We start from the raw sequence: 57,671 nt of genomic DNA, 5'->3' as shown, positions 1-57,671 counted from the left end.
GCGGTAACTTCAACATCGGGAACATCGGGCACCGTACCGTTACGGATGCGTCGCATAAAGCGCGCATCGCGCAGGCGCAGTACCGGCATCAAACGAATGAGATGGTGTGCCTGGCGATTAATATCATCGATCGGTAGCGGGTGGCCGTCGCCATCAAGGAAGCTGCGCAGCGTCATCACGCTGCCATCTGCCGCGCTCTCCCCCTCCAGACGGTAGAAAATACGGTGAAAGCCATCCTGACAGGGAGACCAGCATGCCTCCAGCGGGCGGTATCGACGCACCCGATGGCGGCCTGGCTGAGATTCACGGAAAGTGAGGATAATATGCAGATGATGTTCACGTCCCTGAATATCTCCGGGGGGAAACCAGAAATCCTCGCGGATGAAATGATACAGTTCCGATTCTGGCGACAGCAGCAGAGTTAAGGCATCCAGCAGGCTGGATTTCCCCCACGCGTTCTCCCCAATCAGCACGTTGTTTTGCTCCAGCATCAACGATAATCGATTGATCCCGCGAAAACCCACAATCTCAACGCGTTCGAGAATCATGTATCCTCCAGAAATGAACAACTTATCCTTTCCGCAGTATAACGACAAAATCCGTTGCATGGCGTGATAATTGCAGCATTAAGTCCGTGCACTACACTCTTTATTAAGACAAATCAGAACAAGGATTCACACCACATTGCCCTAAATCAAACTAACTGAATTTTTTTAACTGGTGATTGGGTGACGTTCGTTCTTAAAATACAGTTTCCTGCATTATGTCGTCACCCTTTTATGACGATAAAAAAACAGCCGCATATTCAATGTGGTTAATTTTATTATTTGAGGTGGTTATGTTTAGAAAATTAGCAGCCGAATGTTTCGGTACATTCTGGCTCGTTTTCGGTGGCTGCGGAAGCGCCGTTCTGGCTGCGGCATTCCCTGAACTGGGAATTGGTTTTGCGGGTGTCGCGCTGGCTTTTGGTCTGACCGTACTGACAATGGCATTTGCCGTAGGTCATATTTCCGGCGGACATTTTAACCCGGCAGTGACATTAGGTTTATGGGCTGGCGGTCGTTTTCCGGCAAAAGAGGTCATTGGCTATATTATCGCTCAGGTTGTCGGCGGTATTATTGCCGCGGCGGTGCTGTATCTGATTGCCAGCGGTAAAGCAGGCTTTGATGCCGCTGCCAGCGGTTTTGCCTCTAACGGTTACGGCGAACATTCCCCTGGCGGTTATTCCATGCTTTCCGCCATCGTCATTGAAATCGTGCTGACCGCCGGTTTCCTGCTGGTCATTCATGGCGCGACGGACAAACACGCCCCGGCGGGTTTTGCCCCGATCGCTATTGGTCTGGCGTTAACCCTGATTCACCTGATCAGTATTCCGGTCACCAACACCTCTGTGAACCCGGCGCGCAGCACCGCGGTTGCGATCTTCCAGGGCGGTTGGGCATTACAACAACTGTGGCTGTTCTGGGTGATGCCGATTATCGGCGGTATTCTGGGTGGCGTGCTGTACCGCACGCTGCTTGAAAAACGCGATTAATTGAGTGAAGTCCGTGGTGTCGGGTGGCGACTACGCCTTACCCGACCTGCGGTACAGTACAATAAGCAGGCCGGGTAAGCGTTAACGCCACCCGGCTTTTTTTGCTCCTTTACCTGACCGCCTTTATTGGGTAGTGTCATTGCGCTGTCTCGCATATAAAGGACCCGGTTGTTCATGTTTTCAGGACTTTTAATCATTTTGGTTCCACTGATTGTGGGCTACCTCATTCCGCTTCAGCATCAGGCCGCATTAAAACTGATCAACCGGCTGTTAAGCTGGATTGTCTACGTCATTCTCTTTTTTATGGGGATCAGCCTGGCGTTCCTGGATAATCTCGCCAGTAATTTGCTCGCTATTTTTCATTATTCCGCTGTCAGTATTACCGTTATTTTGCTGTGTAACATCGCGGCATTATTCTGGCTGGAACGTTCGCTACCGTGGCGACACAACCACCAGCAGGAGAAATTACCTTCACGTATCGCGATGGCGCTTGAGTCACTTAAATTATGCGGCGTCGTGGTGCTGGGTTTTCTGCTTGGCCTCAGCGGGCTGGCATTTCTCAAACACGCCACGGAAGCCAGCGAATATACGCTGATCTTCTTATTATTCCTGATCGGCATCCAGTTGCGAAACAATGGCATGACCTTAAAACAGATTGTGCTGAATCGCCGGGGGATGATTGTCGCCGTGGTGGTGGTCGCCAGCTCTATGCTCGGCGGAGTCATCAATGCGCTCATTCTCGGCCTGCCGATCAAAACCGCGCTGGCAATGGCATCAGGTTTCGGCTGGTATTCCCTGTCCGGCATTTTATTGACCGAATCGTTCGGCCCGGTAATTGGCAGCGCCGCTTTCTTTAACGATCTGGCGCGCGAGCTGATAGCGATTATGCTGATCCCCGGTCTGGTTCGTCGCAGTCGCTCCACCGCGTTAGGGTTATGCGGCGCCACGTCGATGGACTTCACGTTGCCGGTGCTTCAGCGTACAGGCGGTCTGGAGATGGTGCCTGCCGCCATCGTTCACGGTTTTATCCTCAGCCTGCTGGTGCCGATCCTGATGGCCTTTTTCTCAGCCTGATACCTCCCTGGCGGTAGAACCCTGCCGCCAAAATTGCGCTAAATCAATCTCCCTGTAAATTATGTAAGAAATCACTTTTATCCCTTTGCGCGCAGGCATAACCTTAAACATGTATATTAAATATAACTTTAAAAAAGGTGTGACCATGTTTTGTGTGCAATGTGAACAAACCATCCGTACTCCGGCGGGGAACGGCTGCTCCTACGCGCAGGGTATGTGCGGTAAAACAGCGGAAACGTCCGATCTCCAGGATCTGCTGATTGCGTCCCTGCAAGGTCTGTCTGCATGGGCTGCTAAAGCCCGTGAATATGGCATCATCGATCATGACGTTGACAACTTTGCCCCGCGTGCATTTTTCTCCACCCTGACCAACGTTAACTTCGATTCTCCGCGTATCGTCGGCTATGCCCGTGAAGCGATCGCCCTGCGCGAATCGCTGAAAGCGCAGTGCCAGAACATCGATGCAAGCGCCACGGTAAACAACCCGATGGCCGACCTGCAACTGGTCAGCGACGATCTGGGCGATTTGCAACGTCAGGCCGCCGAGTTCACCCCGAACAAAGACAAAGCCGCTATTGGCGAGAACATCCTCGGCCTGCGTCTGCTTTGCCTGTATGGCCTGAAAGGTGCGGCAGCGTACATGGAGCACGCCCACGTTCTGGGTCAGTATGACAACGACATCTACGCGCAGTACCACAAAATCATGGCGTGGCTGGGCACCTGGCCTTCCGATATGAACGCTCTGCTGGAATGTTCTATGGAAATTGGCCAGATGAACTTCAAAGTGATGAGCATCCTGGATGCCGGTGAAACCACCAAATACGGCCACCCGACCCCAACTCAGGTTAACGTGAAAGCGGTTGAGGGTAAGTGCATCCTGATCTCCGGTCACGACCTGAAAGATCTGTACAACCTGCTGGAGCAGACCGAAGGGACTGGCGTGAACGTCTATACCCACGGTGAAATGCTGCCCGCGCACGGTTACCCGGAACTGCGTAAATTCAAACACCTGGTCGGTAACTACGGCAGCGGCTGGCAGAACCAGCAGGTTGAATTCGCCCGCTTCCCTGGCCCTATCGTGATGACCTCTAACTGCATCATCGACCCGACCGTTGGCGCGTATGACGACCGTATCTGGACGCGCAGCATCGTCGGTTGGCCGGGCGTAAACCACCTGGAAGGCGAAGATTTCTCTCCGGTTATCGCCCAGGCGCAGCAGATGGCAGGCTTCCCGTACAGCGAAATCCCGCATCTGATCACCGTTGGTTTCGGTCGCCAGACGCTGCTGGGCGCAGCAGACAGCCTGATCGACCTGGTCAGCCGCGAAAAACTGCGTCACATCTTCCTGGTGGGCGGCTGTGACGGCGCGCGTGGCGAACGTAACTACTTCACCGATTTCGCGACCAGCGTACCGGATGACTGCCTGATTCTGACGCTGGCCTGTGGTAAATACCGCTTCAACAAACTGGAATTCGGCGACATCGAAGGTCTGCCGCGTCTGGTTGACGCCGGTCAGTGTAACGACGCTTACTCCGCCATCATTCTGGCCGTCACGCTGGCAGAAAAACTGGGCTGTGGCGTGAACGACCTGCCGCTGTCTCTGGTGCTCTCCTGGTTCGAACAGAAAGCGATCGTCATCCTGCTGACGCTGTTGTCTCTGGGCGTGAAAAACATCGTAACCGGGCCGACTGCGCCAGGTTTCTTCACCCCGGATCTGCTGGCTGTCCTCAACGAGAAATTTGGCCTGCGTCAGGTCACCACCGTTGAAGAAGATATGCAGCAACTGTTGAGCGCGTAAGGAGTTTTAGAATGACGATGCCAACCACTCAGTGTCCGTGGCGGATGCAGGTACATCACATCCATCAGGAAACCCCGGATGTGTGGACTCTCTCATTACTGTGCCACGATCACTATCCGTACCGTGCCGGTCAGTATGCGCTGGTCAGCGTTCGCAACTCTGCGGATACGCTGCGGGCCTACACCATTTCGTCCACGCCGGGCGTGAGCGAGTACATTACGCTGACGATCCGTCGTATTGATGAAGGCGCAGGTTCACAGTGGTTAACCCGCGAAGTGAAACGCGGCGACTATATCTGGCTGTCCGATGCGATGGGCGACTTTATCTGTGAAGACAAAGCCGAAGACAAGTTCCTGATGCTGGCGGCCGGTTGCGGCGTCACGCCAATTATGTCGATGCGTCGCTGGCTGGCAAAATACCGCCCGCAGGCAGATGTGCAGGTGATCTTCAACGTGCGTTCGCCGCAGGATGTGATTTTCGCTGAGGAATGGCGTCAGTACCCGGTCACGCTGGTGGCGGAGAACAATGCGACCCACGGTTTCGTGGCGGGTCGCCTGACCACTGAATTACTGAAAAACGTGCCGGACCTGGCATCGCGCACCGTCATGACCTGCGGCCCGGCGCCGTATATGGACATGGTTGAGCAGGAAGTGAAAGCGCTCGGCGTAACGCGCTTCTTTAAAGAGAAGTTCTTTACGCCGGTTGCCGAAGCGGCAATGGAGGGTCTGAAGTTCACCAAACTGCAACCGGCGCAGGAGTTTTACGCGCCTGTCGGCACCACGCTGCTGGACGCGCTGGAAAGCAATAAAGTTCCGGTGACTGTGGCATGTCGTGCTGGCGTGTGCGGCTGCTGCAAAACCAAAGTGGTTTCCGGTGAATATACGGTCAGCAGCACCATGACGCTGACCGATGCGGAAATCGCCGACGGTTATGTACTGGCCTGCTCCTGCCATCCGCAGGGCGATTTAGTTCTGGCATAAGCTCTCATTGCCGGATGACGCTTCGCTTACCCGGCCTGCCATTTTTCGGCAGGCCGGGTAAGGCATTTACGCCGCCATCCGGCAATTCTTCACCGCCAGGCCGAATTTCCCGCAACAGAAAACCGCCCCGCCCCCAGAAACGCCACCGCCAGCGCGCCAATAAAGAAATAAACTAAACTTTCTATCGCCCATGCGCCGACGGCATCCAGTTGCCAGGTTTTCCCGGTGCCGACCATTAACCACGCCACCACCATCGTCAATGCCAGCACCAGCGCGGCAGGACGCGTAAGAATACCCAGCACAATCAGGCAAGGCGCAATCACCTCGCCCACCAGCACGCCATAGGCGATAAACCCGGGCAATCCTTTTGCAATCAGCATATTGCTAATGCCATCAATACCGTCGAACAGTTTATGCAGGCCGTGAAACAACATCAGCCCCCCTACTGCGAGGCGTAACAGAAACTTGCCAAAATCTTCATGCGTCAGCATACGGTTCACTGCATTTAATAACGTTGTAACCATCTGAATTGACTCCTGGTTCCGGCTGGTTTGCCATTAAATTACGCGTTCTGTCGGTTGAAATATAGCTGCTGAAAATAAGGGGTGATGACAAAGCGTAACGATTATCTTCATCTAAACTTGTAACCGGTATCACATTACAGGAGATGGAAAACCATGAAACAAACCGTTGCCGCTTACATTGCAAAAACACTTGAACAGGCTGGCGTGAAACGTATCTGGGGCGTGACGGGCGACTCCCTGAACGGCCTGAGCGACAGCCTGAACCGGATGGGGACGATTGACTGGATGTCGACGCGCCATGAAGAGGTCGCCGCCTTTGCCGCTGGCGCGGAAGCACAACTCACCGGTGAACTGGCGGTGTGCGCGGGTTCATGCGGGCCTGGCAACCTGCATTTGATTAACGGTCTGTTCGATTGCCACCGTAATCACGTCCCGGTTCTGGCTATCGCCGCCCACATTCCTTCCAGCGAAATCGGCAGCGGCTACTTTCAGGAGACCCACCCACAAGAGCTGTTTCGCGAATGCAGCCACTATTGCGAGCTGGTTTCCACCCCGGAGCAAATCCCGCAGGTACTGGCGATCGCCATGCGCAAAGCGGTGCTTAATCGTGGCGTCTCCGTCGTGGTACTGCCGGGCGACGTTGCGCTGAAACCGGCGCCGGAAAGCGCCAGCACCCACTGGTATCATGCCCCGCTGCCGATCGTAACCCCGGCCGAAGAAGAGCTGAAAAAACTGGCACAGCTATTACGTTACTCCAGCAATATCGCCCTGATGTGCGGCAGCGGCTGCGCGGGCGCGCATAAAGAGCTGGTGGAATTCGCCGCCAAAATTAAAGCGCCAATTGTTCATGCGCTGCGCGGCAAAGAGCATGTAGAGTACGACAACCCTTACGATGTGGGCATGACGGGATTGATCGGCTTCTCATCCGGTTTCCATACGATGATGAATGCTGACACCCTGATCCTGCTCGGCACCCAGTTTCCCTATCGCGCCTTTTACCCGACCGACGCCAAAATCATTCAAATCGATATCAACCCGGCAAGCATTGGCGCGCACAGTAAAGTCGATATGGCGCTGGTCGGCGATATTCACTCCACGCTCGCCGCGTTATTGCCGATGCTGGAAGAAAAAACCGATCGTAAATTCCTTGATAAAGCGCTGGAGCACTATCGCGACGCGCGCAAAGGACTGGATGATTTAGCCAAACCGAGCGAGAAAGCGATTCACCCACAATATCTGGCGCAGCAGATCAGCCGTTTCGCCGCAGATGACACCATCTTTACCTGCGACGTCGGCACGCCGACCGTATGGGCGGCGCGTTATCTGAAAATGAACGGTAAGCGCCGTCTGCTGGGATCGTTTAACCACGGTTCAATGGCCAATGCCATGCCGCAGGCGTTAGGCGCCCAGGCCACCGAACCGGGCCGTCAGGTGATCGCCATGTGCGGCGACGGGGGATTCAGTATGCTGATGGGCGATTTCCTCTCTGTCGTACAGATGAAGCTGCCGGTAAAAATTGTTGTTTTCAACAACAGCGTGCTGGGCTTTGTGGCAATGGAGATGAAAGCGGGCGGCTACCTCACCGACGGCACCGAGCTGCACGACACGAACTTCGCCCGCATTGCTGAAGCCTGCGGCATTACAGGGCTCCGCGTTGAAAAAGCCGCCGACGTCGACGAGGCGCTGCAACGCGCGCTGTCTATCGACGGTCCGGTACTGGTCGATGTGGTCGTGGCGAAAGAAGAACTGGCCATTCCGCCGCAAATCAAACTGGAGCAGGCCAAAGGGTTTAGCCTGTATATGCTGCGCGCGATCATCAGCGGGCGCGGAGATGAAGTGATCGAACTGGCGAAAACCAACTGGCTAAGGTAAAACAATGCACATCGCCTTTTAAACTATAGGGATGTGCAATGATCGATTTACGTAGTGATACCGTTACCCGGCCGAGTCGTGCCATGCTAGAAGAGATGATGGCCGCCCCGGTCGGGGACGACGTGTACGGAGATGACCCAACCGTCAACGCCCTCCAGCAATACGCCGCTGAGCTTTCTGGCAAAGACGCGGCGATTTTTTTACCCACCGGCACTCAGGCTAACCTGGTCGCTCTGCTCAGCCACTGTGAACGCGGCGAAGAGTATATCGCCGGTCAGGGCGCGCATAACTATCTGTACGAGGCAGGCGGCGCGGCGGTGCTGGGCAGCATTCAACCGCAGCCCATTGATGCCGCCGCAGACGGTACGTTGCCGCTGGATAAGGTCGCCGCGAAGATCAAGGCGGATGATATCCATTTTGCCCGCACTCGTTTACTCAGTCTGGAAAACACCCACAACGGTAAAGTGCTGCCGCGCGAATATTTAAAACAGGCGTGGGAATTTACCCGCGAGCACGGTCTGGCGTTGCACGTTGACGGCGCGCGTATTTTTAACGCGGTCGTCGCCTACGGCTGCGAACTGAAAGACATTACTCAATACTGCGACTCATTCACCATTTGCCTGTCAAAAGGTCTGGGGACGCCGGTAGGCTCACTGTTAGTCGGCAACCAGGACTACATTAAGCGCGCCATCCGCTGGCGCAAAATGACCGGCGGCGGTATGCGTCAGGCCGGCATTCTGGCGGCCGCCGGGCTGTACGCGTTGAAAAATAACGTCGCACGTTTACAGGACGATCACGACAACGCGGCCTGGATGGCGGAGCAACTGCGTGAAGCCGGCGCGGATGTTATGCGTCACGACACCAATATGCTGTTTGTCCGCGTTGGTGAAGAGAACGCAGCGGCGCTGGGCGAATACATGAAGGCGCGTGACGTGCTGATCAACGCGTCGCCAATCGTGCGTCTGGTGACGCATCTGGACGTATCGCGTGAACAGCTTGCTGAAGTCGCCGCCCACTGGCGCGCCTTTTTAACCCGCTAAGGAGACGGACGTGCCGCAACGTATTTTGGTTCTTGGCGCCAGTGGTTACATTGGTCAACATCTGGTGCGGGCGCTCAGCGCGCAAGGGCACCAGATTCTGGCGGCGGCACGTCGCATCGAACGGCTGGAAAAACAGCAACTGGCTAACGTCAGTTGTCATAAAGTCGATCTCAACTGGCCGGATAATCTGCCCGCGCTGCTCCGCGAGGTCGACACCGTCTATTATCTGGTGCATGGCATGGGCGAAGGCGGCGATTTTATTGCCCATGAGCGCCAGGTTGCGATGAACGTGCGCGATGCGCTGCGTGAAGTACCGGTCAAACAGCTCATATTCCTCAGTTCATTGCAGGCGCCAAAACATGAGCAGTCTGACCATTTGCGCGCCCGGCAGTTAACTGCGGAGACGCTGCGCGAATCCGGCGTGCCGGTGACTGAACTGCGCGCCGGCATTATCGTCGGCGCAGGTTCAGCCGCCTTCGAAGTGATGCGCGATATGGTCTACAACCTGCCAGTGCTGACGCCGCCTCGCTGGGTGCGCTCCCGAACCACGCCCATCGCGCTGGAAAATTTGCTGCACTATCTGGTGGCGTTGCTGGATCACCCTGCCTGCGAGCACCGGGTTCTCGAAGCCGCCGGGCCGCAGGTCTTAAGCTATCAGGAGCAGTTCAAGCACTTTATGGCCGTCAGCGGCAAACATCGCCTGCTGATCCCCATCCCTTTTCCGACCCGCTGGATTTCAGTCTGGTTTTTAAATGTCATTACGTCCGTTCCGCCGACCACGGCAAAAGCGCTGATCCAAGGGCTGAAACATGACCTGCTGGCCGATGATACCGAACTGCGGACGTTGGTTCCCCAGACGCTTATCACCTTTGACGATGCCGTGCGTCGCACGCTGAAGGAGGAAGAAAAACTGGTCAACTCCAGCGACTGGGGATACGACGCCCAGGCGTTTGCCCGCTGGCGACCAGAGTATGGCTATTTTGCCAAACAGGCCGGATTCACGGTTAAAACCTCCGCCAGCCGGAAAGCCCTGTGGCAGGTGATCAACCGTCTCGGCGGTAAAGAAGGCTATTTCTTTGGCAATATTCTCTGGAAAACGCGTGCGGCAATGGATCTGCTGGTGGGGCATCGACTGGCAAAAGGCCGACCTGAACACGCGCTTCTTCAGACCGGCGACACGGTGGACAGCTGGAAAGTCATCATTGTCGAGCCGGAAAAGCAGCTGACCTTACTGTTTGGCATGAAAGCGCCGGGCCTTGGCCGTCTGAGCTTTACCCTTGAAGATAAAGGCGATCACCGGCAAATTGACGTGCGCGCCTGGTGGCACCCGCACGGGATGCCCGGCCTTTTCTACTGGCTGCTGATGATCCCGGCGCATCTCTTTATTTTCCGGGGCATGGCAAAGCGAATCGCCCGGCTTGCAGAACAAATCACAGATTAATCATAAAAACATACTGTATTCTTTCATGTTTCCCATTGCATACCGACGTAATTCACGGAAGAATGCGCACGAAGTTCTATTAACCACAGTGGATTGATATGAAGGTACTGGTTACCGGCGCCACCAGCGGCTTAGGTCGAAACGCGGTTGAGTTTTTGCGCAATAAAGGCATCAGCGTCAGAGCTACCGGTCGCAATGAAGCGATGGGCAAGCTGCTGCAAAAAATGGGAGCGGAATTTGTCCATGCGGATTTGACCGAGCTGGTCTCTTCGCAGGCAAAAGTGATGCTCGCAGGCATTGATACGCTGTGGCACTGCTCCAGTTTCACCTCGCCGTGGGGAACCCAGGAAGCCTTCGATCTGGCGAACGTCCGCGCCACCCGACGCCTCGGCGAATGGGCCGTCGCCTGGGGCGTACGTAACTTTATTCATATCTCCTCTCCGTCACTCTATTTTGATTATCACCACCATCGCGATATCAAAGAGGATTTTCGTCCGCACCGCTTCGCCAACGAATTTGCACGCAGCAAAGCGGCCGGTGAAGAGGTGATTAACCTGCTGGCGCAGGCCAACCCGCAGACGCGTTTTACCGTCCTGCGCCCGCAAAGCCTGTTTGGCCCACACGATAAAGTCTTTATTCCGCGTCTGGCGCATATGATGCACCACTACGGCAGCGTTCTATTGCCGCACGGCGGCAGCGCGCTGGTGGATATGACTTATTATGAAAACGCCGTCCATGCGATGTGGCTGGCAAGCCAGGAAAGCAGTGACAAGCTGCCTTCTGGTCGGGTCTATAACATCACAAACGGTGAACACCGGACGCTGCGCAGCATTGTGCAAAAGCTGATTGATGAATTAAACATTGATTGCCGAATCCGTTCGGTTCCGTATCCGATGCTGGATATGATCGCCCGCAGCATGGAGCGTTTCGGCAATAAATCGGCGAAAGAGCCGACACTGACGCACTACGGCGTTTCCAAGCTGAATTTCGATTTTACGCTGGACACCACGCGCGCCCAGGAAGAACTGGGCTATCAGCCCATCGTCACGCTGGATGAAGGCATTGAGCGTACCGCCGCCTGGCTGCGCGATCACGGCAAGCTACCGCGCTGACCGGCGCACAGTGAACACAAAAAACGGCAACCATCAGGTTGCCGTCAGATTGTTGTTGTACCGGATGGCACAATAGATACGACTCACCCGCCACAGGCCCGATAAGCCTTCGCCATCGGGCATTTCAGGCGTTATCGTTTTATATTGTCATTACAGCGCGCTCCACGCGTCAGACCATGCCAGACCCGCGCCGGGTTCATAATAGGCCGGCGCCGTATTACACCAGCCGCTATACGGGAATGGTTTGCACTGGAACAGCTTACCGTGGTTATTCACGATATCGCCCGCATTGTACTTGCTGTTCGCGCTCCATGCCGGATACGAACCCGAAGCGCCGTCGTCCTGAGATGGCGTTGCCGCTTTCGCTTTCACGTTGAGCAGATAAGAGGTGGTGCTGCTCAGTTCACCATCACTGACGGTCAGACTCACCTCGTACTGCTGAGCGGTCGCCGCTTCCGGCGCGGCGAAGGTTACGACCGCTTTGTCTTCGCCAGACACGGTCTGACCATCCTGAGCACGCCAGGTGTAGGTCAGTTTGTTGCCGTCTTCGTCAGTCGAACCCTCCGCGCTCAAAGAGACCTGCGCCCCCGCATCTACCGCGCCAATCGGCCCTGCGATATGGGCTACCGGCGCATGGTTAACGGTGGTCGGCTCTGCTGGCGTTTCATCCGGCACTGGCGCAAGTGCAGGCGTATCATCAGCCGGTGTTGGCGTTACGGGCTCTTCATCCGGTTTAGTCGAAGAACCGTCATCATTAATGATGTTCACATTGTAGAAATGCTGTACACATTTCGTGTAATCCCCCTCTTTAAACGCGCTGAATGGCGTCTGATAACCCACCAGTTGGCAGGCATAGGTTTTGCCGTCCGGCGTATCCGAGCTCCATCCCCAATCTTGTTCCCAGTAGATCTTCAATGCGCCCGCGCCGCCTTCATCGAACTGCTTCATGTTGGCGCAGCCCAGCACTTCATCTGCCGGAACCGGTACTTTCAGGTAGTTAGCGAACTCTTTGTAGTATTTGATACGATTCTGCGACTGCGCGATTTCCGTCGGGCCGCCGCATTCAACGCCGCCGTTGATAATCTGGGTGGTGACGCCAAAGCCGGGCACCAGACCATTAGCCTTATCATGCGCGTTCGGCTGCCAGGTGCCATCGATGACCTGCAACATGCTAGGTTTCGGCGGCTGCGGGTAGGCAAAGAAGAAAATAGCGCTCGCCAGGTTCAGCCAGGTATCGGCAACCAGCTCCGGTTTATCCAGTAGCGTGCGAACGTCGCCATACATCGCTTCGGAGAACGGCCCGTAGTTGTAGTTATAGGACAACTGTTTCGCACCGCGGCCAAAGTAACTCAGGAATTCACCATCTTTGTCTTTGCCGCACGGCCAGGTTTGCCCCTGCCAGACGCTCGGATTACATTCGCCGTTATAGCCGCCTTTCTGCCCTTCGCTCCAGCCCATTTCACGCACATATACCAGCGCCTGACGCCATTCGGCCTCTGGACGCCAGCTCTCATGGCCGCCGGTTTCCTGCGCAAAGTGGGCGAACATCGTAGCCAGCTCTTTGCGGCAAATCGCATCACTGTCGCGACCATCGTTATAGGTCTTACACAGCGCCGGAAATTTGCCGACTGCTTTCAGGAAATTGCTGTAGGTATATTCTTTAGCACGCAGCGGGAAAAGATATTCCCAGTCGCTGGCTTTGATGATCCCCTCAACGCGTTTGACGTTTTCCGGGTTGGCGGCGCGACCGGGTTCAATGAGTTCTACCTGGGCATTATCCAGCGTCTGGATCGTCTCTTTCACCGAAGCCATCAACGGGAAATTTGTCAGCTCCTGCTCCTTTTTCGCCAGATCGCTGGCTTTTATGGTGTAAGGCTCACTGCTGCTGGCCTGCAATGTATTTGCTTGCGCCATAAACGGCACCGTACAGGCACCCGCAATGAGTACACTCAATAATGTCCTTTTGCTCATTTCAATTTTTCCTTTATGTATAATAGTGATTAATTCAAATTCTGCGTTGTCCATTAACAACACGAATAAACAAACGTCAGAACCTGGGGTTTTACTTTTCGAAGAACACCAGCAGGAATTCTTCAAAAAATAAAAGCGGCTGGATTTATTTATATTGCGTGGTCATTTTTATACGCTGGTATGTTTCCCAGACTTTATGCGCGTAAATCATGCGCTGCGGGTAATTCTTTTTTTTAACCCCGGCGTTATATGCGCCTACCGCCTCCCAGTTATAACCATATACTTTGATCATATCGGATAAGATCGACGCGCCGACCATAATAGATGTACAGGGTTCCAGCATCAGTCGATACTCATCAATGCCACGGCGTTCCAGCGCTGAAAAATGCGAACTATTTATTTGCATCAACCCGACATCTCTCGTCCCGTCGTGATTTCGTCCTACCGCATAGGGATTCATGCCAGACTCGACTTGCGCAATGGCAAATAATAAATAAGGGTCAACATGATAATAATTTGCGGCTCTGTCCCAGCAGTTGGCAAACGCGCTTTGGCTTAACATCAATAACAACAAAATTAAACGTTTCATATTTTCATCCGACTGTCGGGGTGATCTGCTCCTTGTTCGTTATGCACATTATTTTTTAGAGATGGCCGCCCCCAGACAGGGGCGGCTACCCTTCGCGAATAGATAACGTATCCGCATTATTAAGGTAAGAGGATTATTGACAGTCTGCGGCGGCGCCTTCTTTCACCCACACGTCGCTGTTGCCGGGTTTATCACCCTGCGTCCACCATTTGGCGCGGTATACAGACCCCTGATAGGTGGTAGTCTCACCGCCGTTGTAAACCACATCGGAACGCCAGTTGAATTTCACCTGGCTGACCAGTTCCCACGCGTCCACGCCGAAGCCTGGCTGATTGCCCTGCGTCCAGTACTTCGCTTTCCACACCAGGTGATCGAAACTGACGGTATCGCCATTGTTGTAGATTTTGCTGGCGTCCCATGCCGCGTAGTGGCTGGCATTGGCATCAACCGGGCTGTCGCAACCGCCGGTTGCCGCGCCTTCATCAGACGGCGTCGTCCCCTCATCGGCTGGTGTGGTGCCTTCATCAGACGGTGTCGTCCCTTCGTCGGACGGCACCGGCGCTGCTTTTGGCGTAACGTTAATCTGCACGTTGGACTGCACGCTGGTTTTACCATCGCTGACCACGACGCTGACGGTGTAAGTCGAGGCGGAGCTCACTTCCGGCGCGGTGATGGTCACGCTGGAGGTGTCCGTCCCCGTCGCGTTCATGTCGCCCGGCACGCTCCAGGCGTAGGTCAACGCGTCGCCATCAGGATCGGCAGCCTGCGCATTCAGCGTGTAGGTTGCGCCTGCTTCAAGCGACACCGTTTCCAGCGGATTCACAACCGGAGCCTGGTTCGCTTTTGGCGCTTTGTTCACAACCTGAACGTCAATGGCGTTACTCAGACCTTTCGCATCGGTAACGGTCAGACGGTACGCCAGATTCTGATTGCTGGAGACGGCGGCGACGTTAAAGCTCGCTTTCGCGCTGGTGCTCTTGTTCAGCGTTACGGACGGACCGGAGATCTGCGTCCACTTATAGGTGATCGCATCGCCATCCGGGTCGGTAGAGGCAGAACCGTCCAGCGTGACCGTCGCCGGGCCGGTTACGACCTGGTCAACTGCGGTCGCGACTGGCGCATGGTTGGTCACAACCGGCTCAACCGGCGTAGACCCCCCACCCAGCAAGCTTTCGTTCATCGCGTTCAGAATGTCGCCGTTATCAGAGTCGATAGACCAGGAGAACAGGCCGCCGAGGTTGTTAGCCAGGACGTATTTACCTTTCGCCGCCGCAGAGCGGGCGTCTTCATAGGTAATCAGGTCGCCGGTAGATTTATTGAAAATATACGGCGCTTCCGCCGCAGCGTCGTAACGGTATTCCCAGCCTGGTTTGCCTTTGTATTCGTTAACAATCTGACGATAATCAACCACGCCCGGCTCCCAGGTGCCTTTCACCGGGCCGGTAGCCGTACCGGTAAACGGATTGTCGCCGGTATAGCCATGCACGCCAGTCCAGCCACGGCCATACATCCCTGCGCCCACCACGATCTTGCCTGGCTGCACGCCCTGCGCCAGCAACGCATTGACGCCATTTTCCGTGGTGTATTTGGTGTCCGGTTTCCACTCTGCGCCGTGCAGCGCCGCCTGGTGCCCCAGATCGGTGTTGCTCCAGCCGCCGTAGAAGTCGTAGCTCATCAGGAAGATGTGATCCATATACTGCTGCGCCTGGGCGTAGTCCACGTCTTCAATTTTGTCCTGACCGGAACCGATAGCGGAGGTCAACTCGTAAGTCCGACCGGTTTCGGCAGACAGTTCGTTAAGCATGGTGCGCAGATCGTGCATCAGTGCCGTGTAGGTCGCTTTATCCTGCTGCGGGTTGCCCAGCGTTTCATTCTGACCGCCGCCGCCCGGGAATTCCCAGTCAATATCTACGCCGTCGAAGAATTTCCAGGTCTTCAGGAAATCCTTAACGGAAGCAACAAACCGCGCGCGAATCGCGCTGTCATGCATCTGGAAGAACGGATCGGAAAGCGTCCATCCCCCAACCGATGGCAGGATTTTCAGATCCGGGTGCGCTTTTTTCAGCGCCATCAATTGACCGAAGTTGCCTTTATACGGGTCATCCCAGTTAGAGACGCCAGCCTGCGGTTTTTGCAGCGCCGCCCACGGATCGTGGATCGCCACGGTATAGTCCTGTCGGCCATTGCAGGCGCGTTTCAGCGCTTCAAAACTGTTGCCGCCTTCGATGGATTTCAGGCTGTCATTGATGCCGTCGCCGCCGCAAATGGGAATAAAGCCGTACAGGATATGGTTCAGATTAGCCGCCGGGATTTTATCCACCGGGAAATTACGTCCATACACGCCCCATTCCGGGAAGTACGCGCCCACCACTTTATCGGTATGCTGAGCAAACGTTTTATTGTTTTCCTTCATGGTGGTATTCAGCGGCAGCAGATGGCTACCGTCAGTATCCGCCACAATAATCAGCTTGCTGGCGCTTTTCGTACACCCGCTGGTATTACATAATTCAACCTGCTCCTGATAACGACCGCCTTTTTTGACTTTGAAGGTCGCAGAACCGGCAGCGCTACCTGCGCCAGACCATACGGTCTTACCATCCAACAGCACTTTCGCGGAGGTCGGTGCATCGCCGCTCCAGACGTTCCATTCCACCTTGACGTCCACGCCATCGTTATGAACTTTCACCAGGTTGTTATAATCCTGCGCAGCCTGATCCACTTCCACAATGGCGAATTTATCATTGCCGCTGGTAATAGACGGCGTACCCGGCGCAGCGGCAAAAACCGGACTTGTCGCTGCTGCCACAAAAAGTGCCAGATATTTAGGCTTCATAAATTTCATTATTAATTCCTGATAATTTTATTCGTGAATATTTAACAGCCATGCATTCCTTAGAGCATGGACGAATTGCAAACAGTAATTTATTTAAGACAACGGAAACCAACCCATTATAAAAATGAAATAGTCTATTTCGCTTTACGCTCCTCCCTAAAATGGCATAAGCATTAATTCTATTAACTTATGCGACAATGATAATCTGGAAAATAAATAAGTTCCCTTTATTCCCTCGGCGAAAGAATTTAAAAAAACACTTGACCAACCGCGTCAGAATGTGAATTGCAATGTCTGGAAGATAAACATCACCATTCCCGAAAAGGCCAGACAGGGACCAAAAGGAATTTGCCCCGCTTTATTTACGCCAGAGTAAAAAAGGCCATACAGCACAATACCGCTTAATGCCGCAACCAGAATTAATAACGGTAACGCCTGCCAGCCGCACCACGCCCCCAGCGCCGCCAGTAGCTTAAAATCGCCCTGTCCAAGCCCTTCCCGCCCCGTCAGCAGGCGAAAACTCCAGTACACCAGCCACAGAATGAGATACCCTGCAACGGCGCCATATAACGCGCTCGCCAACGGCATCGTGTGGAAAACGCAATGCAGCAGCAGCCCAGCCCACAGCAGCGGCTGCGTGAGACAATCCGGCAACAGCATATATTTCGCATCAATCATCGTGAGCGGCAGCAGACCGCACCATAAAACCCACAGCGCGATCAGCGTGACAAAGGAAGGGAGCACCGCCGCCGTTGCCGCAAAAAAAAGCGCGCTGGCTAACTCCACCAACAGCAAGCGCAGGGGAATCACAGACTGGCAATGGCGGCAGCGACCGCGCAGGCAGCACCAGCTCAGTAACGGAATATTTTCCCACCAGGCCAGTTGATGCCCGCAGTCCGCGCAGTGCGAGGCAGGAAAAAGTAAATTCCCCGCCCCTTCCTTTTCCATCACCATTGCGGGAACGCGCTCGCTGACTACGCCAAGAAAACTGCCGAGGATTCCGCCCAGGCAGGCGCTCATTATGCAAAACCCAATCGGCCAGCTTTCCCGAAACAACATGATCGTATTCATGCGTTTTTATTCCAGCTCAGCGTAATATTGGCTTTCACGTCGCTTTGACGATCGACCGGCCGCAAATCCATTTTTTGCAACTGAACGCCGGACGTAACATTCACTTCACGTAGCCAGTTTTTCAGTTCATAAATATTGACCTGTTCAACAACAAAAGAGAGTGAGCGTTCATCCTGACGAATATCAGACAACGCGAGATGGATCTCTTTCGCGCTCTCTTCAATAACTGTTCGCGGGTTGTTCGTTTTTAAGACTTTCGCCTGTAAATGATTTTTATCGATTTCGTCCCGCATCCAGCGCAGCGTCTCTTTTTGCCGCATTAACGTGGATTGACTGTTTTGAATCATATGATCCAGCGGAATAATGCCGCCGTAATAAATTACCGCGCAGCACATCGCCGCCGCACATAGCGTAATAAGACCACGCTCGCGATCGCTGTAGTTTTGATAGCGCGCTTTTAATTGTGCAATTCGCTCTTTCATTTATATTTCCCCGTCACGATCGCCGTATAGGGTGACTGGTTCGAAACCGGTTGTAACGCAAAGTCAAAATGGGGAGTGGCCTGCGTAACGAAATCCTGTAACGCCTGCGCGTTCGGCGAGGCCGCGTTCAGCGTCAACACATTCTGCGCGTTGTCATATTCCACTTCATTTATCTCAATAGCAGGCACAGACTGTTTAACCTGTCCCAGCGCCTCAAGTTGCAGAAAAATACCTTTGCTCTGTTTTTTAATATTCTGACCAAAATGGTATTTGATATTGGTTTTCTGCCGCAGACTCGGGAAATAGTGTTGAGCGACCTGGGCAATCTCGGCCTGTACCTGATTTTCCTGCTGAACCAACATCCATGCCATTGCCACGCGTGGGCCAATCAACAACCCCATCGACAGCAGCGCAGACACCGCCATTGCTGTCCTCAGATGACGAAATCGCCCCACCTCTTTGCCGCAGGCGGCAAATGCGCCATGCAGCATATTGGCGCGACACGCTTTCCATTGCGGCTGAATCAATACCAGCGGATGCTGCCACGGCAGTTGTTCAGTGACATCGATACCCGCAGGCGCTTCGCCGTAGCAGCGCACTTCGCCATCGCCGCCTTGCGCCAGCAACAGCGGCAGCAGCGTAGCATCCGCTTCGCAGGCGCCGAACGGCGGAAAGCGCAGCCACCAGCTTTCGTCACAGGAAACCAGCGTACTGCCGCCTTCGTTTACCGGCAGCAGAATGGCGTCCGGCAATACCTGAATCACCTTCAGTCCGGCCTCTTCGCACAGCGCAAGCCAGCGCTCAAAGCCGGTGGCGTCAATGGCCACGGCATCCACTTCCCGCCCTTTTTTCCGCAATACCGTCCAGTGCAGCGAGTCCACATCGCCGATCAGCGTCTCTTCCGCCAGCCATGAAAACGGTGTGGAGGCCGTCGATAACCCTTTTTTGGGCAGGGTAAAATGACGGAACACCATCTCACTGGCGGGCAACAGCAAACAAACGCGTGTCGCCAGGGGATGTACGGCAAGCGTTTTCAGCGCATCCCGACTTTCCAGCGTTGCTACCTGCTGGCTACCGGAGACGCACCACTCGATTTTCCCGTCCACGTTTGCATCGGGACGAATAAAAAGTACCTGTTTCATAGACTATGACTTTTCTTATTCAATCATTCGGTAACGGCGTTGCCAGGTTCTCACCTCGCCAGAGTCACGATCGACATGAATCTGGCTGACAACGCGCAGCGTTAAATCATCAGTATTACCGGTACTCTCGACCCGGAAATAGTGACTGTTCACCGCAACAAACGCCTGCATCTGCGCGAGGATCGCTTTGCTCTGCGGATAGTTTGTTTCGAGCGTTTTACTGAACGCGTCAACCGACGCCCACCCTTCTTCCGGGCGCGAGGCAATCAGCCGTGCTGCGTCATCCTCACTTAACGTCCCCGCAGACAGCGCAGACAACAGCGGCGCCTGCCCGGGCTTCAGGGTATTCACGTCCACTTTGCTCTCCGTATCAGGCAGCGCGCACAGCACCTTGCTGGCGCGGGGATAAGCCGCCACCGGAAAACCCGGCAACCGTTTTATCTCGCTGATGGTGCGCATCATCTGATTCGCAGGAAGCCGCTGCGGCGTCACGCCCGCCCAGGCATCGCTTTCCAGAGCCTCTTTTGCGGTTGTGCTGTCAGCGTCCAGATAATCCACCAGTTGTTGATAAACCTCTTCCGCCGCTGCCGTACTGATGCCGCTGTCGATCAGCAACTGTTCAACGATCTGCTCTTTCACCGGCTTTGTCGGCTGCGCGGCGGCGCTATCCGCAGGAGGCGCAGGGTCAATGGCCAGCAGACTGTTCACGTTAAAGCAGGTCTGGGCGTCCTCAATCTGGCTCACGACGGTATAGTTCTCACCCTGAGTTTCCAGCGGTTCGTGCCACGCGCCTTCTGGCGATAATCCATTGCTCTCACCGCTGGCGTCGGTTTGCAGACGATCTTTTATCGCCGCAGCCTGGCCTTGCATCGCCCAGCGCAGCTGCTGCTGACTGACCTGATAGCGGGTTTTCTGCAAATTTCGGCAAAACTGCTGACCGATCTTTGCCGCCAGCGCTGACATCATCACCAGCAAAATCAACACCACCAGCAGCGCGACGCCGCGCTGTTTTTGCGCCGATTGCGTGTTCATTGCTGTTCTCCACCGCGTGCTGGCGGAACCGATGCCGTAACGTCAGCAGGCGTGGGTTGTGCAGCCTCAGCACTTTCATCTTTCTTTTCTCCCTGGATTTCCGGCATGTCTCCCGGCGTCATAAACACCCAGCGCCAGGTATCCCCGTTTTCCATCGTCAGCGTCAGTTCGGCGCCTTCCGGCTGATGGGCGGTTTCAAGCCATGTCGTCTGCCAGCCCTGTCGCCAGAATCGCCACTTCATCGCTTTAACGTTGCTTAAAATCGGTACTTCTTCTGGACTCACGTCAGCCGGGCTATCAATGTCAGGCCAGACATCACGCCACAGGCGATGCGCCTCCAGCCGCCAGCGCACGCGTTCCAGTTGAATTTGCCCACTGACGCCGCTTACCGTCGTCAGCTCGACGGCATGTTGATCCAGACGGAACACATCCGTTTCATTGCGCGGCGCGCGCGGCTGGAGCTGAGAGAAATCGCGCTCCAGCAGGTTACAGGCTCGCTGAAGCTGATTAAGCGTCGTCGCAGCAGCATCCGTTGCCGTGGTGGTGCGCATCGCGCCGTCAAGGATTTGCCAGGCAAGGGTGCTGATCACGGCAAAAATCGTCAGCGCAATCATGATCTCCAGCAGCGTAAAACCTTGCTGGCGACGGAGTGGCGTATTCATTTGCGCTCCTTCGGCGGGACAACCCGCAGCGTGATGACCGGCTGGCCCTCTTCGCCTTCGGCATACACCTGGACTTCATCGGCAAACGCCTTGTCATCGGTTTTCACCCGCTGTTTGCGCCAGTTCCAGCTGCGTCCCCCCATCGTTTCACTGCCTTCTTCAGCGACATCGGGAAAAACGCTTTTTGCAAGCTGCGCTTGCGCGAGCTGGTTTTCCGCAACCCAACTGGCCTGTAGCGTATCGGCAAGACCGTGCGTAAAACGCACATTCAGCGAGACGGAATTCATCAACGCCAGCGCGGCGGTAGAAAAGATCACCAGCGCCACCATGACTTCCAACAACGTCATGCCCTGTTCTTTCGCTTCCGGTTTAGTCATTATTCTCTACCAAAACGGGTGAAGCGCCCTGCGACACCACGCGGAAATGGTGCTGTTTGTCATAGCTCTGCAACGTCAGCGTGAATCGGCTAATTTCCCCATCCGGTAAAAAGAGCACCTGCGGATCGGCATCAGGCGTGGCCGCCAGACGCTGGGGAGCGAGCGAAACGTGCATCTCTTCAGGAAACTGTCCGTGGGTGAAAATACGCCCGGCTGTCAGCGGCGCCCAATGACGCCCGCCGTTTTCCCCGGCCCACTTCACCAGCTGATATTCCGTTGGCGTCATCACCAGCCCGACTATATTTCCGTCCATCACTGCCCGATCAGAACCATATTCAACGAGGGATTGTAATTGCTGGCCTAATATATCTGCGCCGCTGCGTGAGGGTATTGTCGAAACCACCATCATGGCGCAGCTGGCAAAAATAACCAGCGCCAGAATAATTTCCAGCAATGTAAATCCACGTTGCTTATTCATTACTTATCTTTTTTATCTAAAGACCAGTTCGTTATATCATCGGCGGTATTCGCTTCACCATCCGGGCCGGAGGAGAAAACATCTACCGCGCCATGTTCGCCAGGGCTAACCAGAATGTAATCATTTCCCCACGGGTCCTGCGGCAGACGGCGAATATAACCGTCAGCACGATAGCCGTTGGGAATCGGCGCGATCTCCGGCTTCGTCACCAACGCCTGCAACCCCTGTTCGGTGGTTGGGTAGCGATGGTTATCGAGCTTATACATATCCAGCGAGCCTTCCAGGGCGACAATATCGCTGGTCGCTTTTTGCGCATCCGCTTTCTCTTTATTCCCCATCAGATTCGGCACCACCATGCTGGCCAGAACGCCAAGAATAACGATGACCACCATTAATTCGAGCAAAGTAAACCCGGCCTGACCTTTCAGGCTATTTTTTTTCACAGACATAATTAACCCACCATATTATTGAGCTGAAGAAGCGGTTGTAATATTGACAGTACGATAAATAAAACCACCGTCGCCATCGTCACCACCAGCGCCGGTTCAAATACCGACAGCGTTAATGTAATGCGATGTTGTAATGCCGACTCCTGGTTTTCGGCGGCGCGATCCATTAATGAACCGAGTTCGCCGCTCTCTTCGCCAGAAGCAATCATATAAAGCATGGTTGGCGGAAATAATCTGGCCTGCTCCAGTGCGTTATATAATGACGCGCCCTGACGCACGGTATCCGCCGCCTGTTCCAGCACCTGACGCGCATACAGATTCTCAATACCGTCCATCGCGATATACATACCTTCCAGCAACGGCACGCTACTGGCCTGTAAAATGCTCAGGGTGCGGATGTAACGGGCGCTGTTTATTGCACAGACCAGTTTTTTCAGCGGCGAACGGTTCACCAGCCAACGGTGATATGCAAAACGATGACGCTCTTTTTTAAGCCAGGCGTTAAAAGCGATAAACGATCCGACAAGGCCGCCGCCGATAACCATTCCGTAAGCCTGCAAAAAATCGCTGACCGCAATCAGGGTACGGGTGGTGACGGGCAACTGCTGTTTCATATGCACAAACTGTTCGATGACCTGCGGCACCACCGCCACCAGCAGAATAGAGATAACCGCAATCGCCACCACCGTCAGGGTGATGGGATAGACCATCGCCTGCGACAGCTTGCTTTTCATTTTCTGTCGCTGTTCGTTGTATTCAGCCAGCTTTTCCAGCACGCCGCCGAGATGCCCGGTCTTTTCCCCTGCCATCACCAGCGTGCAATAGAGCTTGTCGAAAGTACGCGGAAACTGGCTGAAAGCGTCGAAAAGCGTGTGCCCTTCTACCACTTTATCGCGGATCTCACCGACCATCACCGCCAGCTTTTTGTCTTCCGTCTGCTTAGAAATCGCCTTCAGCGCACTCTCCAGCGGCAGTGCGGCATTAACCAACGTCGACAGCTGGCGGGTAAACATTGAGAGCACCGGTGTCGAAAGTTTTGCGCCTTTCTGAGTCCCCTTTCCGGCGGCGCGCTCGCCGGTGAGCGTAATGCTGATCGGTATCAGCTTCTGTTCGCGCAGCGTCTGGCGTACCTGCTTTGGGCCTTCAGCCTGCAAGGCGCCGCGCCGGGTTTTCCCGGCGGCATCCGTAGCCGTCCATGCGAACCAGGCCATTATTCGTCACCTCCGCGCTCAGCGGTAACACGCATCACTTCCTCCAGCGAGGTGACGCCGGAGATCACCTTCAACAAACCATTTTCCCGCAGGCTGTAGGCCTGCTTAAACAGCTGAGTTTCAATCGACATTTCGTCTTTATCTTCATGAATAGCGCGGCGCATCGCGCTGTCCACCAGCAGAAACTCATGAATACCGGCGCGTCCCTGGTAACCGCTCTGGCGGCACTGTTCACACCCCACGGCGCGATAAATCACATCGGGGGGACTCTCCATAAAACTGAACAGCGGTTTTTCATTATCATCCAGCGGACTGACGGCACGGCAGTGAGGACACAGCCGACGAACCAGACGCTGGGCAATGACGCCAAGCAGCGATGAACCAATTAAAAACGACTCCAGCCCCATATCGCGCAACCGGGTAATCGCTCCCGCCGCGCTGTTGGTATGCAGCGTAGACATGACCAGATGGCCGGTAAGCGACGCCTGAACCGCAATCTGCGCGGTTTCGCCGTCACGAATTTCACCGATCATCACCACATCCGGGTCCTGACGGAGGATCGCGCGCAGGCCTCGGGCAAACGTCATATCCACTCGCGGGTTAACCTGCGTCTGCCCCACGCCTTCCAGTTCATATTCGATCGGATCTTCAACGGTAAGAATATTGCGTTCATGGCCGTTTAGCGCCGAGAGGATGGCGTAAAGCGTCGTGCTCTTACCGGACCCGGTCGGCCCGGTCACCAGGATAATCCCGTGCGGACGGCCAATCAGTCCTTTGAGCTGTTCCAGTTCTTCGTCGATCAACCCCAGCTTATTGATATCCGGTTTCAGGTTGCTTTTATCCAGCAGACGCATGACCACCCGCTCGCCATACTGCGACGGGATGGTTGAGACACGCACATCCACCGCCTTACGCCCAATGCGCAGGGAGATGCGACCGTCCTGCGGCAGGCGTTTTTCGGCGATATCCAGTTTGGACATCACCTTAATCCTCGATACCAGCAGCGGCGCCAGCTTACGCGCGGGCTGCAATACAGGACGCAGCACGCCGTCAACGCGAAAACGGATACTCAGCGTGCGCTCAAAGGTTTCGATATGGATATCCGACGCGCCATCCTTCACCGCCTCGCCAAGAATGGCGTTAATCAGACGGATAACCGGCGAGTTTTCATCGTTATCCAGCAAATCCTCGTTATCGGGGATCTCCTCGGTTAACGCCATCAGATCGATATTGGCATCCATATCATCAACCAGCTGCTGCGAAACACCGCTATTCTGCTGCCAGATTTTAGCCAGCATCTCTTCAAACGCTTCTGGCGTTAATGTTACCGGCGTAAAGGCACGCCCCAGCACGCGACGCATCTCCAGCAGGGCAAACGCGGGCGCATCCTCACGGATATATACGTCGTTGTGATAAAGCAGCACACCGTTGTCTTTTGCGAAGCTGCTGCTGCACAAATTTTTGCTTAATTCATCCACGCGACACCCCCGGCTTACTCTTTAAACGGATTGCGCGACGCCGTGGCTGGCGCAGCAGTGCTGGTTTTTACGGGCGACGGGAACGCGGGCAGAATGGCGTTATCACCCGGCTCCAGGATGCCCATTTTTTTCTCCTCCATACGCTGCTGCTGGCGCGCGCGCACCTGGTCGTATTTCTCTTTCGACGCGGCGCTGTAGTTGTCGTCATCGCGCAGAACAGTGGTATGGATAAAGACCATCAGGTTTCGTTTGGTGGTATCCTGCGAGGTGTAGCGGAACAGTTGCCCCACCAGAGGAATATCGCCAAGCAGCGGCACTTTCGACACATTCTGTTTGGTGACATTTTCGATAAGCCCTCCCAGCACTACCGTCTGCCCGCTGTGAACCATCACTTCGTTATTGATCGTGCGGGTGTTAAAGGTGGGGCCTAAAGACGAATCCTCCGTCGAACTGGCGTCCACGCTGGAAACTTCCTGCTCGATCTTCATGTGGATCATGTCGCCGTCATTAATCTGCGGCAGGATCTTCAACTTCGTCCCCACCGTCTTACGCTCAACGGTGTTAAAGACGTTGTCGCCCGTCGTCGTCTGCGAACCAGAAAGCACCGGCACATCCTGACCAACGTTAAACGACGCTTCCTTGTTATCCAGCGTCACCACGCTCGGCGTGGAGAGAATGTCGTTTTTGCCGTTGGTCGACAGCGCCGTCATCAACGCGCCGAAATCGCCGTTAAAGAAACCTGTCGCCATACCGGTAAAATTCACGCCTTTTATCGTCCCGTTCTTAACCTGGCCGATCGGCAGACCGGTTGCGCCAAACTGTACGCCGCCGTGTTTACTCGTCCACTGCACGCCGAGATCGGTTCCGGCGCCATCCTGCACTTCAGCGATAATGGCTTCCACCAGTACCTGGGGACGGCGAATGTCCAGCTTGTCGATCACCTTCTCAAGCGAGTTCATCACGTTCGGCTGCGCGGTGATCACCAGTGAGTTTGTCGACTCGTCGGCAGTAATATTCAGATCGGTCGCGGCAACCGGCGATTTACTTTTCGCCGCGCCCGGCTTGTCCTTCATCTGCTCCCCAATGCCCGTTAACACCGGCACCACTTTGGCGGCATTGGCATATTTCAGGTAGAAGACGCGGGTATTCCCCTCGTTATTCTGCTCGCGATCAAGCTGCGCTATCAGCGTGCGGGTACGCGCCCGCGCTTCTTCGCTGCCGCTAATGACCAGGCTATTCGTCTCCTCATCCGCCACCACTTTGGTCGCCAGTTGCGGTGCGTTCTGCCCTTTTTGCTCTTCGTTGTTGAGGTTATTCAACATATCCGAAAGTTCTTTCGCAGAGGCGTAATGCAGCGGAACGATTTCGCGCCGCTGTACGCCGGAACGATCGAGGCGCTGAACCAGATCGACCAGGCGGTTCACCACCGAGGCTTTACCGGTGAGCAGCAGGACGTTCGACGGCTCAAAGTGCACCACGTTGCCGATACCGGTCGCATCGTTCAGCTGGCGCAACAGCGGCGCCAGTTCACGTACCGGTACATTTTCCATCCGCACGACGCGGGTAATAATTTCATCCCCTTTACCGGGATTTTTGCTGTCGGCAATCGGCGTTCCCGCGGTTCTCGCAACGGACGAACGAACCACTTTCACCATGCCGTTATCCATCGGAATCACGGAAAGTCCGTACAAATCCAGCACGCTGAGGAAAAACTGATAGTATTCATCTTCGGTCAGGACGTTATACGTCCGAACCGATACGGTTCCCTGTACCGACGGATCGACCAGAATCGTTTTATTGAGATTACGGCCAACCGTATCAATAAATTCACGAATATCAGTATTTTTAAAGCTGGCGCTAAAATTCGCCGCAAAGAGCGAACTGGAATATAACGCCAGAGTTGTCAGCGCCACGCACGCCCACGGAAATTTCTTCATGGCAATTCACTTGTTAGTTGTTTAAAACATTGACCTGAATATTTTCCAGGTGAGCGTGACGTCTTACGACTACCGCCGCTTCTTTCATTTTTGACCAGCCAGCAATGATGCTTTTCGCCTGTTCTTCTTTCGTCATATCGGTACTGTTCACCTTCACAACCACATCGCCCTTCTCCAGCCCACTGTTCTGAAAGAAAGACGAAGCATTGCGCGGGTTGATTTCGTACCCTTCCAGACGACCTTTTTCAATAAACGGTTTTAGCACCAGGACATCATTAAGATGCAGGCTCTCTGCACCGGCATCGTTTGTCGGTTTTTGTAGCGGGCCGCTTTCAACACCGCCTCTGAAATAATCAGGTTTCTTTAATGCCAGTACCTGCGTAGTACCTTCGTAATTAACCACCACATTGTCGTTATTGATCTCCTCAATACAGGCGTTACTCACCCCCACGAGGCTTTCGCCTTCGCGATAACTTTGCTGTCCCGCAGGCGTTTTAATAACGGCAAACGATAGCCATCTTTCATCGCTGCTGACGATGCCTTCAATCTCGGCAGAGAGCGGCGATTTAACCGCTGCTGGCGTATTTCGCTGCCAGACGGCAGGTTGAAAAAGCGCAAATGACTTTTCTTTTTCGTCATTTTTACGCACGTTAATTTTTCTGTTATTTAACTTGTTTGTAACCTTATTATAGTTTTTAAAAACGACATACCCTTGATGCCCGCTGAATATCAGTAAAACAAACATCACGCAGGGTGCAATCAATCGGGAGAAAAGCTGCATCCTCATTATTTAAATGCCTTTAATAAAGCTAAATTTCGCAGCACCGGCTGCGCCAATCGGTGCGGCAAATAGTAATGAGCGGCAAGAAAGTCGACCACTCGCTTTCCCGGCAACTTTATTGCAGAAAAATGTTGACGATTTCACTTACTGGTGTTAGCGAAAATAATCAGAGTAATTTTCTCCTGTCCGGTATTTGCCCGAATAAACCCGCTCAATTATTTTTAGCGCAACGTTTCCAGAAGCCAGAAAGTACAGCGAGACACCATGTATCAGCATCATTTTAAATTTTCCACTCAGCCGTTTGGCAAACTCACCCGGCGAACGGGGGAGTTTTTCGTTCATTATCATCAGGACATCTTTTCCCTGTTGCAGGAAAAAACCAACGTGCCCGGCATCATCGGTCTGTTTTCTGACGAACCTGAATTAAACAATGCCTTTGTGGAAAAACTGCGTAACGGCGGCACACCTGCGCTGGCCATTAACGCCTTCCCCAAACTGAGCGCCAGTACGCTGCTCTATAAACTGAACCCTGCCGTTAAAGAGGGTAAAAACAAAATTTATGCCATTGATGCCATTTTGCGCCAATGGCATGAGGAAACGCCTTCGCGTAATAAAAAAGGCAAACTGCTGATCCTCTCCACGGCACAGGCCATGAAAGATAATTGTTGGGATGTTCTGGGTATGTTGCTGACGCGGGCGCAAGAGCTGAACTTCCCGCTCACGATTCTTCTGACCGGCTCTCCCGATCAGAAATCCCGTCTTCTGGATCATTCTGGTTTACAGCCCCGCGTTCATACCTGCCTTGCGCTACGTTCGCTGACCTGCCGTGAATATCTCGACTACGTCGGGGCACAGATGGACGAACAAAACGTCGATACCTCGCCACTGACGCCCGCACGGGTGCGCAGAATGCATGCGCTGACCAAAGGCCGCGTGACCGGACTCAATAAACTGGCGCATCTGGCGCTGCTTGCCGCATGGACCGAGCGGGCGATACAGGTTTCCCCACGCCATTTACGCCTGGCTGCCGGTGAACTCCTGCCGCCCACGCCGCGCGGTAAACGCCTGGCAACCGCAGGGCTGTTTGCCTCCGTCCTGTTCGCCTGCTGCGGCTGGTACTTTTCCGGCGCGATCGCGTCTCGCCTGCCGCAACAAGTGCCGGTTCCGGCCAGTTGGAAAAAGATGCTGCCTGAGGCGACTGCGCCTGTTATGCCCACCATTGAAAATGAGGTGGTGAATCAGTCGGACGCCATGCATCAGCTCTATCTTATGTGGGGTTATGATGCTTCCGCGAACGATGCGCTATGCCAGAACGCAGCGCGAGTGAACCTGATGTGTCGTCAGGGGAATACGTCTTTACAGGCGCTGGAACAGGAAGGTTATCCGTGGGCAGGAGAGATCAAAACGGGTAATCACCTGAATTACGCCGTCGTGGCCCACGTTGATAAACAGTCGCTCGATCTTCTGATCAATAACCGAACCTGGCAGGTAAGCAGACACTGGTTTAATCAACACGCCACCGGAAATTACACGCTTTTGCATCGTTTAACGCCGCAAGGGAAAGATGAGATTAGCGCGACCAGCGGCGATAAAGACCTGGCGTGGCTGGATCAAACGCTAAGCCAGACGTTGAATGAACCGCTGACCCACTCGCGAAGCTGGACGGCTGAACTGGCAAAACGCACCTGTGAATTTCAGGGTAAGGCAGGACTGCATGTCGACGGCATCGCCGGCGAAGAGACGCTGATGCAGTTAATGCGCGCAACCAACAGCGTTCCGGGCGTACTGGCGCAAACACTAAGCCAGAAGCAGGAACATAAAACGCAAGGGAACACGAAATAATGTCCACCATTTGCCTTGCTGCACAGCGCAGTTTCACGACGGGAGAAGCGGTCTATTTTGCCTGGCGCCTTCCGGCGCCCCAAAAAGTGCTGTTCCGCGCCATGATGTGGCTGCTGACCCTCTGCACGTTTATTATTGCCGGACTGTATGCCCATATTTACTGGAACTGTCAGCATCCGACGCCTGAGCCGAAACCGACAAAAGTGGAAAACCCGGATACCCGGCTTTCTGAGATGCACTATGTTTATATTTCGAAGCCATTCCCGCAGCCAGCCCCCAAACCGGCCCCTGCTCCCCAGGCGTTACCCCCATTGCAGGATGAAGCGCCGGTAAGTCAAGACAACGACTGGCGGCAAGCGCCGGAAGGCGATCTCTCGGATCGGGCATTGCCCGGCGCGGAAGAACAGACGCCATCGTTGAAAGCGCGTTTCCTGCAAGCGTTACAGGAGCAAAAAGAGGACTATCAGCAGGGAAAGATACCGGAACCGCCCGATGACTGATGACGCAAGAAAACATCATTACGCCTTAATGCGCCCCCCAACGGCCTCCGCTTCATTAGCTGAAGAGGAGACAATGGGAAATGTGATTAATATTTTTCTGGCAAGGTCGTCATCGACATTAATCGGCTTTTCTCAATGACGATATAGTTTCCTTTTTTAAGGTCAGAGAGAATTTTGATAATCGTACTGCGGGCAAAATTCGTATACTCCTGAATATAGTCGTATACATTGATGTCACGGTTATGATGAATAATCAGCTCATTAATTTCGATTAAAAATTCACGAATAACAGAGTAAGCGCTACGGGCAACCAAAACATCATCACGTTTGCTAAGCAGGCAAATATACCATGACAGCACCCTGGTGAGATCTGGCCATAAACTGTGTTCAGTCAACAGGCGCATAAACTCATCTTTTTTGATTGAGCGCACGACGGTATTGGTACGAGCAAGCCCATACATATGCAGAGAACCATAAAATATGGCAGACAGCCCAAAGATACACTGCCCTTGCAGGGTAAACATACATAACTCATCGGAGGTACGGCGAAATTCAACGTCACCGCTCACGATAATATGAATATATTCCGAGTCACTGGTGGTGATTTTCTGCCATTTCTTTAAGGTTTTTTCTTTATAACCTGACGTTAAAGAAATAATACGTTCCATTTCATGATGCGGACGAATTTTCTTACCGTAAATGCTTAACATATTATGCCTTTCGAAGAATATTGATTTAAATTTAATGACAAGCGACGAGTGATAACCTCAGCTTAATGTCACTCACTGATTCAACCTGGTTAAAAATAAAATTAAGCAAAAAAAAAGATTGTGCGCGCTAAGCTTCACGACTTTTAGCGTATAAGAAATATCTTCCTGATAAAATCAATCATAGATGAGGGGAATTTAAAGTCAATTAACCATAGATTAATTTGATTTTTATCCAAAATGAATTTCGATGAAAATAAACAAGTTAACTGACTTTTATCACGACGCCAGCGCCATTAATTCTGGCCATATTTTTCCAGTAACGCATTAGCAATCGCTTGCGTTTGCGCATCCGCCACCCCGTTCCATAACGCCGGGCGGAAATGCATCTGGAACGCCATGATCACCCGCTGCTGTTCACGCGCGGTCATCTCCGGTTTGACCTCGTAACCATAACGCGAAAGCAAGTCGAGCAATGATGCGGGATCGACTGGCGTATTGGGCGCGCGTCCCGCCAGATAAAACGCCACGCGCTGTTCATCAGGCCAGGCGCCAATACCCTGCGCCGCCAGATCGCGCCAGGGAAACAGAGGGCCGGGATCGTCTTTACGCTGCGGGGCAATATCCGCATGCGCTACCACGTTTTGCGGCTTAATATCGTAGCGGGCAATGATCTCTTTCGCCAGTGGGATCAGGGCCTGAATTTGCGCAGGTTCAAACGGGGCGAAGTATTTCATTCCCGCCGACTTTTGCCAGCCGCGATTTTCCAGTTCGATACCAACGGACGTGTCGTTGATGCGCGTTGCACCGCGCCAGAAGCTGATGCCCGCGTGCCACGCCAGATCGTGCTCTGGCACCAGTTGCCAGATACGCGGCTTGCCACGGTGAAGCGGCGGTACAGCAGGAATTAAATAGTGCGAGCTGACGTTTTTATCCGTTAACGTCGCCAGAGAGGTATCAAAGTCATCCGCCGTGTAGTGGATGACCAGGATTTTGATGCGCGGGTACGCCGCCTGTGCCTGATGACGGGTATCCAGCTGATACCCGTCTTTATCAATAATCCCTTTCTCGCCCGCGCACCCGGTTAACAGAAGCGCGAACGCGACCAGCCAGAGCAGGCGTCTCATCGGCGCGTTTTTACCGCCGTCCCGCTGACGCTCACCATCAGCATACTGCTGTCTTTGCCTACGGTCTCATAGTCAATGTCGATGCCCACAACCGCATCCGCACCCAGCGCTTTCGCCTGTTCGCCCAGTTCCTGAAAAGCGATTTCACGCGCTTTACGCAACTCTTTTTCATAGGAACCCGAACGTCCGCCGACGATATCGCGAATACCCGCGAAGAAGTCACGGAAAATGTTGGCGCCCAAAATGGCTTCACCCGTTACCACACCGCAATATTCCACGATGTTCTGCCCTTCCAGCGTCGGGGTTGTCGAAAACTGCATAGCCGATCTCCTTGTTTACCTAAGCACTCGATCTCAAACGCATTATCAGACCGATACGCTATCATTGAAAAGATATAATTGATTATCGTAGATCGCTTTTTGGCAGATCGCTTATAAGGAAATCACTATGCGCTACAGCAAACTCTCTCTGCTCGTCCCTTGCGCACTGCTGCTCAGTGCCTGCACAACCGTCACTCCTGCTTATAAAGACAATGGCCCGCGCAGCGGGTCGTGCATAGAAGGCGGGCCGGACAGCGTGGCTCAACAATTTTATGACTACCGCATTCAAAACCGTACTAACGACATTACCGCCCTTCGCCCTTACTTAAGCGACAACCTGGCAAAACTGCTCTCTGACGCCAGCCGTGATGGCGAACACCGCCAGTTGGTGAGCAGCGACCCGTTCTCCAGCCGCACCACCTTCCCGGATAGCGCCAGCGTAGCCAGCGCGTCCACCATTCCTAATCGCGACGCCCGCAACATCCCGCTGCGCGTGGAGCTGAAGCAAGGCGACCAGACCTGGCGCGACGAAGTGCTGATGATCCATGAGGGTCAGTGCTGGGTTATTGATGATGTACGTTATCTTGGCGGCAGCGTCCACGCGCCAGCCGGTACGCTGCGCCAGTCCGTCGAAAACCGCTGATCACCCGACAAAACGTCGATAAATCATAAGCCCCACAAATTGTCTGGCATTCTGCATAGAATGCCGACAATTATTCTTGCCGCCTACCGCCCCCGCTATTTTGTGCTATGTTTAGTGAAGAATGCGGTTTGCATTTAACTTTTAACGCATAAATATTGCATAACTATTCTGTCAAAGGTACTATCTGCGGCCTCAACATACACAAAATCATTCATGATGCGTCGAGGCGGCAAGTGACTGGAGTGACAAATCTGTCAGGAACAGATTTGAACGTCGCGAGCAACGGTCCGTAAGGGCGAGTCTCAGGGTGAGACGAGTCACTCAGCAGCCAACAAAGAGGCAGCATGAAGGATGACGTGTACAGTTATCAGACTGCCAGCATACGAGAATCAATGAGTATTCAATTAAACGGCATTAATTGCTTCTACGGCGCGCATCAGGCGCTGTTCGATATCACGCTGGATTGCCCTCAGGGCGAAACGCTGGTGTTACTTGGCCCAAGCGGAGCGGGTAAAAGCTCGCTGCTGCGTGTACTCAATCTGCTTGAGATGCCGCGCTCCGGCACGCTCACTATCGCAGGAAATCATTTCGACTTCACGAAAACGCCTTCCGACAAGGCGATTCGTGAATTGCGCCAGAACGTAGGCATGGTTTTTCAGCAATACAATCTCTGGCCGCATCTCACGGTACAACAAAACCTGATTGAAGCGCCCTGCCGCGTGCTGGGTCTGTCAAAAGACCAGGCGCTGGCGCGTGCCGAGAAGCTGCTGGAACGTCTGCGCCTGAAACCTTACAGCGATCGCTATCCTCTGCATCTTTCCGGCGGTCAGCAACAGCGTGTGGCTATCGCCCGTGCGTTAATGATGGAGCCGCAGGTGCTGCTGTTTGACGAGCCAACCGCCGCGCTGGACCCGGAAATCACCGCGCAAATCGTCAGTATTATTCGTGAACTGGCGGAAACCAAAATTACCCAGGTGATCGTCACTCACGAAGTAGAAGTGGCGCGTAAAACCGCCAGCCGGGTGATCTATATGGAAAACGGTCACATCGTCGAGCAAGGGGATGCGAGCTGCTTTGCGAACCCGCAGACCGATGCATTTAAAAACTATTTATCTCACTAAGATTCGGGACAATGACAATGAAAAAAGTTCTGATTGCCGCGCTAATTGCAGGCTTTAGCCTTTCCGCTACAGCAGCTCAAACCATCCGTTTCGCCACGGAAGCATCCTACCCTCCGTTCGAATCTATGGATGCCAGTAACAAAATCGTCGGCTTTGACGTCGATCTGGCCAATGCGCTGTGTAAAGAGATTGACGCGACCTGCACCTTTACCAACCAGGCGTTTGACAGCCTGATCCCAAGCCTGAAGTTCCGTCGTTTCGACGCGGTGATGGCCGGTATGGACATCACGCCTGAGCGTGAAAAGCAGGTTCTGTTCACCACGCCTTACTATGACAACTCCGCACTGTTCATCGGTCAGCAGGGTAAATACACCAGCATCGACCAGCTGAAAGGCAAAAAAGTGGGCGTACAGAATGGCACTACCCACCAGAAGTTCATCCTGGATAAGCACCCGGAAATCACCACCGTGCCTTATGACAGCTACCAGAACGCGAAGCTGGATCTGCAAAATGGTCGTATTGACGGCGTGTTCGGCGACACCGCCGTGGTCACTGAATGGCTGAAAGATAATCCGAAGCTGGCGCCGGTTGGCGATAAAGTGACCGACAAAGATTACTTCGGCACCGGCCTCGGCATCGCGGTACGCCAGGGCAACACGGAACTACAGCAGAAATTCAACACTGCGCTGGAAAAAGTGAAGCAAGATGGCACGTACGAAACCATCTACAACAAATGGTTCCAGAAGTAAGACTTGATGAACGAATTTTTTCCTTTAGCAAGCGCCGCCGGGATGACCGTCGGCCTTGCCGTTTGTGCGCTGATCATCGGCCTCGTCCTCGCTATGATTTTTGCCGTCTGGGAGTCCGTAAAATGGCGCCCGATAGCCTGGACAGGTTCCGCACTGGTCACGATTCTGCGCGGCCTGCCGGAAATTCTGGTGGTGCTGTTTATCTATTTCGGTTCCTCTCAGCTTCTGCTGATGCTGTCTGATGGCTTCACCATCAACCTGGGGTTTGTGCAAATCCCGTTGCAGATGCAGATTGAAGACTTCGACGTCAGTCCGTTCCTGTGCGGCGTCATCGCGCTGTCGTTGTTGTATGCGGCATACGCGTCGCAAACGCTGCGCGGCGCGCTGAAAGCGGTTCCGTCTGGACAGTGGGAATCTGGTCAGGCGTTGGGCTTATCAAAAACCGCGATTTTCTTCCGCCTGGTGATGCCGCAAATGTGGCGTCATGCGCTGCCAGGGCTGGGCAACCAGTGGCTGGTATTGCTGAAAGATACCGCGCTGGTCAGCCTTATCAGCGTGAACGATCTGATGCTGCAAACAAAAAGCATCGCCACGCGCACTCAGGAGCCGTTCACCTGGTACATTGTGGCTGCGGCTATCTATCTGGTGATTACGCTGGTGAGTCAGTACATTCTCAAACGCATTGACCTGCGCGCGACACGTTTTGAGCGGAGACCAGGCTGATGTTTGAGTATTTACCTGAACTGATGAAAGGGCTGCACACCAGCCTGACGCTGACGGTTGCGTCTATCATCGTCGCGCTGATCCTGGCGCTGATTTTCACCATCATTCTGACGCTGAAAACGCCGGTGCTGGTATGGCTGGTTCGCGGCTACATTACGCTGTTTACCGGTACGCCGCTGCTGGTGCAAATCTTCCTGATCTACTACGGCCCGGGGCAATTCCCGTCGTTACAGGATTACCCGGTACTCTGGCACCTGCTGTCCGAGCCGTGGCTATGCGCCTTACTTGCCCTGTCGCTCAACAGCGCGGCCTATACCACGCAGCTGTTCTATGGCGCGATCCGTGCGATCCCGGAAGGCCAGTGGCAGTCCTGCGGCGCGCTGGGGATGAGCAAAAAAGATACCCTGGCGATCCTGCTGCCGTACGCGTTTAAACGCGCCCTCTCCTCTTACTCCAATGAGGTGGTGCTGGTCTTCAAGAGTACGTCTCTGGCGTACACCATTACGCTGATGGAAGTGATGGGCCACGGCCAGCTGCTGTACGGTCGTACCTACGATGTGATGGTGTTTGGCGCGGCTGGCGTGATTTATCTGATCGTCAACGGTTTGCTAACCTTGCTGATGCGCCTCATCGAGCGTAAAGCGCTGGCGTTTGAGCGCAGGAATTAAGAACACCATGTAGGCCTGAAAGATGCGTCAGCGTCGCCATCAGGCAATGGCGCAAGCGCCTTATCCAGCCTACAAAATCATCGACATAAATGCATAAAACGAAATCATAAAGACGGGCAAGCCACTAAGCTGTCCGTCTTTTTTTATAACAACAAAAATACTTAATCATTTTTATTGCATATAAATTCATTAAATGGCATTGTAAACCCATGCCGCAGACACGGCGAATAATCATAAGATTGACAGACGGGAGTTCCACCATGAAAAAGTTAGTTCTGGCCGCATTACTCGCTACTTTCGCCGCTGGCGCCTCAGCTGCCGATAAAATCAATTTCGGCGTTTCCGCCACTTACCCGCCGTTCGAATCACTGGATGCGAGCAATAAAATCGTCGGTTTCGATATCGATCTGGCGACTGCGTTATGCAAACAAATGCAGGCCGACTGTACTTTTACCAACCACGCGTTTGACAGCCTGATCCCGGCGCTGAAATTCAAAAAATATGACGCGGTTATCTCTGGTATGGATATTACCCCTGAGCGTAGCAAACAGGTGACGTTCACAAGCCCTTACTATGCCAACTCTGCGCTGGTGATTGCGAAAAAAGACAGCTATAAAACCTTTGCCGACCTGAAAGGGAAACGTATCGGCATGGAAAACGGCACCACGCACCAGAAATACCTGCAAGATAAGCATCCTGAAGTGAAAACCGTGGCTTATGACAGCTACCAGAATGCGATTATCGACCTGAAAAATGGCCGTATTGATGGCGTATTCGGCGATACCGCCGTGGTGAATGAGTGGCTGAAAACCAATCCGCAACTGGGCGCGGCAACAGAAAAAGTGACCGATCCGCAATACTTCGGCACCGGCCTTGGCATCGCTGTGCGCCCGGATAATAAAGCGCTGCTGGAAAAACTGAACGCCGCGCTGATGGCAATCAAAGCTGATGGCACTTATCAGAAAATCAGCGATCAGTGGTTCCCGCAGTAATCTTCCTTGCCGGATGGCGCAGCGCCATCCGGCAATTCTATAAGGGCACAAAGAACCTAAACCGCGCGCCACTCACTGAATCCATCAGCCTGATCCCACCGCCGTGCAGTTCCAGCATCCGTCTTACAATCAGCAGCCCTAACCCTCCGCGATCTTCCCGCGACGCCTGATGCCCCAGCACCGATGGTCGCTGGAACAGTTGGTCACGCAACGCTTCGTCAATACCTGGCCCGCTGTCGCTGACCTCTACCTGTAGCTGCGCCTCCTCCTGCCACACCTTCAGCCGGATAGTGCTCCCCTGCGGCGAATGGCGCACGGCGTTATCCAGCAAATTCGTCACTACCCGCTCTATCATCGAGACGTCAGCATTGATAAGCGGCAGGGAATGCGGCATATCGACCTGCAAATGCAACTGCCGGGTCTCTATCGTCAGATCGAATTTTTGCGCCACATCCTGAATCAGCTCACCAATAGCAAAGCGCTCCAGTTGCGGTTTAATGCTGCCATGCTCAAGCCGCGCCAGCTCGAAAAGCTGCTGCGACAGGTGCCGCACCTTGTGCCCCTGACGCAGCGCAGTAGCGAGATATTGCTGCGTTTCCTGCGGCGTCAGCGTAGCGGATTTAAGCGATAGCGTTTCCAGGTAGCCCAGCAATGACGTCAGCGGCGTGCGTAAGTCATGCGATATATTGGCGATAAACTCCCGGCGCTGCCGGTCGCTGTCGGCCAGTTGATCCCACTGACCGGCGATTTTGCGCGCCAGCTCGATAAAAGTATTGCGCAGCACCGCAACTTCATCACTCACCGTGGTTTCCGGCTGCTGTGCCGCCAGCTGTTTGATGGCGGTAATGCTGTCCTGCTCCAGCCCGGCAACATCCATCGTCAGGCGTTTTACCGGGCGCGTCACCCAGTACCAGATCAGTAACCCCGCCAGCAGGCCGAACAGCGCCACCCATAGCAGGGACCACAACACCGTACTCCAGAGTGCTTTATGCCAGGCCATTTCTGCCAGCGCATTTGACTCTTCACCTTGCAGGATGATGTACAAATAGCCTTTAAGCTCACCATCCTGACGTAAAGGGGTAACGCTGAAAACCTTCTGACTCTGACTACGCGGATCGTCGCCATAGACGGGCATCGCTGCGCCGCTGAGAAAGGTTTGCAATGGACTAATATCGATCTTTTGCCGCTGGATATGGCCCGGCGGCGCGGCATCGGCCAGCAGTTCGCCGTCAGAAGAGACGACATACAGCTCAACGCTCGGGTTAAAGGTCATCAGGCGGTCAAACAGCGGCTTCAGCACGCTGCGGTCAACTCTGCCCTGCGCATCCAGAATGGGTTCACGCTGCACAATCTGTTGCGCCAGCCCGCCGGACAGCCGCTGCACCATCGCGTTGCCGTACTGCATGCTGCTGTAGAGTTGCACCGCGCAGGCAACGGTGGCGCAGAGCATCAGCAGCAGAATGAACAGCAGCGTCAGCCGCTGGCTCAGGCTAAAGCGCCGCATCATGGTTCAGCTCCGCAAATTTGTAACCTTTGCCCCAGACGGTACGAATAATCTCCGGTTCAGCGGCATCTTTTTCAATCTTGATACGCAGGCGATTAATGTGGGTGTTGACGGTGTGCTCATACCCTTCGTGCTGATAGCCCCAGACCTGTTCCAGCAGCGCCAGACGCGAAAAGACTTCGCCGGGATGACGGGCAAAGAAGTACAGCAGCTCAAATTCACGCGGCGTGAGGTCCACGTCCTGACCGTGCAGGCGCACCGTACGCGCCAGCGGATCAAGCGTCAGGCCATGAGCCTGAATATGCCCGGCAGTCTGTGCCTGCCCCATAGCCTGCTGTCGGCGAAACAGCGCTTTGATGCGCGCGATCAGCTCCTGCACCGAGAAGGGTTTTGCCAGGTAATCATCTGCCCCGGTTTCCAGCCCGGTAATGCGGTCCGTTTCGCTGCTGCGGGCGCTGATGATAATCACCGGCAGGTAGCGGGTCATCTGACGGATGCGACGACAGATTTCCAGACCGTCAACGTTGGGGAGCATCAGGTCGAGGATCACGGCATCCCAGGGCTGGGTTTCAAGGCACTGTAACGCCTTGCCCCCATCCGGTTGGTGAGTAATGGCGTAGCCTTCGTCTTCTAAATTGAGGCGCAGGAGCGCCGCGATGTCGTGGTCATCTTCCACCAGCAGGATCTGCTTCATGGGTAAGCCTTCATTCTCTCAATGCCAATGACTTAAGCTTACCCGATTTCACAGGGGGGAAGAGTTCACATTTTGTTGAACTTTGTGCGGCCGTTGCGCCAGGCGGCGGCTTCGCTTTACCCGGCCTACCGGTCAGCGTGCTTTGGTCAACAGCGTTAACACTTCATAATGCGCGGTATGCGGGAACATATCGAAAAGTTGAACACGCTCAATACGGTAGCCCGGCAAGTTGGCAATGTCCTTTGCCATCGTCTGCGCGTTGCAGCTGGAGTAGATGATGTATTCCGGCGCCATCTGGCTAAGATAGTCGCACAGGGCTTTTCCAATGCCGCGACGCGGCGGGTTCACCAGCACCAGTTCCGGCACTTCCCCTTGCGCGGTGGCGAATCGGGTGGAATCCAGCGCCTGAAAATGAAGATTCGTCAGCCCCAGTTCCGCAGCGGATTGCTTCGCGCAGGCGATTGCCTCTGGTGCGATCTCAATGCCCGTCAACGTCATCTCCGGGGTGGCGCAGTGCAAACCAAATCCCCCGACGCCGCAAAACAGATCCCACATGTGATGAACAGGCAGCTGACGCACCCAGTCACGCGCCGTCGCATACAGATGGCTCGCAACGACCGGGTTGGTCTGGAAAAAGCTCTGCGGACGGATCCACAGCGGCACATCGTTAAAACGTTCTGCCAGCGCCTGCTGCTCCGTCAGGAAGATCTCCATCTCCCCTTCCATAATCGCCATGTGTACCGGTTGAATATTCGCGGTAATAACCTTCAGCTGCGGTAACTGCGCCTGTAGCCACGGCAGCGCCGCGCGCAGCTGCGCCAGTTTGGTTTCTGAGCGCAGCACGAACCGCAGCATCATGCCGCCATCGAACTGGCTTTCCGTCAGCAGGATGTATTTCAGCTCGCCGCGTTTGCGCGCCACGTTGTAAGGCGTTAACCCGGCACGGGCGATGAACGGCTTCAGCGTGGCGAAAACGGGAGCAAACGTGTCGGGATAGAGCGGACAGTCGCTCAAATCCTCCGGGGTGCCGTCGCGATGCAACATGCCTAACAGCGGCTTTTCCACGCTGCCGCTGACCACCATTTTGGCTTTATTACGAAAGGCCTGTTCCGGGCCGCTGACCGGCGCGCACCACTGTTCAACCGAAAAATCGGCAAGCAGCCCCTTTAGATCGGCGGTTTTGGCGGAGAGTTGATCGCGGATCGGCTGGACTATCCACTGACAGGATCGACAGCGACCGGCGTCGTAGAGTGCGCACTGCATACAAAGACCTTCATATTACCAGGGGCGAGGATTATACACGTTATTGCAAACGGAAGAACCGCCTGCTGCCCGCAGGGATAAAGAGCAGCATCAGAACCAGCATGTCCGGCAATTTCTGCATCACCAGCGTGTGCAAAATTTCGCGTTTCGACTCCCCGGCAATACTGAACAGTTCCGGGTAGCCATAGCCCAACGACGCCGCCCACAGATAACCTGTGGCAATAACCTGCGTGAGCAGGTACACCCAGCGCGCCCAGTTGCGCCCTTTCACCAGCGAAAACGCGCAATATATTTCAGTAAAGACCAGCGCCAGGCTGCCTAAAAACACCAGCGTCAGATTCCAGGTTTGCACGCTGCGATGAATAAACTCCCCCATTCCCCGCATGCCGAGCGTGTTAAAAATCATCAGCAAATCGAGGCAGCGGATCAAAATAATCGCGAGCGCCGCCACCTGCACCAGCGTGGGTACATTTAAACGGGCATGTGATGAGGATGATTTCTTAAAAAATCCCAACGAATCGTCTTCCATGAAAACGTTACCGCGTTTGCCCACGGTAACGTGTTGCCAGGTTGGCAGATTTTAGTTTCTTCAGCCGCGTCTTGCACGTTGGATATCACGCATTCGCTGCTTTTCTGCGCGCGCCATCAGATACCAGGCGATAAAACCGACAATGCCTACCACGCCGAGGATAAGGGTCGCCAGCGCGTTAATCTCCGGGTTAACCCCCATACGCACGCTGGAGAAGACCAGCATCGGCAATGTCGTCGCCCCCGGGCCAGAGACAAAACTGGCGATCACCAGATCGTCCAGCGACAGCGTGAAAGCCAGCAGCCATCCAGAGATCACCGCAGGCATGATCATCGGCAGCGTAATCACAAAGAACACTTTTAACGGCGTCGCGCCAAGATCCATCGCCGCCTCTTCAATCGAGCGATCCAGTTCGCGCAGACGCGATGAAATAACCACCGCCACATAGGCCGTACAGAAGGTAACGTGCGCCAGCCAGATTGTCAGCATTCCGCGATCTGCGGGCCAGCCGATAGCATGGGCCAGGGCCACAAACAGCAGCAACAGCGACAGCCCGGTAATCACATCCGGCATAACCAGCGGCGCGGTGATCATAAACGCAAAGCCATTCGCTCCACGAAAACGGCCAAAACGCACCATTACCACGGCGGCAATCGTCCCCAGAATAGCCGCCATTGTCGCGGCGCAAGCGGCAATCGTGAGGCTCAGGCCGACGGCGCTTATCATCGCGCTATCCCGGAACAGCTCGCCATACCAGCGCGTAGACCACCCCGCCCAGACGGTCACCAGCTTCGAGCTGTTAAACGAATAGATGACCAGCATCAGCATCGGCGCATACAGGAAGGTAAACCCGAGCACCAGAATAACAATTCGCCAGGGCGAACGAACCACCGGTAAAGTATTCATCCGAGTTCCCCCTCGCTTTTTTGCTGATGCTTATGGAACCAGATAATCGGTACAATCAGCAGCAATAACATGATGATAGCCACCGCAGAGGCCACCGGCCAGTCGCGGTTGTTGAAGAACTCCTGCCACAGTACGCGGCCGATCATAATGCTGTCTGGCCCGCCGAGCAGTTCCGGGATCACAAATTCCCCCACCGCCGGAATAAACACCAGCATCGATCCGGCGATAATGCCCCCTTTCGTTAACGGCACAATGACGCTAAAGAAGGTTTTCAGCGGACGCGCGCCCAGATCCAGCGAGGCCTCCACCAGCGAATAGTCAATGCGCGTCAGCGCGATATAAATCGGCAGTACCATAAACGGCAGATAGGCGTAGACAATACCGATATACACCGCCAGATTGGTATGCAAAATCGTCAGGGGATGATCGATAACCCCCAGCCACATCAGGAAGTTGTTCAGCACGCCGTTATTTTTCAGAATCCCCATCCAGGCGTAAACGCGGATCAGAAACGAGGTCCAGGACGGCAGGATCACCAGCAACAGCAGAATATTACGCGTCGACGGCCTGCTGTGCGCCACCGCCCAGGCCAGCGGATACCCCAGCAGCAAACAGCAGAGAGTCGAAACGCCCGCCACCTGCAAAGACTGCAAATAGGCGTCAAAATAGAGCGGATCGTCCGTCAGTTGCAGGAAGTTTCCCAGATTGAGGGTCAGGGATAGCTGCCCGTCGGCCCACGCCACCAGATCGGTATAGGGCGGGATCGCCCGCGCCATCTCCGCCAGGCTGATTTTAAACACAATCAGAAACGGCAGCAGAAAAAGCAGGATCAGCCAAAGGTACGGCACTGCGATGACCAGCTTACGCCCATGCTTCATTTGCACCCGCGCCAGCCACAGCGTCAGGCCGCCGGGCTTTTTATCGCGAGCCGGAGGTTCAAGTGTACTCATTTTCGCTCCTTAAACCGTCAACACCACACAACTGTCCGCATCCCAGCATAAACGCACTTCATCGCCCCAGGTCGGCAACCCTTTGCGATAGCGATGCGCGTTCTGTAACTGAGCGCTCAACATCTGGCCGCTTTTCAACCGCACATGATAAATCGACAAATCGCCGAGGTAGGCGATATGCACCACTTCACCCACGGCAAAGTTGTAGCCGTCTTCTGGCGGCGCGTCGCACAGCATGATTTTTTCCGGGCGCAGCGCGACATACACCGGAACGTTATCGACAACGGACGCATCCGCATCCACTTTCAGAGGATGCACCAGCCCCGGCGAATCAATAACCAGCCCATCATCCTGACGTTCCTTCAGCAAGCCTTCAAAGACGTTCACAGAACCGATAAATTCCGCGCTGTAGCGGGTGGTCGGATGTTCATAAATCTCTTCCGGTTCGCCAATCTGCACGAATTTCCCACGGTTCATGATCGCAATTCGCCCGGCCATCGTCATCGCCTCTTCCTGATCGTGCGTCACCATCACGCAGGTCGCGCCAACGCGCTCAAGAATATCGACGACTTCCAGCTGCATCCGGTCGCGCAGCTTTTTATCCAGCGCGCCCATCGGCTCGTCGAGCAGCAACAGCTTCGGGCGTTTCGCCAGGCTACGCGCCAGCGCCACACGCTGACGCTGGCCGCCGGAAAGCTGATGAGGCTTACGTTTAGCGAACTCCTGCATATGCACCAGCCCCAGCATTTCGTTCACGCGCGCGGTGATTTCCGCCTTCGACAGCTTGTCCTGCTTCAGCCCAAACGCAATGTTCTGTTCCACCGTCATATGGGGGAACAGCGCATAGGACTGGAACATCATATTGATAGGGCGCAGATAAGGCGGGACATGCGCCAGATCGACGCCATCGAGCATGATTTGCCCGGCGGAGGGTTGTTCAAATCCGGCCAGCATACGCAGCAGCGTGGATTTCCCGCAGCCCGATGCGCCAAGCAGCGCAAATATTTCGCCTTTATAGATAGTGAGGCTGACATCATCCACGGCGTGTTGACCATCAAATGATTTTGTCAGGTTGCGGATTTCAAGAAGCGGCGTCAGCGCTTTACGGGTTTTCGCCTGTGGGCGGGGGGTCGCGTCGTTCACGGGGTGCTCTCCGGCATAAACAAAAATCAGTGCAAACGCACCATAAAAGTGCGCATTGCCCGGTAAACCTCACCGGGCAACGTTCTGATACAGCGGCTTATTTACCGCTTTTCACCTTCGTCCAGGCACGCGTACGCACACGGTCGATCTTCGGTTCCTGCACTTTCAGCGTGAACATTTTCGCTCGCACATCCGCAGGCGGATAAATGCCCGGGTTGTCACGCACTTCAGCGCTGACCAGCGCCGTCGCTTCTTTGTTGGCGTTGGCGTAGAACACATGGTCGGAAATGTGGGCGATCACGTCCGGGCGCAGCAGATAGTTGAGGAACTGATAAGCCTCTTCTTTGTTTTTCGCATCAGCAGGCATCGCGAACACATCAAAGAACGCCATCGCCCCCTCTTTCGGAATGGAGAAGGAGATATTCACGCCGTTTTTCGCTTCTTTCGCGCGGTTAGCCGCCTGCCATACGTCCCCTGCCCAGCCAATCGCCACGCAGGTATCGCCGTTCGCCAGATCGTTTATGTATTGAGACGAGTGGAAATAACGAATGTTCGGGCGCAGCTTCAGCAACAGATCGGTCGCAGGCCCCGTGTAGTCATCCGCTTTGGTGCTGTTGGGATCTTTCCCCAGGTAGTTCAGCACGGTCGCGAACACCTCTTCAGGCGCATCAAGGAAGGAGACGCCGCAGCTTTTAAGTTTTTCCAGATTTTCAGGTTTCAGCACCAGATCCCAGCTATCGACCGGTGCGTCAGCCCCCAGCACCGCTTTGACTTTATCGATGTTATAACCGATACCGGTAGTCGCCCACATATACGGCATCGCGTATTTGTTGTCAGGATCGTGCTTCGCTACCAGCTTCAACAGCTCTGGATCGAGGTTTTTCCAGCCAGGTAGTTTGCTTTTATCCAGCGGCTGGAATACGCCCGCAGTGAGCTGGCGTTCCAGAAAACTGGCCGACGGGACAACCAGGTCAAAACCGGTGCTCCCGGCCATGAGTTTCCCTTCCAGTACCTCGTTGGAGTCGAAGACGTCATAGACCACTTTGATACCGGTCTCTTTTTCAAAGTTCGCGACCGTATCCGGGGCGATATAATCAGACCAGTTATAGATATGCAGTGTTTTTTGTTCAGCGGCGAGCGTGCTGGCAGAGACGGCCATCAGAGCACCCGCAACCAGACCCGATAGCCATTTTTTATTTAAGGCGGTCATAATCTCTTTCCTTCTGAAAGTTCGTTAACAAACGAACCAAAAAAGTTGCATTCTAAGATATGCAAGAAACGTGCATATTTTGTCACTCGACACAGTTACAGAAGAGAGGGCTCTCTCCCTGCCGTCATTGCTCGCCATAAATACACAAAATCATTCAGGAGGTTGTCTGAAGGATGACGTGTAAAAGCTTCGCAAGAATAACTTTAGCCAGGGTTCGAGGCTATAGCTCAGATTAAAAAACGCCTTTTATCAATTTTTTATGCAGGTTTTGTCTATGTGATAAAGCGAAACAGGCGGAAAGGAGGTGAATTATTCTTTAAAGAAAGGTTAAAGGCAGAATAAAAAAATGCAAACAGCAGCCGCTCTGGCAGCGACTGCGTTAGACGCGTCATTCTTCAGGTTGCATGTGCGCAGATTTCAGTGAAGAAAATGATTTTCAGCGCGACTTTTTTGCGCGTCTTCTTCTGCGCTGAACAGCAGCTGATGCGCTCCGGCTTCCAGAATCACCATAGAAATCTGCTCTTCGCTCTGACGAACAAACCACTCGAACTGTTCATACGTCACGCCCCGCATAACGGATAAAGACTGGCAAACCACCAGTTTTGGCAGATTATCATCCTGCATATCCAGGAACGCTTTCACCGTTAACGAACTGGCGTTAATTGCCGACAGATCGGCAGCCAGCGGCAGCAGCGCCGAGGGTCTCACTTCCGCCATTGCGGAAAACAGCACCGTGTTATCCACCAGGTCGATTTTCGCATCGTAAATGCCGTCAAAATTTTGCATATGGGGCAAATGCAGCGCCTGACAGGTATCACATTCAAAAAAACTCATGCCCAGGTCGTCGAGCCATTGACGCAACGTATCCAGAGTAGGAACGACCAGTGATGTCATAATAATGTGCTACCTCTTACGATAAAAAAATTACCGGCACAGCTTACGCAAAAAGACCGCGTCATACCACGATCGGGAACGATATTGCGATTAACCGCCCGTTTTAAGGCAAAATTCGGGAGTGGCGTGACGCTCGATCCACTGGATCATTCGCCCGGCGATATCCACACCCGTCGTTTTTTCTACCCCTTCCAGACCCGGAGAGGCGTTCACTTCCATGACCAGCGGCCCACGCTCCGCGCGCAGAATATCGACGCCAGCGACATCCAGCCCCATCGTCTGCGCCGCTTTTATCGCTATCTCTCGTTCACGCGGCGTGATACTGGCGATACTCGCCATACCGCCGCGATGAAGGTTGGAGCGAAAATCGCCCTCTTTTGCCCGCCGCTCAATGGCCGCCACCACTTCGTCGCCCACAACCAGACAACGGATGTCACGCCCTCTGGCCTCTTTGATGTACTCCTGCACCAGAATGTGCGCATTGAGGCCACGAAACGCATCAATCACGCTCTCTGCGGCTTGCCGGGTTTCCGCCAGCACCACGCCAATGCCCTGCGTACCTTCCACCAGTTTTACCACCAGCGGCGCGCCGCCGACCATGTCGATCAGATCGCTGGTGTCATCCGGCGAATGCGCAATGCCGGTAACGGGCAAGTCAATTCCCTGCCGGGCCAGTAACTGTAGCGAACGCAGTTTATCGCGCGCGCGGGTAATCGCCACGGATTCGTTCAGCGGATAGCTACCCAGCATTTCGAACTGACGCAGCGCCGCTGTACCGTAAAACGTGATGGCAGAGCCAATACGGGGGATGACGGCATCAAAATGCGGCAACTGGCGGCCTTTATAGTGAATAGAAGAGGCCGCCGGGCTGATGTTCATATAGCAGGAAAGCGGATCGAGTATTTCGACCAGATGGCCGCGCTTCATCGCCGCTTCGCGCAGGCGTTTACAAGAATAGAGCGTTCCGTCCCGGGACAATATGGCAATTTTCACCCTGCACCTCTCTAAAAGACCTGGTAAAAGCCTGCGTATCATACACCGGGTGTTAGCGCGTCGCCCAACCCTGTTTATGCAAATAGTCCAGAATAAACGGGCGATTCTCTTTGATGATGGTACGACGAATATGGTCGCTCCAGGTATCGCGGCGCGTATTGCTGTCGCGGGTCAGGTAGTACTCCGCGATCTGCTCATCATATTGCGCCAGCAGCGCGGCATCCACAGGCTGATAGTGATTTTCATGCACGATCAGTTCTGCGGGCAGGCGCGGCTTAACGCCAGGGTTATCCGCAGGCCAGCCGAGGCACAGCCCAAACAGCGGCAGGACATATTTCGGTAATTTCAGCCGTTCCGTAACCGCTTCAATATGATTGCGGATACCGCCGATATAGACGCCGCCCAGCCCCAGGGATTCGGCAGCGGTCAGCGCATTTTGCCCCATCATCGCCGTATCGACCGTGCCCAGCAGCAGCTGTTCCGCCAGCCCGAGCTGCGCGTCCGGGCAAATCTGTAAGTGACGATTAAAATCAGCGCAGAAAACCCAAAATTCCGCGGCCTGCGCAACGTGCTTTTGCCCGCCCGTCAGGGGCACCAGCGCTTCGCGCATGGCTTTATCGGTAATGCGGATAATGGAACTGCACTGTAAAAAACTGGAGCTTGAGGTTCCCCGCGCGGCGGCAATAATCGACTCACGCTGCGCATCGGAAATCGGCTCATCGGTGAAATGACGAATAGAACGGTGACCACGGATTAAATCAATGGTTGGAGTCATGCGGTTTTTCTCTTGCTGAACGGGAAGAAGAATCGGGTGAGCGCGTCATCAGTTGCGGCGCAATAAGCTGCGCGATCCGCCACATTAGCGCCACCGCAGCGGGAAGCATAAGCAGGATACCGAGAAATATCATCACCGTTACCGCCAGCGGCCTGTTCATCGGCGCGGGTAATGTGAGGTACTGATTGAGCGACAGCAACGCCGCTGCCAGCAAAATCATACCGAGAATTTCCAGAATCAACACGCTTTTGGGTAAAGCGCCAATCGAGCGCATAAGGGCCTCCCGGATAACGGATGCTCAGTGTAACGCGTTCAGGTTTATCGTGTTTAACAGATATAGCCTATAGGTATCAAAGCAACAGGCGCAACCTGCTTTTCAGATGCGTCGTTTAACGGCATCATAGCCGCCATTCGTCACAAGGCTATGAGTTCGAGGAAAAAACAATGTTTACCGTTATTTTTGGTCGCCCAGGGTGCCCGTATTGCGTGCGTGCGAAAGAGTTAGCAGAAAAACTGAGCACTGAGCGCGACGATTTTAACTATCGTTATATTGATATTCATGCTGAAGGCATTACCAAAGCGGATCTGGAAAAAACCGTGGGTAAACCGGTAGAGACCGTACCGCAGATTTTTGTCGATCAGAAACACATCGGCGGTTACACCGATTTTGAGGCATGGGCAAAAGAGAATCTGAACCTGTTCGCCTGATCGCTGCTTTACGCCCTCTCCCGGAGGGCGTTATCGGTTCTTTTTACGTCGCTGACTAAACAGGCTGCTGATAAATAAAAAGCAAAGCGCGCCGAGCGCACACCAGAACACCGCACTGAACAACCACGCCAGTTCTTGCCATACGGAGCGCGTAGGCATAAAAACAAATCGCATCAGGACCAGACAACATGGTGCGGCCAGCATGGCGCCGATAAGAGGTTTAATGACTTCTCTGCGATGGGAAAAAAAACTGGCCACCGCGCCAGGTAACGTAAAAAACAACAGCCCAATCTCAGGATGCCCGGCAACCCGAAATGCCCCTTTCATATGCATCGTTAATGAAAGGCACACCACAATAAAGAGTACAAAGCAGCAGATTGCACCCGCCCAACCTTGTTTATGTTTCAATCGTTCCTCCTGACACTATCTCTATCGAACACTTTTTTCGCCCGAAGGCGTCCAGTCAGATAAAGTCGTTCGGCATTCCATGCCAAAAACACACCCACACGATTCTTATAGCCGTTGATACGTAATGAGATTAAACTAGCGAATTAAATTGTTGTGCTGCTTTTATTTGAGCGCCGATACGATGCCGACGCCTCATAATTTCTGGCAAAAACATTAGCGTAAATTGTCATTTCTTTCAACAGCTTACTGGTAAACAAGAAGTTAGTCTCCGTGAATATAAACGTCGCAGATTTGTTAAATGGGAATTACATCCTGTTATTATTTGTGGTCCTGGCTCTCGGGCTATGTCTGGGTAAGTTACGCCTGGGTTCAGTCCAACTCGGTAATTCCATTGGCGTTTTAGTGGTCTCCCTATTATTAGGGCAGCAGCACTTTAGTATTAACACCGATGCACTAAATCTGGGCTTTATGCTGTTTATTTTTTGTGTCGGCGTCGAAGCTGGCCCCAACTTTTTTTCTATTTTTTTTCGCGACGGCAAAAATTACCTGATGCTTGCTCTGGTCATGGTCGGTAGCGCGCTGCTGATCGCATTAGGGCTGGGTAAGCTCTTTGGCTGGGATATCGGCCTGACCGCCGGTATGCTGGCGGGCTCCATGACCTCGACCCCTGTGCTGGTCGGCGCAGGCGACACGTTACGCCATTCCGGTATGGAGAGTTCGCAGCTCTCGGTCGCGCTGGACAACCTGAGCCTGGGCTACGCGCTGACCTACCTCATCGGCCTGGTCAGCCTGATTGTCGGCGCACGTTACCTGCCGAAACTGCAACATCAGGATCTGCAAACCAGCGCCCAGCAGATTGCCCGCGAGCGCGGCCTGGATACCGACGCCAACCGCAAGGTCTATCTGCCGGTCATCCGCGCTTATCGCGTCGGCCCGGAACTGGTGGCCTGGGCCGACGGGAAAAATCTGCGCGAGCTGGGCATCTACCGTCAGACCGGTTGCTACATTGAGCGCATCCGCCGTAACGGTATTCTGGCGAACCCGGATGGTGACGCGGTATTGCAGATGGGCGATGAGATTGCCCTGGTTGGTTACCCGGATGCACACGCCCGACTGGACCCCAGCTTCCGTAACGGCAAAGAAGTCTTCGACCGCGACCTGCTCGACATGCGCATCGTGACCGAAGAGATCGTCGTGAAAAACCACAATGCCGTAGGCCGCCGTCTCGCCCAGTTGAAGCTGACCGACCACGGCTGCTTCCTTAACCGCGTGATCCGCAGCCAGATTGAAATGCCGATCGACGACAACGTGGTGCTGAATAAAGGCGACGTCTTGCAGGTGAGTGGCGATGCGCGTCGCGTGAAAACCGTCGCGGACCGTATCGGCTTTATCTCGATTCACAGTCAGGTAACCGATCTGCTGGCCTTCTGCGCCTTCTTTATCATCGGCCTGATGATCGGGATGATCACCTTCCAGTTCAGTAATTTCAGCTTCGGCATCGGCAACGCCGCCGGGCTGCTGTTCGCCGGGATCATGCTCGGTTTCCTGCGAGCTAACCACCCCACCTTCGGGTACATCCCGCAGGGCGCGCTGAACATGGTGAAAGAGTTTGGTCTGATGGTCTTTATGGCCGGCGTCGGCCTGAGCGCGGGCAGCGGCATCGGGAACGGGCTTGGCGCGGTCGGCGGGCAAATGTTGATTGCCGGTCTTGTGGTGAGCCTGGTGCCGGTCATTATCTGCTTCCTGTTCGGCGCTTATGTATTACGTATGAACCGCGCCCTGCTCTTCGGCGCCATGATGGGCGCGCGCACCTGTGCTCCGGCGATGGAGATCATCAGCGACACGGCGCGCAGCAACATTCCGGCATTAGGCTATGCGGGAACCTACGCGATAGCCAACGTTCTGTTAACGCTGGCGGGGACACTTATTGTCATCATCTGGCCGGGCTTAGGATAAAACTGAAGTTTGCCTTTAAGTGAAAAATTTTTGCAGGTAAGCAGAACTTTTCTTCAAGGCGTCAGTCATAACTAGTGCCACTGCTTTTCTTTGATGTCCCCAATTTGTGGAGCCCATCAACCCCGCCATTTTGGTTCAAGGTTGATGGGTTTTTTGTTGCCTGAAAATCACACCTGCCCGGCAATACGCTTCACCATGACCAGAATATCTTTCCGCGTTAAAGGCGCTCTGTCGGTGACGAAATGGAGGGTCATGCCTTCGATAAACGCGTCCAGCGCGCGGGCGGTCACCGGTTCAAACCACTGCTCCAGCGTTTGCTGACTGCGCTGCATCCAGTTCTGCATCACCGTTTTCAGCGCCGGTTTTCGGCTGGCGAAGGCATACAGCTGGTACATCAGCTCCATATTATCTGGCGTGGTCACCAGCGAGCTGTAGATCATGTCGGTAATGGCGTGACAGGCGTCCTGAACGTTCGTGACATCGGCAAAGAATAACTGAAACTGGTGCGACATTGTTTCTGTAAACCGGCTTAACGCCTCGATCAGCAACTCATCGATTCCCGAAAAATAATAGGTCATCGACCCGAGCGGCACCTGCGCTATCGCCGCGATTTTGCGGTGCGTAACGCCGTGAATACCATGCGTTATTATCGCTTCCTGCGTGGCCTGAACGATTTTGTCTCGCCGCAGGGGATCGTTAGCTCGTCGCACTGCTTTTCCTCTCATCACGTTTGTGTACAAATGTACACAAACTTGCTAGTGTTGTCCCCTGTATTCTCTTTTTTCAGTTTGAATCAATGACCGCCATCTCATCACGTAAAGCCTTAAGACGCCGGACCTGGGCGCTTTTTATGTTCTTCTTCTTGCCAGGGCTGTTGATGGCCTCATGGGCAACCCGCACCCCCGCCATTCGCGATATCCTTTCGGTATCAACGGCAGAAATGGGGGCGGTGCTGTTTGGGCTTTCCATCGGTTCGATGAGCGGTATTCTGTGTTCCGCCTGGCTGGTAAAACAATTTGGCACGCGTAACGTCATTCAGATCACCATGTCCTGCGCCGTTGCGGGGATGGTTATCCTCAGCATTGCGCTGGGGTTCGCTTCTCCGCTGGTTTTTGCGCTTGGCTTAGGCGTATTCGGCGCCAGCTTTGGCGCCGCCGAAGTCGCTATCAACGTCGAAGGGGCGGCGGTTGAACGTGAAATGAATAAAACCGTCCTGCCGATGATGCACGGTTTTTACAGCTTCGGTACGCTGGCTGGCGCTGGCGTCGGCATGGCGCTAACCGCCTTTAACGTCCCTGCCAACGCTCATATCCTGCTGGCGGCTCTCGTCGCGATCGTCCCCATTTTTATTGCTATTCGCGCCATTCCCGACGGCACGGGGAAAAACGCCGCCGACGGCGCCCACACAACGGAAAAAGGCGTACCTTTTTATCGCGATGTCCAGCTACTGTTGATCGGCGTGGTGGTACTGGCAATGGCTTTCGCTGAAGGGTCCGCCAACGACTGGCTGCCGCTTCTGATGGTGGATGGTCACGGCTTCAGCCCAACGTCCGGCTCGCTGATTTATGCGGGCTTTACGCTCGGTATGACCGTCGGGCGCTTTACCGGCGGCTGGTTTATCGACCGTTATAGCCGCGTGGCGGTAGTCCGCGCCAGCGCACTAATGGGAGCGCTCGGTATTGGTCTGATTATCTTCGTCGACAGCGCCTGGGTCGCGGGCGTTTCCGTTATTCTCTGGGGGCTTGGGGCGTCGCTTGGCTTCCCGCTAACGATTTCGGCGGCCAGCGATACCGGCCCGGACGCGCCAACCCGCGTCAGCGTGGTGGCGACAACCGGTTATCTGGCCTTCCTGGTGGGGCCGCCGCTGCTGGGCTATCTTGGCGAACATTATGGTTTGCGCAGCGCAATGCTGGTTGTGCTGGCGCTGGTCATCCTGGCCGCTCTTGTCGCGAAGGCTGTCGCCAAACCAACATCGAACACTCAATCTGTTATGGAGAATAGTTAATGGGTATCAAGCTAATTGCGGTAGACATGGATGGCACCTTTTTGAGCGATCAAAAAACCTATAATCGCGACCGGTTTATGGCGCAGTATCGGCTAATGAAGCAGAAAGGCATCCGTTTTGTGGTCGCCAGCGGTAATCAGTATTACCAGTTAATCTCTTTCTTTCCAGAGATCGCCCACGAAATCGCCTTTGTCGCTGAAAACGGCGGCTGGGTGGTCAGCGAGGGCGAAGACGTGTTCAACGGCAAACTGGCGAAAGAGGATTTTGCTGCCGTTGTCGATCATCTGCTGACCCGCGCGGATATTGAAATCATCGCCTGCGGTAAAAACAGCGCCTATACCCTGAAACAGTACAACGATGAACTGAAACAGGTTGCGGCGATGTACTACCATCGCCTTGAGTTCGTGGACAGCTTCGACAACATCAATGACGTGTTCTTTAAATTCGGCCTCAACATTACTGATGACCGTATTCCCCAGGTTCAGACGGCGCTGCATGATGCGATTGGCGATATCATGGTGCCGGTTCACACCGGTTACGGCAGCATCGATTTGATCATTCCCGGCGTACACAAAGCGAACGGCTTGCGTCTGCTGCAACAACGCTGGGGGATTAACAATGATGAGGTCGTGACGTTTGGCGACGGCGGCAATGATATTGAGATGCTGCGTCAGGCCGGATTCAGTTTTGCGATGGAAAACGCCGGAGCGGCGGTGGCCTCTGCGGCGAAATATCGGGCGGGCTCGAATAACGCGGAAGGCGTGCTGGACGTTATCGACCGCGTGCTGAAAAACGAAGCCCCGTTCAGTGGGTAATGCCTCTTTGAGGCCTGATGGCGCTGCGCCGGACGGCCTCACCCTTCCCGTGAATCCCCTACCCGTTTGTCTTTCAGGAAGATAACCATCAGCAGCAGCCAGAGAATGCCGTTCGCCAGGTTGAAGAGGCTGAATAAGCCGTTGCCGCCGCTCAGATAAGCATGCTTGCTCACTTCAATACCCACGGTAAAGATCAGCATCTGCAACATCCCCATCGCCGCAGAAACCGTGCCTTTGCTCATATCGCTGGCGAACAGGGTCAGACGCACCAGCCCCGCGTTCGCCACGCCGATGCCAAAGGCGTAGACGCTCAGACCCGCCGTCATCCATAAATAAGCATGGGAAGAGACCACCGTCGCGGCTGCGGCGATCAGCAATCCCGCCACAATCGGCCAGCCGCCCATGATAATCAATGCGCGCACCGTTCGCCGGGAGGTCAACCGCGCCAGCACCAGATTCCCGGCAATCAGCGCGCCAAAGACAGGAACCTGCAACAAGCCATATTCATAGCTGCTGAGCTGCTCACCGCTGATGATAATGATCGGCGACTGGGCAATCCACGCCAGCAGCGGCAGGCTGACGAACCCCAGCGCCAGCGCGCCGGCAACAAACCGCACGTTTTTCAGCACCAGCTTGTAATCCCGCCCCAGCTCTTTAAGCGACAGCTTCTCGCCGAGGCGGGTCGCGGTCTCCGGCATCGCGCGCTGTAAGCCGAAAAAAGCAATCGCTGCCAGTACGGCAAACAGAACAAACATCCCTTCCCACGGCAGAACATGCACCCAGGCGGCGCCCACCAGCGGCCCCAGCAACGGCGCAATCAGGGCAACGTTAGCCATTAGCGCCGTAATTTTGATACACACCGCTTCTTCAAAGGATTCCTGAATGGCGGCGTACCCCACGGCGCCAATAAAGCACAGGCTTACCCCCTGCAAAAAACGCAGCAGGGTGAACTGCTCAATGTTTTGCGCCAGCAGTGTGGCAAGGCAGGTGACGATAAACCAGATCACGCCCGCTAACATCACCGGGCGGCGTCCAATACGATCCGACAGCGGCCCTAACAGCCACTGCAAAAACATCCCGCCCGCCAGGTAGGCGGTCATCGAGGTCGGAACCCAGTCGATCCCGGCCTGATACTGTTCCACCACCGCCAGCATCCCCGGCTGGATCATATCATTGCCGATATACGTAGAAAATTCGTAAAGCACCAGACAGAGAGGGAAAAGCAGTGCCTGACGTCCGAGCCGGACGCCTGTTTGTGAAAGGTTTTGCATGCAATCTCTTCGCAAATAAAAAATCGCGCAAAGTGTAATGAAAGTACGTTACCTGAGATAGCGAATTATGTGATTTAAAAACAAAATGCGCACATTTTTACATAATCATCCTTCGTGACCTTTTGCTTTAAGGTTAATTTAAGTTGCTGGCGCTATCATGGCGAATAAGCTCGCGCCATTGTCTTAAATCTCCTCATTTTACAGGTAAATAAGACAATACCGCTTTCCCCCCGTTGCGACACTTTGTATTCTCGCCCTTACCCGGAGCACGTAGGGTCGTTTCGTTTAATCACTGCACTGAGTCTGGATGTTATGCTGGAAAACCTTAACAACTCGCTGTTTTACTTAATCAATGCCACCCCCGACTCCGCACAGTGGATGATCGCTCTGGCCATTTTCATTGCCAGAGATTTGATTAACATCGTGCCGCTGCTGGCCGTTGTGCTTTGGTTATGGGGGCCGCGCGATCGGGTCTGCGCTCAACGCCAGCTGGTGATTAAAATGGGTATCGCGCTGCTCATCAGCCTGACGATCTCCTGGATAATGGGGCATCTTTTCCCGCACGATCGTCCTTTTGTCGATCGTATCGGCTATAACTTCCTGCATCACGCGCCCGATGACTCCTTCCCGAGCGATCACGGCACCGTTGTCTTTACCTTTGCGCTGGCGTTTTTATTCTGGCACCGCGTCTGGTCTGGCGTACTGCTCATGGCGCTGGCCGTGACGGTCGCCTGGTCACGCGTTTACCTCGGCGTTCACTGGCCGCTGGATATGCTCGGCGGTTTGCTGGTCGGGATGATCGGCTGCCTGAGCACGCAAATGCTGTGGCAAAAATATGGGGTTGCTCTCTACCACGGCCTACAAACGTGCTACCGCGTCTGCTTCGCGCTGCCCATTCGTAAAGGCTGGGTACGTGACTAACCTGGTGAAAAAAGAGTAGTATTAAGCGCTCTGTACTGTGCAGAGTGCTTATTCAACTGTCCAGGGGAATTATGGAAACACGACGCGACGAGCGTATTGGTCAATTGCTGCAAGCGCTAAAACGCAGCGATAAATTACACCTGAAAGAAGCCGCGACTCTGCTGGGCGTATCGGAGATGACCATTCGTCGCGACCTGAATAATAAAAGCGCGCCCGTCGTGTTACTGGGCGGGTATATTGTTCTGGAACCCCGCAGCGCCAGCCATTATTTATTGAGCGATCAAAAATCCCGCCTGGTTGAAGAGAAGCGCCGCGCCGCGCAGCTGGCCGCCGGTCTGGTACAGGCGCATCAGACGATTTTTTTTGACTGCGGCACCACCACGCCGTGGATCATTGAAGCCATTGATAACGAATTGCCTTTCACCGCCGTCTGTTATTCCCTGAATACGTTTCTGGCGCTCCAGGAAAAACCCCTGTGCCGGGCGATTCTGTGCGGCGGGGAATTTCACGCCAGCAACGCCATTTTCAAACCGCTCGATTTTCAGGAAACCCTGAATAATATCTGCCCTGATATCGCCTTTTATTCCGCCGCAGGCGTTCATATCAGCAAAGGGGCAACCTGTTTTAACCTCGAAGAGCTGCCGGTGAAACACTGGGCCATGTCGATGGCGCAATACCATGTCCTGGTGGTGGATCACAGTAAATTCGGCAAGGTGCGACCCGCGCGGATGGGGGAATTAACGCGTTTTGATACGGTAGTGAGTGACTGCCGCCCTGACGATGAGTTTGTCGATTATGCCAAAGCGCAGCGCATTACGTTGATGTATTGATGTAAGGTTTGCCGGATGGCGGCGCTGCCGCGCCTTATCCGGCCTACAAATATGCACGTATCGTAGGCCGGATAAGCGTTAACGCCATCCGGCACCGTCACCGCGATTAAGAGAACCAGCCGCCAAACCACTGGTGGAATTTCATCAGGACGAAGTCCCATATCCGCCCAAAGAAGCCGCCCTCTTCCACGTTTTCCATCACCATCAGCGGACGCTGTTCAATGGACTTTCCGTTGAGCTGGAAGTCGATAGTGCCGACAACCTGGCCTTTCTTCAACGGCGCGGTTAGCTGCGGTTCCGTCAGCGTAAAGCTGGCCTTCAGGTTTTTCAGCTGTCCGCGTGGAATCGTCACGGAACCCGCCTCTCCCGCGCCCAGATTCACCTCGCTCTTATCCCCAAACCAGACGCGCTGAGTCACGAAAGTCGCGTCAGGTTTAATGGGTGTCACCGTTTCAAAGAAGCGGAAGCCCCAGGTCAACAATTTCTCTGACTCATTAAAACGGATGCGATCGGTTTTCGTCCCCAGCACGACGGAGATCAAACGCATATCTCCCTGAGTCGCAGAGGCCACCAGATTGTATCCGGCGCCTGCCGTTGTCCCGGTTTTCATGCCGTCAACGTTCAGATTAGAACTCC

58 protein-coding genes (2 of these 58 only partly in view) are annotated in these 57,671 nt (G+C 54.2%); 22 read left to right on the top strand and 36 right to left on the bottom strand.

What is annotated here, in order from left to right:
* Positions 1–548, bottom strand: partial view of an ATP-dependent endonuclease gene (locus OGV50_RS22125; protein ID WP_049009763.1) — the start only. 1,111 nt of this gene lie to the left of the window's left edge; the window shows 548 of its 1,659 coding nt (coding positions 1–548); it begins with the start codon at positions 546–548; its stop codon lies off the left edge, out of view.
* Between the two features lie 290 nt (positions 549–838).
* On the opposite strand from OGV50_RS22125, the gene aqpZ reads away from it, so the two are divergent.
* The 4 genes from aqpZ to hcr all read left to right on the top strand — a co-directional run bounded on the left by aqpZ (position 839) and on the right by hcr (position 5,386).
* Positions 839–1,534, top strand: coding sequence for an aquaporin Z (aqpZ, locus tag OGV50_RS22120; protein ID WP_024130486.1), 696 nt, complete (start codon positions 839–841; stop codon positions 1,532–1,534).
* Positions 1,535–1,708: 174 nt separating this feature from the next.
* A complete protein-coding gene (locus OGV50_RS22115; protein WP_012133055.1) occupies positions 1,709–2,608 on the top strand; it encodes a LysO family transporter in 900 nt (299 codons plus the stop codon).
* A 145-nt stretch (positions 2,609–2,753) separates the two neighbouring features.
* Entirely contained in the window at positions 2,754–4,406 is a 1,653-nt protein-coding gene (hcp, locus tag OGV50_RS22110; RefSeq protein WP_024130487.1) for a hydroxylamine reductase, read from the top strand.
* 11 nt (positions 4,407–4,417) lie between these two features.
* Positions 4,418–5,386, top strand: a complete 969-nt coding sequence (gene hcr / locus OGV50_RS22105; protein WP_134769561.1) for an NADH oxidoreductase — start codon at positions 4,418–4,420, stop codon at positions 5,384–5,386.
* An 89-nt stretch (positions 5,387–5,475) separates the two neighbouring features.
* On the opposite strand, the gene OGV50_RS22100 is transcribed toward hcr, so the two are convergent.
* The gene (locus OGV50_RS22100; protein ID WP_024130489.1) at positions 5,476–5,910 is read right to left on the bottom strand and encodes a DoxX family protein; all 435 of its coding nucleotides are present in this window, start codon (positions 5,908–5,910) and stop codon (positions 5,476–5,478) included.
* A 153-nt stretch (positions 5,911–6,063) separates the two neighbouring features.
* On the opposite strand from OGV50_RS22100, the gene poxB reads away from it, so the two are divergent.
* From poxB to OGV50_RS22080, 4 genes are all read left to right on the top strand, one after another.
* Complete coding sequence (poxB, locus tag OGV50_RS22095) at positions 6,064–7,782, top strand: ubiquinone-dependent pyruvate dehydrogenase (protein WP_200092325.1); 1,719 nt, start codon at positions 6,064–6,066, stop codon at positions 7,780–7,782.
* Between the two features lie 38 nt (positions 7,783–7,820).
* On the top strand, positions 7,821–8,822 hold the full coding sequence (gene ltaE / locus OGV50_RS22090) for a low-specificity L-threonine aldolase (RefSeq protein WP_200092323.1): 1,002 nt from the start codon (positions 7,821–7,823) through the stop codon (positions 8,820–8,822).
* Positions 8,823–8,832: 10 nt separating this feature from the next.
* Entirely contained in the window at positions 8,833–10,263 is a 1,431-nt protein-coding gene (locus tag OGV50_RS22085; protein WP_104868851.1) for an SDR family oxidoreductase, read from the top strand.
* 98 nt (positions 10,264–10,361) lie between these two features.
* Positions 10,362–11,375, top strand: coding sequence for a 3-beta-hydroxysteroid dehydrogenase (locus OGV50_RS22080; RefSeq protein WP_012133064.1), 1,014 nt, complete (start codon positions 10,362–10,364; stop codon positions 11,373–11,375).
* Positions 11,376–11,525: 150 nt separating this feature from the next.
* On the opposite strand, the gene OGV50_RS22075 is transcribed toward OGV50_RS22080, so the two are convergent.
* The 15 genes from OGV50_RS22075 to gspC form a co-directional block, all read right to left on the bottom strand.
* Entirely contained in the window at positions 11,526–13,346 is a 1,821-nt protein-coding gene (locus OGV50_RS22075; protein WP_286488783.1) for a glycoside hydrolase family 19 protein, read from the bottom strand.
* Between the two features lie 145 nt (positions 13,347–13,491).
* A complete protein-coding gene (gene iagB / locus OGV50_RS22070) occupies positions 13,492–13,935 on the bottom strand; it encodes a type III secretion system invasion protein IagB (protein WP_286488782.1) in 444 nt (147 codons plus the stop codon).
* Between the two features lie 133 nt (positions 13,936–14,068).
* The gene (locus OGV50_RS22065; RefSeq protein WP_286488781.1) at positions 14,069–16,777 is read right to left on the bottom strand and encodes a glycosyl hydrolase family 18 protein; all 2,709 of its coding nucleotides are present in this window, start codon (positions 16,775–16,777) and stop codon (positions 14,069–14,071) included.
* 264 nt (positions 16,778–17,041) lie between these two features.
* On the bottom strand, positions 17,042–17,839 hold the full coding sequence (locus tag OGV50_RS22060; RefSeq protein ID WP_286488779.1) for a prepilin peptidase: 798 nt from the start codon (positions 17,837–17,839) through the stop codon (positions 17,042–17,044).
* Positions 17,836–18,321: a type II secretion system protein M gene (locus tag OGV50_RS22055; protein WP_012133069.1), complete on the bottom strand. Its 486-nt coding sequence runs from the start codon at positions 18,319–18,321 to the stop codon at positions 17,836–17,838. The genes OGV50_RS22060 and OGV50_RS22055 overlap by 4 nt, the downstream gene beginning before the upstream one ends.
* Positions 18,318–19,463, bottom strand: a complete 1,146-nt coding sequence (gspL, locus tag OGV50_RS22050; RefSeq protein ID WP_200092310.1) for a type II secretion system protein GspL — start codon at positions 19,461–19,463, stop codon at positions 18,318–18,320. Before gspL ends, OGV50_RS22055 begins: the two co-directional genes overlap by 4 nt.
* A gap of 15 nt (positions 19,464–19,478) precedes the next feature.
* Positions 19,479–20,495: a type II secretion system minor pseudopilin GspK gene (gene gspK, locus OGV50_RS22045; protein ID WP_200028519.1), complete on the bottom strand. Its 1,017-nt coding sequence runs from the start codon at positions 20,493–20,495 to the stop codon at positions 19,479–19,481.
* Positions 20,492–21,157, bottom strand: a complete 666-nt coding sequence (gene gspJ / locus OGV50_RS22040; protein WP_200028516.1) for a type II secretion system minor pseudopilin GspJ — start codon at positions 21,155–21,157, stop codon at positions 20,492–20,494. The genes gspK and gspJ overlap by 4 nt, the downstream gene beginning before the upstream one ends.
* On the bottom strand, positions 21,154–21,534 hold the full coding sequence (gene gspI / locus OGV50_RS22035; protein WP_110494437.1) for a type II secretion system minor pseudopilin GspI: 381 nt from the start codon (positions 21,532–21,534) through the stop codon (positions 21,154–21,156). Before gspI ends, gspJ begins: the two co-directional genes overlap by 4 nt.
* Positions 21,527–22,012: a type II secretion system minor pseudopilin GspH gene (gene gspH, locus OGV50_RS22030; RefSeq protein WP_012133074.1), complete on the bottom strand. Its 486-nt coding sequence runs from the start codon at positions 22,010–22,012 to the stop codon at positions 21,527–21,529. The genes gspI and gspH overlap by 8 nt, the downstream gene beginning before the upstream one ends.
* Positions 22,012–22,461 (bottom strand): type II secretion system major pseudopilin GspG, encoded by a 450-nt coding sequence (gspG, locus tag OGV50_RS22025; RefSeq protein WP_012133075.1) that lies wholly within the window; start codon positions 22,459–22,461, stop codon positions 22,012–22,014. The genes gspH and gspG overlap by 1 nt, the downstream gene beginning before the upstream one ends.
* Positions 22,462–22,463: 2 nt before the next feature.
* Positions 22,464–23,672, bottom strand: coding sequence for a type II secretion system inner membrane protein GspF (gene gspF, locus OGV50_RS22020; protein WP_200092283.1), 1,209 nt, complete (start codon positions 23,670–23,672; stop codon positions 22,464–22,466).
* Positions 23,672–25,150 carry a type II secretion system ATPase GspE gene (gene gspE / locus OGV50_RS22015; protein ID WP_012133077.1) on the bottom strand — a complete coding sequence of 493 codons (1,479 nt, stop codon included), beginning with the start codon at positions 25,148–25,150 and terminating at the stop codon, positions 23,672–23,674. The genes gspF and gspE overlap by 1 nt, the downstream gene beginning before the upstream one ends.
* Before the next feature lie 14 nt (positions 25,151–25,164).
* On the bottom strand, positions 25,165–27,087 hold the full coding sequence (gene gspD, locus OGV50_RS22010; RefSeq protein WP_286488778.1) for a type II secretion system secretin GspD: 1,923 nt from the start codon (positions 27,085–27,087) through the stop codon (positions 25,165–25,167).
* A gap of 13 nt (positions 27,088–27,100) precedes the next feature.
* Positions 27,101–27,832 (bottom strand): type II secretion system protein GspC, encoded by a 732-nt coding sequence (gene gspC / locus OGV50_RS22005; RefSeq protein WP_200031553.1) that lies wholly within the window; start codon positions 27,830–27,832, stop codon positions 27,101–27,103.
* 300 nt (positions 27,833–28,132) lie between these two features.
* On the opposite strand from gspC, the gene OGV50_RS22000 reads away from it, so the two are divergent.
* Both OGV50_RS22000 and OGV50_RS21995 read left to right on the top strand, forming a co-directional pair.
* Positions 28,133–29,710 (top strand): ExeA family protein, encoded by a 1,578-nt coding sequence (locus OGV50_RS22000; RefSeq protein ID WP_286488777.1) that lies wholly within the window; start codon positions 28,133–28,135, stop codon positions 29,708–29,710.
* The gene (locus OGV50_RS21995) at positions 29,710–30,210 is read left to right on the top strand and encodes a type II secretion system protein GspB, cryptic system variant (protein WP_012133084.1); all 501 of its coding nucleotides are present in this window, start codon (positions 29,710–29,712) and stop codon (positions 30,208–30,210) included. Before OGV50_RS22000 ends, OGV50_RS21995 begins: the two co-directional genes overlap by 1 nt.
* Positions 30,211–30,296: 86 nt before the next feature.
* Here the strand turns inward: OGV50_RS21995 and OGV50_RS21990 are convergent, their stop codons facing one another.
* The 3 genes from OGV50_RS21990 to OGV50_RS21980 all read right to left on the bottom strand — a co-directional run bounded on the left by OGV50_RS21990 (position 30,297) and on the right by OGV50_RS21980 (position 32,364).
* The gene (locus OGV50_RS21990; protein WP_012133085.1) at positions 30,297–30,920 is read right to left on the bottom strand and encodes a helix-turn-helix domain-containing protein; all 624 of its coding nucleotides are present in this window, start codon (positions 30,918–30,920) and stop codon (positions 30,297–30,299) included.
* 293 nt (positions 30,921–31,213) lie between these two features.
* Complete coding sequence (locus tag OGV50_RS21985; protein ID WP_047457875.1) at positions 31,214–32,044, bottom strand: N-acetylmuramoyl-L-alanine amidase; 831 nt, start codon at positions 32,042–32,044, stop codon at positions 31,214–31,216.
* Entirely contained in the window at positions 32,041–32,364 is a 324-nt protein-coding gene (locus OGV50_RS21980; protein ID WP_012133087.1) for a heavy metal-binding domain-containing protein, read from the bottom strand. Before OGV50_RS21980 ends, OGV50_RS21985 begins: the two co-directional genes overlap by 4 nt.
* Positions 32,365–32,491: 127 nt before the next feature.
* Here OGV50_RS21980 and OGV50_RS21975 point away from each other — a divergent pair, with 127 nt between their 5' ends.
* The 6 genes from OGV50_RS21975 (at position 32,492) to artJ (ending at position 37,260) form a co-directional block, all read left to right on the top strand.
* Positions 32,492–33,007 carry a lipoprotein gene (locus OGV50_RS21975; protein ID WP_112002226.1) on the top strand — a complete coding sequence of 172 codons (516 nt, stop codon included), beginning with the start codon at positions 32,492–32,494 and terminating at the stop codon, positions 33,005–33,007.
* Positions 33,008–33,399: 392 nt separating this feature from the next.
* The gene (gene artP / locus OGV50_RS21970; RefSeq protein WP_024130493.1) at positions 33,400–34,128 is read left to right on the top strand and encodes an arginine ABC transporter ATP-binding protein ArtP; all 729 of its coding nucleotides are present in this window, start codon (positions 33,400–33,402) and stop codon (positions 34,126–34,128) included.
* A gap of 17 nt (positions 34,129–34,145) precedes the next feature.
* The gene (gene artI / locus OGV50_RS21965) at positions 34,146–34,877 is read left to right on the top strand and encodes an arginine ABC transporter substrate-binding protein ArtI (protein WP_200092263.1); all 732 of its coding nucleotides are present in this window, start codon (positions 34,146–34,148) and stop codon (positions 34,875–34,877) included.
* 6 nt (positions 34,878–34,883) lie between these two features.
* Positions 34,884–35,600: an arginine ABC transporter permease ArtQ gene (artQ, locus tag OGV50_RS21960; RefSeq protein ID WP_049009773.1), complete on the top strand. Its 717-nt coding sequence runs from the start codon at positions 34,884–34,886 to the stop codon at positions 35,598–35,600.
* The gene (gene artM, locus OGV50_RS21955; protein WP_012133092.1) at positions 35,600–36,268 is read left to right on the top strand and encodes an arginine ABC transporter permease ArtM; all 669 of its coding nucleotides are present in this window, start codon (positions 35,600–35,602) and stop codon (positions 36,266–36,268) included. Before artQ ends, artM begins: the two co-directional genes overlap by 1 nt.
* 260 nt (positions 36,269–36,528) lie before the next feature.
* Entirely contained in the window at positions 36,529–37,260 is a 732-nt protein-coding gene (gene artJ / locus OGV50_RS21950; RefSeq protein ID WP_199976555.1) for an arginine ABC transporter substrate-binding protein ArtJ, read from the top strand.
* A gap of 37 nt (positions 37,261–37,297) precedes the next feature.
* Here artJ and OGV50_RS21945 read toward each other — a convergent pair whose 3' ends face one another.
* The 12 genes from OGV50_RS21945 to OGV50_RS21890 form a co-directional block, all read right to left on the bottom strand.
* On the bottom strand, positions 37,298–38,767 hold the full coding sequence (locus tag OGV50_RS21945) for a sensor histidine kinase (protein ID WP_058668872.1): 1,470 nt from the start codon (positions 38,765–38,767) through the stop codon (positions 37,298–37,300).
* A complete protein-coding gene (locus tag OGV50_RS21940) occupies positions 38,751–39,458 on the bottom strand; it encodes a response regulator transcription factor (protein WP_047457883.1) in 708 nt (235 codons plus the stop codon). The genes OGV50_RS21945 and OGV50_RS21940 overlap by 17 nt, the downstream gene beginning before the upstream one ends.
* A gap of 132 nt (positions 39,459–39,590) precedes the next feature.
* Entirely contained in the window at positions 39,591–40,721 is a 1,131-nt protein-coding gene (rlmC, locus tag OGV50_RS21935; RefSeq protein WP_286488776.1) for a 23S rRNA (uracil(747)-C(5))-methyltransferase RlmC, read from the bottom strand.
* A gap of 40 nt (positions 40,722–40,761) precedes the next feature.
* On the bottom strand, positions 40,762–41,250 hold the full coding sequence (locus tag OGV50_RS21930) for a YbjO family protein (RefSeq protein WP_071260108.1): 489 nt from the start codon (positions 41,248–41,250) through the stop codon (positions 40,762–40,764).
* 60 nt (positions 41,251–41,310) lie between these two features.
* Entirely contained in the window at positions 41,311–42,156 is an 846-nt protein-coding gene (gene potI / locus OGV50_RS21925; RefSeq protein WP_012133100.1) for a putrescine ABC transporter permease PotI, read from the bottom strand.
* The gene (potH, locus tag OGV50_RS21920; protein WP_286451382.1) at positions 42,153–43,106 is read right to left on the bottom strand and encodes a putrescine ABC transporter permease PotH; all 954 of its coding nucleotides are present in this window, start codon (positions 43,104–43,106) and stop codon (positions 42,153–42,155) included. The genes potI and potH overlap by 4 nt, the downstream gene beginning before the upstream one ends.
* A gap of 9 nt (positions 43,107–43,115) precedes the next feature.
* Positions 43,116–44,249 carry a putrescine ABC transporter ATP-binding subunit PotG gene (potG, locus tag OGV50_RS21915; protein ID WP_012133102.1) on the bottom strand — a complete coding sequence of 378 codons (1,134 nt, stop codon included), beginning with the start codon at positions 44,247–44,249 and terminating at the stop codon, positions 43,116–43,118.
* Positions 44,250–44,346: 97 nt separating this feature from the next.
* Positions 44,347–45,459 (bottom strand): spermidine/putrescine ABC transporter substrate-binding protein PotF, encoded by a 1,113-nt coding sequence (potF, locus tag OGV50_RS21910; RefSeq protein WP_012133103.1) that lies wholly within the window; start codon positions 45,457–45,459, stop codon positions 44,347–44,349.
* 417 nt (positions 45,460–45,876) lie between these two features.
* Positions 45,877–46,353, bottom strand: coding sequence for a YbjN domain-containing protein (locus OGV50_RS21905; RefSeq protein WP_012133104.1), 477 nt, complete (start codon positions 46,351–46,353; stop codon positions 45,877–45,879).
* A gap of 90 nt (positions 46,354–46,443) precedes the next feature.
* Positions 46,444–47,346 carry a 30S ribosomal protein S6--L-glutamate ligase gene (gene rimK / locus OGV50_RS21900; RefSeq protein WP_024130496.1) on the bottom strand — a complete coding sequence of 301 codons (903 nt, stop codon included), beginning with the start codon at positions 47,344–47,346 and terminating at the stop codon, positions 46,444–46,446.
* Positions 47,347–47,398: 52 nt separating this feature from the next.
* Positions 47,399–48,121, bottom strand: a complete 723-nt coding sequence (gene nfsA / locus OGV50_RS21895; protein WP_286488775.1) for a nitroreductase NfsA — start codon at positions 48,119–48,121, stop codon at positions 47,399–47,401.
* Positions 48,105–48,395, bottom strand: a complete 291-nt coding sequence (locus OGV50_RS21890; RefSeq protein ID WP_200031502.1) for a YbjC family protein — start codon at positions 48,393–48,395, stop codon at positions 48,105–48,107. The genes nfsA and OGV50_RS21890 overlap by 17 nt, the downstream gene beginning before the upstream one ends.
* A gap of 170 nt (positions 48,396–48,565) precedes the next feature.
* Between OGV50_RS21890 and OGV50_RS21885 the strand changes: the two genes are divergently transcribed.
* The gene (locus OGV50_RS21885; RefSeq protein WP_024130497.1) at positions 48,566–48,829 is read left to right on the top strand and encodes a GrxA family glutaredoxin; all 264 of its coding nucleotides are present in this window, start codon (positions 48,566–48,568) and stop codon (positions 48,827–48,829) included.
* A gap of 30 nt (positions 48,830–48,859) precedes the next feature.
* On the opposite strand, the gene OGV50_RS21880 is transcribed toward OGV50_RS21885, so the two are convergent.
* Complete coding sequence (locus tag OGV50_RS21880) at positions 48,860–49,237, bottom strand: inner membrane protein YbjM (protein ID WP_024130498.1); 378 nt, start codon at positions 49,235–49,237, stop codon at positions 48,860–48,862.
* A gap of 270 nt (positions 49,238–49,507) precedes the next feature.
* On the opposite strand from OGV50_RS21880, the gene OGV50_RS21875 reads away from it, so the two are divergent.
* On the top strand, positions 49,508–51,193 hold the full coding sequence (locus tag OGV50_RS21875) for an aspartate:alanine antiporter (RefSeq protein ID WP_012133110.1): 1,686 nt from the start codon (positions 49,508–49,510) through the stop codon (positions 51,191–51,193).
* Between the two features lie 167 nt (positions 51,194–51,360).
* Here OGV50_RS21875 and OGV50_RS21870 read toward each other — a convergent pair whose 3' ends face one another.
* Positions 51,361–51,903: a TetR/AcrR family transcriptional regulator gene (locus OGV50_RS21870; RefSeq protein WP_286488774.1), complete on the bottom strand. Its 543-nt coding sequence runs from the start codon at positions 51,901–51,903 to the stop codon at positions 51,361–51,363.
* A gap of 86 nt (positions 51,904–51,989) precedes the next feature.
* Here OGV50_RS21870 and OGV50_RS21865 point away from each other — a divergent pair, with 86 nt between their 5' ends.
* Together OGV50_RS21865 and OGV50_RS21860 are read left to right on the top strand one after the other, a co-directional pair.
* Entirely contained in the window at positions 51,990–53,198 is a 1,209-nt protein-coding gene (locus OGV50_RS21865; protein ID WP_286488773.1) for an MFS transporter, read from the top strand.
* Complete coding sequence (locus OGV50_RS21860; protein WP_286488772.1) at positions 53,198–54,013, top strand: Cof-type HAD-IIB family hydrolase; 816 nt, start codon at positions 53,198–53,200, stop codon at positions 54,011–54,013. Before OGV50_RS21865 ends, OGV50_RS21860 begins: the two co-directional genes overlap by 1 nt.
* 38 nt (positions 54,014–54,051) lie before the next feature.
* Here the strand turns inward: OGV50_RS21860 and OGV50_RS21855 are convergent, their stop codons facing one another.
* Positions 54,052–55,284, bottom strand: coding sequence for an MFS transporter (locus OGV50_RS21855; protein ID WP_286488771.1), 1,233 nt, complete (start codon positions 55,282–55,284; stop codon positions 54,052–54,054).
* 312 nt (positions 55,285–55,596) lie between these two features.
* Here OGV50_RS21855 and ybjG point away from each other — a divergent pair, with 312 nt between their 5' ends.
* Both ybjG and deoR read left to right on the top strand, forming a co-directional pair.
* Positions 55,597–56,205, top strand: a complete 609-nt coding sequence (gene ybjG / locus OGV50_RS21850; protein WP_012133117.1) for an undecaprenyl-diphosphate phosphatase — start codon at positions 55,597–55,599, stop codon at positions 56,203–56,205.
* A 71-nt stretch (positions 56,206–56,276) separates the two neighbouring features.
* Entirely contained in the window at positions 56,277–57,035 is a 759-nt protein-coding gene (gene deoR, locus OGV50_RS21845) for a DNA-binding transcriptional repressor DeoR (RefSeq protein ID WP_071259601.1), read from the top strand.
* Between the two features lie 106 nt (positions 57,036–57,141).
* Here deoR and dacC read toward each other — a convergent pair whose 3' ends face one another.
* Positions 57,142–57,671 carry the 3' portion of a serine-type D-Ala-D-Ala carboxypeptidase gene (gene dacC, locus OGV50_RS21840; protein ID WP_024130500.1) on the bottom strand. Its footprint extends 673 nt past the window's final position, so 530 of the gene's 1,203 nt are visible here — the last part of the coding sequence; its start codon lies off the right edge, out of view; it ends in the stop codon at positions 57,142–57,144.

The sequence above is a fragment of the Citrobacter sp. CK180 genome, assembly GCF_030333655.1.
Taxonomy (GTDB): Bacteria; Pseudomonadota; Gammaproteobacteria; order Enterobacterales; family Enterobacteriaceae; genus Citrobacter_B; species Citrobacter_B koseri.
The sequence above is the reverse complement of the archived record's forward strand: the minus strand, read 5'-3'. Positions and strand labels throughout refer to the sequence as shown.

Coding starts and splice junctions, on each gene's coding strand:
- aqpZ (WP_024130486.1), top strand. CDS start 839: ATGTTTAGAAAATTAGCAGCCGAATGTTTCGGTACATTCTGGCTCGTT.
- OGV50_RS22115 (WP_012133055.1), top strand. CDS start 1,709: ATGTTTTCAGGACTTTTAATCATTTTGGTTCCACTGATTGTGGGCTAC.
- hcp (WP_024130487.1), top strand. CDS start 2,754: ATGTTTTGTGTGCAATGTGAACAAACCATCCGTACTCCGGCGGGGAAC.
- hcr (WP_134769561.1), top strand. CDS start 4,418: ATGACGATGCCAACCACTCAGTGTCCGTGGCGGATGCAGGTACATCAC.
- OGV50_RS22100 (WP_024130489.1), bottom strand. CDS start 5,910: ATGGTTACAACGTTATTAAATGCAGTGAACCGTATGCTGACGCATGAA.
- poxB (WP_200092325.1), top strand. CDS start 6,064: ATGAAACAAACCGTTGCCGCTTACATTGCAAAAACACTTGAACAGGCT.
- ltaE (WP_200092323.1), top strand. CDS start 7,821: ATGATCGATTTACGTAGTGATACCGTTACCCGGCCGAGTCGTGCCATG.
- OGV50_RS22080 (WP_012133064.1), top strand. CDS start 10,362: ATGAAGGTACTGGTTACCGGCGCCACCAGCGGCTTAGGTCGAAACGCG.
- OGV50_RS22075 (WP_286488783.1), bottom strand. CDS start 13,346: ATGAGCAAAAGGACATTATTGAGTGTACTCATTGCGGGTGCCTGTACG.
- iagB (WP_286488782.1), bottom strand. CDS start 13,935: ATGAAACGTTTAATTTTGTTGTTATTGATGTTAAGCCAAAGCGCGTTT.
- OGV50_RS22065 (WP_286488781.1), bottom strand. CDS start 16,777: ATGAAATTTATGAAGCCTAAATATCTGGCACTTTTTGTGGCAGCAGCG.
- OGV50_RS22060 (WP_286488779.1), bottom strand. CDS start 17,839: ATGAATACGATCATGTTGTTTCGGGAAAGCTGGCCGATTGGGTTTTGC.
- OGV50_RS22055 (WP_012133069.1), bottom strand. CDS start 18,321: ATGAAAGAGCGAATTGCACAATTAAAAGCGCGCTATCAAAACTACAGC.
- gspL (WP_200092310.1), bottom strand. CDS start 19,463: ATGAAACAGGTACTTTTTATTCGTCCCGATGCAAACGTGGACGGGAAA.
- gspK (WP_200028519.1), bottom strand. CDS start 20,495: ATGAACACGCAATCGGCGCAAAAACAGCGCGGCGTCGCGCTGCTGGTG.
- gspJ (WP_200028516.1), bottom strand. CDS start 21,157: ATGAATACGCCACTCCGTCGCCAGCAAGGTTTTACGCTGCTGGAGATC.
- gspI (WP_110494437.1), bottom strand. CDS start 21,534: ATGACTAAACCGGAAGCGAAAGAACAGGGCATGACGTTGTTGGAAGTC.
- gspH (WP_012133074.1), bottom strand. CDS start 22,012: ATGAATAAGCAACGTGGATTTACATTGCTGGAAATTATTCTGGCGCTG.
- gspG (WP_012133075.1), bottom strand. CDS start 22,461: ATGTCTGTGAAAAAAAATAGCCTGAAAGGTCAGGCCGGGTTTACTTTG.
- gspF (WP_200092283.1), bottom strand. CDS start 23,672: ATGGCCTGGTTCGCATGGACGGCTACGGATGCCGCCGGGAAAACCCGG.
- gspD (WP_286488778.1), bottom strand. CDS start 27,087: ATGAAGAAATTTCCGTGGGCGTGCGTGGCGCTGACAACTCTGGCGTTA.
- gspC (WP_200031553.1), bottom strand. CDS start 27,832: ATGTTTGTTTTACTGATATTCAGCGGGCATCAAGGGTATGTCGTTTTT.
- OGV50_RS22000 (WP_286488777.1), top strand. CDS start 28,133: ATGTATCAGCATCATTTTAAATTTTCCACTCAGCCGTTTGGCAAACTC.
- OGV50_RS21995 (WP_012133084.1), top strand. CDS start 29,710: ATGTCCACCATTTGCCTTGCTGCACAGCGCAGTTTCACGACGGGAGAA.
- OGV50_RS21990 (WP_012133085.1), bottom strand. CDS start 30,920: ATGTTAAGCATTTACGGTAAGAAAATTCGTCCGCATCATGAAATGGAA.
- OGV50_RS21985 (WP_047457875.1), bottom strand. CDS start 32,044: ATGAGACGCCTGCTCTGGCTGGTCGCGTTCGCGCTTCTGTTAACCGGG.
- OGV50_RS21980 (WP_012133087.1), bottom strand. CDS start 32,364: ATGCAGTTTTCGACAACCCCGACGCTGGAAGGGCAGAACATCGTGGAA.
- OGV50_RS21975 (WP_112002226.1), top strand. CDS start 32,492: ATGCGCTACAGCAAACTCTCTCTGCTCGTCCCTTGCGCACTGCTGCTC.
- artP (WP_024130493.1), top strand. CDS start 33,400: ATGAGTATTCAATTAAACGGCATTAATTGCTTCTACGGCGCGCATCAG.
- artI (WP_200092263.1), top strand. CDS start 34,146: ATGAAAAAAGTTCTGATTGCCGCGCTAATTGCAGGCTTTAGCCTTTCC.
- artQ (WP_049009773.1), top strand. CDS start 34,884: ATGAACGAATTTTTTCCTTTAGCAAGCGCCGCCGGGATGACCGTCGGC.
- artM (WP_012133092.1), top strand. CDS start 35,600: ATGTTTGAGTATTTACCTGAACTGATGAAAGGGCTGCACACCAGCCTG.
- artJ (WP_199976555.1), top strand. CDS start 36,529: ATGAAAAAGTTAGTTCTGGCCGCATTACTCGCTACTTTCGCCGCTGGC.
- OGV50_RS21945 (WP_058668872.1), bottom strand. CDS start 38,767: ATGATGCGGCGCTTTAGCCTGAGCCAGCGGCTGACGCTGCTGTTCATT.
- OGV50_RS21940 (WP_047457883.1), bottom strand. CDS start 39,458: ATGAAGCAGATCCTGCTGGTGGAAGATGACCACGACATCGCGGCGCTC.
- rlmC (WP_286488776.1), bottom strand. CDS start 40,721: ATGCAGTGCGCACTCTACGACGCCGGTCGCTGTCGATCCTGTCAGTGG.
- OGV50_RS21930 (WP_071260108.1), bottom strand. CDS start 41,250: ATGGAAGACGATTCGTTGGGATTTTTTAAGAAATCATCCTCATCACAT.
- potI (WP_012133100.1), bottom strand. CDS start 42,156: ATGAATACTTTACCGGTGGTTCGTTCGCCCTGGCGAATTGTTATTCTG.
- potH (WP_286451382.1), bottom strand. CDS start 43,106: ATGAGTACACTTGAACCTCCGGCTCGCGATAAAAAGCCCGGCGGCCTG.
- potF (WP_012133103.1), bottom strand. CDS start 45,459: ATGACCGCCTTAAATAAAAAATGGCTATCGGGTCTGGTTGCGGGTGCT.
- OGV50_RS21905 (WP_012133104.1), bottom strand. CDS start 46,353: ATGACATCACTGGTCGTTCCTACTCTGGATACGTTGCGTCAATGGCTC.
- nfsA (WP_286488775.1), bottom strand. CDS start 48,121: ATGACTCCAACCATTGATTTAATCCGTGGTCACCGTTCTATTCGTCAT.
- OGV50_RS21890 (WP_200031502.1), bottom strand. CDS start 48,395: ATGCGCTCGATTGGCGCTTTACCCAAAAGCGTGTTGATTCTGGAAATT.
- OGV50_RS21885 (WP_024130497.1), top strand. CDS start 48,566: ATGTTTACCGTTATTTTTGGTCGCCCAGGGTGCCCGTATTGCGTGCGT.
- OGV50_RS21865 (WP_286488773.1), top strand. CDS start 51,990: ATGACCGCCATCTCATCACGTAAAGCCTTAAGACGCCGGACCTGGGCG.
- OGV50_RS21860 (WP_286488772.1), top strand. CDS start 53,198: ATGGGTATCAAGCTAATTGCGGTAGACATGGATGGCACCTTTTTGAGC.
- OGV50_RS21855 (WP_286488771.1), bottom strand. CDS start 55,284: ATGCAAAACCTTTCACAAACAGGCGTCCGGCTCGGACGTCAGGCACTG.
- ybjG (WP_012133117.1), top strand. CDS start 55,597: ATGCTGGAAAACCTTAACAACTCGCTGTTTTACTTAATCAATGCCACC.
- deoR (WP_071259601.1), top strand. CDS start 56,277: ATGGAAACACGACGCGACGAGCGTATTGGTCAATTGCTGCAAGCGCTA.